The sequence below is a fragment of the Acidovorax sp. genome, from assembly GCF_022763525.1.
Lineage (GTDB): Bacteria > Pseudomonadota > Gammaproteobacteria > Burkholderiales > Burkholderiaceae_C > Acidovorax.
This window is the reverse complement of sequence record NZ_JALEGG010000189.1, coordinates 1-50,628: the sequence shown is the minus strand read 5'-3', so window position 1 is coordinate 50,628 and position 50,628 is coordinate 1. Positions and strand designations below refer to the sequence as shown.

The following is a 50,628-nucleotide window of genomic DNA, read 5'->3' as shown; positions in this document are numbered from 1 at the left end:
CGGAGCAGCCCGTCATCTCCACCGCCTGCTGGGCCTTGTTCTGGTCGTCGAAGTCGATGGCCGAATACGGCAGCAACAGCGGCGCCAGCGGCGTGGCGGCCTGGCCCTGCAGGTGCGCGTTGAGCAGCGCCAGTTGGCCCGAAGGGTGGCGCAGCCGCGCCATCACCTCGGCCTGGCTGCGCTCGAAGCCATGCTGGTAACTCTGCCAGGCGCGCTCCTTTTCTTCCTTGAGCAGCACCACGCTGAGCGCCAGGGTGGCCACGGCCAGCAGCAGGAACACCCCGCGCACGAGGATGCGCAGGCGGAATGCGGGCAGGCCCAGGCGGGGCATCTCCAGGCGCGGTATTTCCAGCGCGGGGCGCAGCAGGCGTTTCATGGGCGCTTGCTGCCCGCCGAGGCGGGCAAGCCCACCCACCGGAATCCGCGCATCGGCACGTTCTCGATGCCTTCAAAGCTCGGGTCCACTTCACGCAGCGCCTCCCGGATGGTGCTCACATGCTTGCGCACGTTGTCGCGGTTGCGCCCGCTTTTCACCACCTCGAACAGCTCGTCGTACGAGACCACTTCGCCGCTGCGCTGGTGCAGCGTGGCCAGGATGCGCTGGGCCGTCAACGGCAGGTTGATGCGCTCGCCGCGCCAGGTGGGGCTGCGCTGCCACAGCGGGTCCAGCACCAGGGCGTCGCCCGCGGGAGCAGCCGGCGCTGCGGACACGGGGGTGGCAGTGCGCAGGATGTCCAGGAAGGTCTCGATGAAGTCGGACTCCTCGAACGTGGTTTTCTGCAGGTAGTCCCACGCGTCCAGCGCTTTCATGATGCTGCGGTAGATGGCTGCCGGCATGGCCGACACCACCAGCACGGGCGTGCCCTGGCGGCGCTTGTTGATCGCGTTGATCAGCGCCACGCCTGCATGGCGCTCGCGGCCCAGCTCGATGTCGAGCACCACGGCGTCGTAGTGCTCGCGCGCCAGGGCGGCCTCGGCGTCGTCGCGGGTGAACCACTGGTCGATCACGATGCCGCTGCGGGCGCTGGCAATCCAGCCGGCCAGCTGGTTGCTGGTGGGCAGGTCGTCTTCGATCACGGCGATGCGGGTCATGGCGGAGGGCGGGGCAGTGGGGGTGGGCGGATTATCCCGGCCGCCCAGGACTGGCGGTGTGAGTTTTTCTTCCGGGCACGGAACGTTCGCGCGGCCGGCGTGAGGCGTTTGGGCTGCGCGCCGCGTTGTTGCTTCCGGGGTGGATTCGAACAATCGGTCCCCAATGAGCCTGCCATGGCGGCGGCCCAGAGACCGACAACAACACCGAACCAACCCGAGAGAGAGAAACACCATGAAAGCCACCTGGAACCGCATCGTGCAGACCCTGAAGGGCCGCTCCTCCACCTCTTTGCCCGAGACCGGCGCAGAGCCCGTGATGGATGCTGACCTGCAAAAAGGCACGGCCGCAGTGGACACCGCCCCGGCAGCGCCCCTGAACTGGGCCTACCTCCTGCCCACGGCCCGCACCGTGCGCTGGCTGGCCGCGGGCACCGTGGTGGCGGCAGCGGGCCTGATGGTGTATCGCAACCCGCCGGTGCAGCACCTGGCGCAGGGCGACCTGGGCGTGCGCATGAACCAGTTCACCGGCTCGGTGAGCCTGTGGCGCGATGGCGGCGTGTGGGTGGTGCCGGGTCTGCACACCGTGCGTGTCTTTTCGCTACGCGACCAGAGCTACCGCCCCGAGGCGATGCGCCAGGCCAACGGCAGCGCGCCGCTGCAGTCGGTGGAAGGCCTCTCGCTGGGCCTGGACCTGAGCGTGCGCTACGCCCTCGACCCCAACTCGCCCGCCGTGCGCAGCGGCAACCTGCCCGACAACGTGGGGGCCGACATCGTGGAGCCAGCGGTGCAGGGCCTGGTCTACAAGGTGTTTGCCCGCTACACGGTGCGGGAGATCTTCTCGTCCAAGCGTGCCGAGATTGCGCAGACCATCGAAACCGAACTGCGTGCCCGACTGGCTGCGGACGGCGTGACCTTGCGCAGCGTGCAGATCGGCAAGGTGGACCTGCCCGCCGAATACCGCCGCGGCATGGACAGCCTGCTGGCTGAGGAGCTGGCTTCGGAAAAGATGCGCTACACGCTGGAGCTGAAAGACAAGCGCGTGAAGGAAAACGAGCTGGACGCCACCGCCGAGAAGGTGCGCCGCGAGGTGGCCGCCGAGGCCGCTGCGCGCGAGCAGGTCATTGCCGCCAAGGCCCAGGAAGAAGCCATGAAGCATGTGCTGCCCTTCAAGCAGCGCCAGATCGAGCAGCGCCAGCTGGAGGCCGAGGCCGAGCGCGTGGCCCGCGTGAAGGCCGCCGAAGGTGCCGCCCAAGCCCGCCGCATCGAAGCCGCGGGCGAGGCCGAAGCCCGCCAGAAACTGGCCGAAGCCGAGGCCTACCGCATGGACCGCATCGGCAAGGTGAACGCCGAGCAGATGGCGCGCGAAGGGGCGCTGGTGACCAAGCACCCGCTGCTCATCCAGAAGACGCTGGCCGACAAGCTCTCGGACAAGATCCAGGTCATCATCGCGCCCCCGCCCACCAACGGCGACTTCATTGGCGCCGCACTGCTGGGCGGCCAGCGCAACGCCCAGGCCGGGGGGCAGGCCACGGCTGCAGACGACGCCACCGCAACCACCACGGAGCAATGAACATGAACGCCACCCTCGCAACCCTGGTGGTGGCCGTGGCCAGCGCCGCAGCCACCGTGGCGGCCGACGCCGCTCCCACGTCCCCCACAGGCACCCTGGGCAGTGCCATCGTGGTGCAAGACCAGGCCAGCCTGCGCGCTGCCCCGCGCGATGGCGCCCAGCAGCAGACCGTGTTTTGGCAGGGTGAAGTGCTGGAAGTGCGCGGCGAACGCCTGGACTACCTGCAGGTGTGGGATCACAAGCGCGAACGCGGCGGCTTCATCCGCGCCAGCGAAGTGCGCCGCGTGGCGCTCACCGAGACCGAGGCGCCGGCACTGCTGGCCGTGGTGCGCTTCGTGCAAGACACGCCGGGCGCTGAGGCGCTGGGCATCGGCCTGACGGCCGCCTACCTGCAGGCCGCTCCGGCCCAGACACTGGCGGGCGTGGAGGGCGCGCTGGCCTTCGATGCGCTGGGCACCTTTGCCGACCGGCTGGCGCGCCGCGCCTCGGCTGCCGTGCCCGGCAAGGCCTCGGGCGCCATGCTGTCGGCGCACCTGGACGTGGCAAGCGGCTACGGCGTGCGTTTCGCCACCTACGAGGTCGAAGGCCGCATGCAGGTCTGCTACGAGGGCGAAGCCTTCCGCCGCCTGCTGGCCATGCCCGCGGCCGATGCCGGGCAGCGTGCCCGCGCCGCCCTGGCGCTGACACGCCCCGAATGCCTCAACCCCGACCTGCCTGCGCACGAGCGCGCCAAGGTCACCGCTTGGCAGGCCGACGTGCTGGAGCGCGTGGACGTGACCGGCCTGCCCGGCTACCTGCGCAACCGCGTGCAGATGCGTCGCGCCAGCGTGTGGGGGGCCACGGCCTTCCAGCAGGCGCGCAAGAACGGGGCCGACCCGGCCGTGGCGGCCGCTGCCGCACGCGCGCTGACCGAGTTCTCTGGCGTGAACAAGGCGGAGCTGACGGACGAGGATCAGAGCGCCTACAACGATGCCGCCATGCGCGTGGGGGCCGTGCGCTGGGCCCTGGTGCCTGCAGCACTGCCTGCCACTGCCGCCACCAGCAATCGCCCCGTGGTTCTGACCCAGCCCGGCGCCGCTGGTGAAACCTGCGTGTTGCTCGTGGACGCCCAGCATGGCGCCCAGGTCCCGCTGCTGCGCCGCTGCACCTACGGCGTGGTGTGGACGGCATCGGCCAGCACCAACCGCGAAGGCACGGCCGTGGCGCTGGCCGTGCAGCCGATGGAAGGCTGGCGCGAGCTGTGGGTGCTGCGCAAGAGCGAAGGCGGCTGGGTAGCCGACGTGCTGCCCCCCGCGGCGGCCACACCCGAAACCGGCGTGGCCGAATGGGCCGGGTGGGTGCCCGGCGGCCAGCAGATGCTGGTGGCCCGCGAAGCCCGGGGCCAGGGCCGCTACCGCAAGAGCTTTGAGGTGGTGCGCCTGGACGGGCTGACCACCGAGCGCGTGACGGGCGACATCGCGGCCCTGCCGGTGTTCCAACGCTGGCAGGATCCGGCCTGGAGGCGGCAGACGCTGAGCCTGCGGTGAACGGGGTGGCGAATAATCCGCTGGTCACCATCATCGAGCACAAGGCACACCATGATCATCGTCATCGGCCACGTCGTCGCACGCGAAGACACTCAGGCCCAGGTCCAGCGGCTGGCCGTGGAGCACGTCCTGCGCTCCCGCTCGGAGCCCGGGTGCGTTTCGCACGAAGTCAGCCGCGACGTTCAGCAGGCGCTGCGCTTCGTGTTCGTGGAGCGGTGGAGCGATATGGCCGCACTGCAGGCCCATTTCCGGGTGGACGCCTCGCGCAAGTTTGCACAGGCCATGGCCGAGCTTTGCGACGGCAGCCCGCAGATGGCCATCTACCAGGCCGAAGCCGTTCGCATGGGGTGACGGGGCGGCGGCCGCGCGCCGCCGCTGCCCCGCACACGTTGGGGCCGTAACATTCGCGGCTTCCCCAACTTTTATCGGCCGTTGTGAACTTGATTCCTGTAGACCCGTCCCGCCTGGATGCCGCGATCATCGACCTCGACGGCACCATGGTGGACACCCTGGGCGATTTCAGCGAGGCCCTCAACCGCATGCTGCGGGACCTGGGCCAGCCGCCCATCGATGCGAGTGCCATCGAATCGATGGTGGGCAAGGGCTCGGAGCATCTGCTGCGTTCCGTGCTCAATCACGTGGTGCCGCCCATGGACAAGGCGCAGCGTGCTCTCAAGATTGATGCAATGTATCCCGACGCCTGGGCCAGCTACCAGCGCCACTACCTGGCCATCAATGGCCAGTACGCGGTGGTGTACCCCGGTGTTGCCGAGGGGCTTGCGGCCTTGCGTGCGGCCGGGCTGCGCCTGGCGTGCCTGACCAACAAACCCACCGCATTTGCGCTGCCGTTGCTGGAAGCCAAGGGCCTGAGCGGCTTCTTTTCGCAAGTGTTCGGCGGCGATGCTTTCGAGCGCAAGAAGCCCGACCCGCTGCCCCTCGTCAAGACCTGCGAAGCGCTGGGGACAGCCCCGGCTCGCACGCTGATGGTGGGCGATTCGAGCAACGACGCGCAGGCGGCGCGCGCGGCCGGTTGCCCGGTCGTGCTGGTCACCTACGGCTACAACCACGGGCAGCCTGCGCGGGCCGTGGATGCGGATGGGTGGATGGATTCGTTGGCAGAGTTGCTCCAAAAATAGGAGCTGGTTGCGCTGGTTTTTTCTTGTTTCAGGGTTGGATGGCGCCTGAAATCAAGCGTTGGCAAGCGCCGGAAGCTCTTGTTTTGAGAGCAGTGGCAGACCTGCTGCCTGCACGTGCGGGCCCGGCACCCGGAACACGGCCACGGCTTGTACCAGCTGCCCCGCCTGTGCCTTCAGGCTGTCGGCCGCCGCGGCGCTTTGCTCCACCAGGGCGGCGTTCTGCTGGGTGGCCTGGTCCATCTGGGTGATGGCCTCGCCCACCTGCGAAACGCCCTGGCTCTGCTCGCTGCTGGCGGCGCTGATCTCGCCCATGATGTCGGTCACGCGGCGGATGGAGGCAACCACCTCGCTCATCGTGGCGCCGGCCTTGTCCACCAGGGCGGTGCCGCGCTCCACCCGCTCCACGCTGGTGCCGATCAAGCCCTTGATTTCCTTGGCAGCTTCCGCGCTGCGCCCTGCTAGGCTGCGCACTTCACCGGCCACCACGGCAAACCCCCGTCCCTGCTCGCCTGCGCGCGCGGCCTCCACCGCGGCGTTGAGTGCCAGGATGTTGGTCTGGAACGCAATGCCATCGATGACGCTGATGATGTCGGAGATCTTGCGGCTGCTGTCGTTGATGTCTTTCATGGTTTCGACGACTTCGGCCACCACGTTGCCGCCCTGCTGGGCGACGGTGGACGCGTTCATGGCGAGCTGGTTCGCCATGCGCGCGCTGTCGGCGTTCTGGCGCACCGTCGAGCCCAGCTGCTCCATCGACGCAGCGGTCTGCTGCAGGGCCGATGCCTGCTGTTCCGTGCGGGCTGAGAGGTCGTTGTTGCCCGACGCAATTTCGACGCTGGCCGTAGCCACGCCCTCGGCGTTGTGGCGCACGTTGCCGACGATGGTGGCCAGGCGGGACTGCATGGTGGCCAGTGCTTGCAGCAATTGCCCTGTCTCGTCGCTGCCCCGGGCTTCGATGGGGTGCGTCAGGTCGCCCCCGGCGATGGCCTCTGCCGCCTGCTGGCCACGTTGCACGGGCTGCACGATGGAGCGCGTGACCATGAAGGCCAGCAATGCCCCCAATGCCACGGCAATCAGCGTCCCCACGCCCAGCAACACCTGGCTGGCCCGGGCCAGCGAGCCGGTGTCGGCCTGGCTTTCGGCCAGTTGTGCGGCCATGGCGGTGCGCAGGTCGTCGAGGGACCGGAGATACTTGTCCGCCAGCGGCCGCAGGTCCTTGTCCACCAGCGCGGGCACATTGGGTTCGCCGCCACGGTGCAGCTCACGGATCTCGGCGAGCTTGTCGGTGTAGGCCTTGCTGGCGGCGGCGATGGCGGCCAGTTGCGCGCGGTTCTTGTCGCCCTGCACCAGGCTTTCAATGCGCTGGACCTTGGCTGCGATGCCGCTGGCCGTGGCCTGCGTGTCGGCCGTGAGCTTTTCCATGTAGTCGCGGTCGATGGCCTTGAGGAAGGCCTCGGTGCGCACCCAGTTCAGGCGGATGTCCGACGCCCAGTTTTCCACCAGCGTCTGCTGCTCGATCTCCTGCGTGGCTACGCGCTCGCTGGCGCCATGCAGGCTGGCAATGCGCCACATGCCCGTGGCAGCAAGCAGTGCGGTGATGAGCAGGATGGCGCCGAACGACGCGCCCAGGCGCAGGCCGACGGACAGGTTGCGAAGGTTCATGGTGAGCAGGGCCCGGAGGGCTCGATTAGGGAACGTGGGGTGCCGGGTGCCGGAGCAGACGGCGCATGGCGGAGGGCGGAGGGCGCGGTGGCGCGAAAGGCAGGGTTCATGCCGGGCCTCGCCGCCTGCGGATTGCGCAGTGGAAAAGCCGTGGGTCCGTCAGCGTGGGCGGGGGTGTCCGCCGGCTCAGAGGCTACTCCCGGGTGGGGAGTGCGTCTGTCGGACGCGCGACAGCTGTGGTGGGATGCGAGGTTACGCGGGCTTGCCCAGCAAGGCATCCTTGAGCTTCCAGTCGGCCGGCGAATTGCCCAGCCAGATGCCCAGGAGCGCATTGAAGAATTCGGGCTCCTTGAAGGGCTCGCCCTGCGGCTTGCCCTTGACGGTGATCACCGTGCCCGTCCCCGGAATCCAGTCGATCGTGAACTGGTCGCCCGCTTGCAGCTTCTTGTGGTCCGAGAAGATCTGGCTCATGCGCAGCACACCTGGAATGAGCTTGGAGAACGCCGCACGGTCCATGTTGTCCTCCATGCCACGCGAGAACAGCTTGCCCAGCTCGGTGGAGTCGATCTCGCGCAGCATGGTGATGCTCATGCGCTTGGGGCCTTTGAGGGCCATGATCTCTGCGGGTGTGGCGGCCTTCTTTTCCAGGTACAGGCCTGCGGTGTAGACCTTGAACACGGCCTTGTAGCGAACCCCCGCGCCATTGAGCTGAAGGCTGCTGCCGCTCACGCTGTTCGATTCTTCGTACTTCACGTCGGCCACCGTGATGGGCTGGGCGATGGCACTGGTCGCCAACAGGCAGGCCACCGCCGCTGCGGCACATCGCTGGAGGAAGTTCATGCGCAACTCCTAAAAAAGAACGATCGTTCGTTTCTAATTGTTGCAGCGCTCCCCGGCGGGGCGCAACAGGGTTTTCGAGCGGTTGTGCGATCTCGCGGCGAGACCGGTCATGCCCCTTCTGTGCCGGGTTGCCAAAAAAGCTTTGCTACACTTTGGCCCATGTTCATTCATCACGTGTTCATCACAGGTTGCAGCGACCGGGGAGCCTGGCCCTGGCGTCAGCCTGTCGCCTTGAACGCCTGATGGCACCTGGGCCGACGACGCCCCAGCGTGCACCCGTGGCCTCCTCCCTCTTTCTGCGGAGAGGCCGATTGAATGGACCGCGGCGCCCGTGAACTTCTGAATGACGGACCACGCGCTGCGACAGCTGGGAGCTCTCCCCGTGATCACAGAACTTGAATTCAAAAGCCTGGCCGGCGAAGGCTACAACCGCATTCCGCTCATGGCCGAAGCCTTTGCGGACCTGGAAACCCCGCTCTCGCTGTACCTGAAACTGGCGCACACCAAAGACGGCGGCCGGCACAGCTTCCTGCTCGAATCCGTGGTGGGCGGCGAGCGCTTCGGCCGCTACAGCTTCATCGGGCTGCCCGCGCGCACGCTGCTGCGGGCCAGCGGCTTTGGAGCCCAGGCCAAAACCGAGGTGGTGACGGACGGCCAGGTGGTCGAGACCGCCGAAGGCAATCCGCTCGACTTCATTGCCGAGTACCAAAAGCGTTTCAAGGTGGCCCTGCGCCCCGGCCTGCCGCGCTTTTGCGGTGGACTCGCAGGCTACTTCGGCTACGACGCGGTGCGTTACATCGAGAAAAAGCTGGAGACCACCTGCCCGCCCGACACCCTGGGCTGCCCCGACATCCTGCTGCTGCAGTGTGAAGAGCTGGCTGTCATCGACAACCTCTCGGGCAAGCTGTACCTCATCGTCTACGCCGACCCCGCCGCGCCAGAGGCCTACGCCAAGGGCAAGAAGCGCCTGCGCGAGCTGAAGGACCAGCTCAAGTACTCGGTGAGCGCGCCCGTTGTGAAGCCCACCGAGAGCCACCCCGCCCAGCGCGACTTTGCCAAGGCCGACTACCTGGCTGCCGTGGAGCGCGCCAAGGAACTGATCGCTGCCGGCGACTTCATGCAGGTGCAGGTGGGCCAGCGCATCCACAAGCGCTACACCGAATCGCCCCTGTCGCTGTACCGCGCGCTGCGCTCGCTGAACCCGTCGCCGTACATGTACTTCTACGACTTCGGCGACTTCCACGTGGTGGGCGCCAGCCCTGAAATTCTGGTGCGCCAGGAGAAGACCGAAGAGGGCACCAAGGTCACCATCCGTCCCCTCGCGGGCACCCGCCCGCGCGGCGCCACGCCCGAGAAGGACAAGGCCACGGAGGTGGAACTCATCAACGATCCCAAGGAACGCGCCGAGCACGTGATGCTGATCGACCTGGCACGCAACGACATCGGCCGCATTGCCAAAACCGGCACCGTGAAGGTGACCGAGGCCTTTGCGGTGGAGCGCTACAGCCACGTGATGCACATCGTGAGCAACGTGGAAGGCATCCTCAACGAAGGCATGACCAGCATGGACGTGCTCAAGGCGACCTTCCCGGCGGGCACCCTCACCGGCGCGCCCAAGGTGCACGCGATGGAGCTCATCGACCAGCTGGAGCCCACCAAGCGTGGCCTCTACGGCGGTGCCTGCGGGTATCTCAGCTACGCGGGCGACATGGACGTGGCCATTGCCATCCGCACCGGCATCATCAAGAACGGCACGCTCTATGTGCAGGCGGCTGCGGGAGTGGTGGCGGATTCGGTACCCGAGCTGGAGTGGAAGGAGACCGAGCACAAGGCCCGCGCGCTGCTGCGTGCCGCAGAGCTGGTCGAGGAGGGGCTGGAATGACCCGCGCGATCGAGAAGGTCAAACCCTGCACCACCATGCAGGACGTGCGCTGCGAGGTGAACGCGCTGGACGATGTGCTCGTGCCCCTGCTGGTCGAGCGCGTGGGCTACATGACCCAGGCCGCGCGCATCAAGCAAGGTGTGGAACAGGTGCGCGACGAAGCGCGCATCGAAGCCATCGTGGCCCGCGTGCGCGAGCGCGCCCAGGCCGAAGGCGGCGATGCCGACGTGATGGAAGCCATCTACCGCAGCCTCATGGAAGCCTGCATTGCCTATGAACACCGCGAGTTCGCCCGCCTGCGCGAGCCCGCCACTGCCGGGAGCGCCGCATGACAAAACTCTTGATGGTCGATAACTACGACAGCTTCACCTACAACATCGTCCAGTACTTTGGTGAACTGGGTGCCGAGGTCGAGGTGTTCCGCAACGACGAAATCACCGTGGCCGAGATCGAGGCGCGCCTGGCCGCCGGGCAGCTCGACCGCCTGGTCATCTCGCCCGGCCCGTGCTCGCCCGCCGAGGCCGGTATCTCGGTCGCCGCGATCCAGCACTTTGCGGGCAAGCTGCCCATCCTGGGCGTGTGCTTGGGCCACCAGAGCATCGGTGCGGCGTTCGGCGGCACCATCGTCCGCGCGCAGGAGCTGATGCACGGCAAGACCAGCGTCATCACCACCACACAAAAGGGCGTGTTCGCGGGGTTGCCGGAGAAGTTCACGGTCAACCGCTACCACTCGCTGGCCATCGAGCGCGCCACCTGCCCCGAGGTGCTGGAGGTGACGGCCTGGACGGAGGATGGCGAGATCATGGGCGTGCGCCACAAGACATTGCCGATCGAAGGCGTGCAGTTCCACCCCGAAAGCATCCTCACCGAACACGGCCACGCCATGCTCAAGAACTTTCTGGAGCAGCGTGCATGACGGCCTCTCAGGGCCTGGCCCAGCTCTTTCAGTACAAGCGGTGGGCCAACCAGGAACTGCTGGCGCTGGGCGCGGCATCGCAGGGCGCATTGCCTGCCGACGACTACCGGCTGTTTGTGCGCATCCTGAACCACACCTACGTGGTGGACCGCATCTTTGCCAGCCACCTGCAGGGCCTGCCCCAGACCACCTACCAGGCCACCAACACCGATGCAACGCCGGAGCTGGCCACCCTGAGCGATGCCGTGCGCGCGTCGGACGACTGGTATCTGCAGTACGTGGGTGGGCTGGATGATGCGCAACTGGCCGAGCCGGTGGCGTTCCGCTTCACCGACGGCGACACGGGACGCATGTCGCGCAGCGAGATCCTGAACCACCTCGTCGTGCATGGCACGTACCACCGGGGGGCGGCAGGGCGCATCCTGGCCGCGCATGCGGTGCAGCCCCCGCGCGATTCGCTGACAACCTTCCTGCACCGCCTGGAACCTGACCGACGCTGGTAGACACCCCCATGCCCGAACTTCATCAACTGCTCATGTTCATCGCGGCCGGCTGGCTGCTCAACCTCACGCCCGGGCCCGATGTGCTCTACGTCGTGACCAACGCGCTGCGTTCCGGCACGCGCGCGGGCATCGTGGCGGGCTTGGGCATCACGGCCGGGTGTTTCGTGCACATCTTTGCCGCCGCCGTGGGCGTGGGCGCGCTGCTGGCCACCTCGGCCACGGCATTCACGGTGCTCAAGTGGATCGGCGCGGCTTACCTCATGTGGATGGGCGTGCGCATGCTGCTGTCCAAGCCCGGTGCTGATGGTGGCAACACGGCCGCGCTGGCGGCTGCACAGGCGGCCCCTGCGCCGCACACGCCGCTTCGCAAGGTGTTCCTGGGGGGCTTCTGGACCAATGTGCTCAACCCCAAGGTCGCCATCTTCTTCCTGGCCTTTGTGCCGCAGTTCATCGCGCCGGGCACCGACAACAAGGCGCTGGCCTTTGTGCTGCTGGGCGTGCTGTTCAACGTGAACGCCATTCCCGTCAACGTGGGATGGGCGCTGGCAGCATCATGGATGGCGCGGCGTGCCACGGTGATCCAGCGCGGCATGCATTGGCTGGACCGGGTGGCCGGCGCCATGTTCATCGGCTTCGGACTCAAGCTGGCTTTTACCGATCAACCGGCGGCCTGAACGCCGCTCCAGGAGACACCGTCATGCCCATCACCCCCCAGGAAGCGCTGCAGCGCACCATCGAGCACCGCGAAATCTTCCACGATGAGATGCTGCACCTGATGCGCCTCATCATGAATGGCGAGCTGTCGCCCGTCATGACCGCAGCCATCATTACCGGCTTGCGCGTGAAGAAGGAAACCATCGGCGAGATCACCGCCGCCGCGCAGGTGATGCGCGAGTTCAGCACCAAGGTGCACGTCAAGGACGCGACCCACATGGTGGACATCGTGGGCACGGGCGGCGATGGTGCCAACACCTTCAACATCTCCACCTGCTCTATGTTTGTGGCCGCCGCCGCAGGCGCCAAGGTCAGCAAACACGGCGGGCGCGGCGTGTCGAGCAAGAGCGGCAGCGCCGATGTGATGGAAGCCCTGGGCATCCACATCAACCTCAAGCCCGAGCAGATCGCCCAGTGCATTGCCGACGTGGGCATCGGTTTCATGTTCGCGCCCAACCACCATCCGGCCATGAAGAACGTGGCACCCGTGCGCAAGGAGCTGGGCGTGCGCACCATCTTCAACATCCTGGGCCCGCTGACCAACCCGGCCGGAGCACCCAACATCCTCATGGGGGTGTTCCACCCCGACCTCGTTGGTATTCAGGTGCGCGCGCTGCAGCGCCTGGGCGCCGAGCACGCGCTGGTGGTGTACGGCCGTGATGGCATGGACGAAGTCAGCCTGGGCGCTGCCACTTTGGTGGGGGAGTTGAAAAACGGCCAGATCACCGAGTACGAAATCCACCCCGAGGACTTCGGCCTGCCGATGGCGAGCAACCGCGCGCTCAAGGTCGAAACGCCTGAGCAGTCGCGCGAGATGCTGATCGGCGTGCTCAAGGGTGAGCCTGGCGCCGCGCAAGACATCGTGTGCCTGAACGCCGGTGTGGCACTGTATGCCGCCAATGTGGTCGATTCGGTGCCTGCGGGCTTGGCCAAGGCCCGTGCCGCGATTGCGTCGGGCGCCGCGCTGGCCAAGCTGGAGCAGGTGGTGAGCCGTACGCACGCGCTGGCGCTGAACTGATCCGAAGTGCCGCGCCGCCATCACGAGTAGCGATCTCGTATGCCGATCCACCCGTTGAGGTCCTTGAAGGTTGACCATCGGCCGTTGCATGGCGTGACGGAACTCGCACTCGCACTCGCTCTGGCCTTGCCGCAGACGCACCGCCTGCTGCTGCCTGATCAACTTAGCAAGCCAGCGAGTCCGTGGGTGACCACGGTGACCGTGGTTGTCATTGCACTCGTTCTCGGGGTGCGACTGCTTGTGATGCCCGAATTCCAGGATCCCCCTGTCAAGTGGATCGTGATCGCGGGGACTGGCTTGCTTGCTGGTGCCGCCATGTGGTGGATGGAGCGAGAGCGCCTCAGTCCTGCCGGTGGCTGGCTGGTCGATTTTGCGCAAGGCCGCCTCATGCCTGTGCGCCAGACGGCCAAGGAGGCCATAGCGATCGAACCCAACGAATACAGCCTAGGCTGCTATGCAACAGGTGGATCTAGCACCGCGACGACATTTGCGCTGGAGCTGCGCCATGTACGGCGAGGCCCGGTGGCCCAGTTGTCCTCAGTTCCTTTGCCAGGATCCGGTAGCACGTTCGAGCGAGAGCGCGAGCAGCTTGATCTTTGCGTTGATCTGCTGGCGCAGCGCCTTCGTATCCGCCGCTCCGGCGAACCACTGGTAAAGACGGGACGGCGCGGTGCGGCTTCCTGACGACAATCCCTACTCTTCTTATTGAATCTCCATGTCCGACATCCTTAACAAAATCGTCGCCGTCAAGCACGAAGAAGTAGCGGCAGCCAAAAAGCGTCTGTCCTTTGAAGCCATGCGCGCCGACGCCGAGAGCCGCGTGCTCACGCGCGACTTCGAAGGCGCGCTGCGCGCCAAGATCGCCAAGGGCCAGGCGGCGGTGATTGCCGAGATCAAGAAGGCCAGCCCCAGCAAGGGGGTGCTGCGCGCCGACTTCGAGCCCGCCGACATCGCCCAGAGCTACATGGAAGGCGATGGCAAGGTGAGCGCGGCCTGCCTGTCGGTGCTGACCGACCGGCAGTTCTTCCAGGGCCAGCCCGACTACCTGAAGCAGGCCCGCGCCAGCACCCTGCTGCCCGTTCTGCGCAAGGACTTCATGGTGGATGCGTACCAGATCTACGAATCGCGAGCCATGGGCGCCGATGCCATCCTGCTGATCGCTGCCTGCCTGGATGACGCGCAGATGGCCGACTTCGAGGCCATTGCGCGCAGCCTGGACATGGCCGTACTGGTGGAGGTGCACGACCGGCCCGAACTGGAGCGGGCGCTCAAGCTCAAAACCCCGCTGGTCGGCATCAACAACCGCAACCTGCGCACGTTCGAAGTCACGCTGGACACGACGCTCTCCATGTTGAAAGACGTGCCGCAGGACCGGCTGCTGGTCACCGAGTCGGGCATTCTCAAACCTGCCGATGTGAAGACGATGCGCGACGCGGGGGTGCACGCCTTCTTGGTGGGTGAAGCCTTCATGCGCGCCGATGACCCGGGCCTGGCCCTGGCCAAGCTCTTCGCTGCTTGATCTGGTTGCTATTAAATATGTAGCTTCTTGCGCTTGATGTTCAAGCGCTGGAGCCTGTTTTGACCATGAATTCAGATTCGCAGGCTGCGACGCAGCTCCAGAGTGCTAACCCGGCGGACTGGCCCGTGGCGCCCGGCTGGCAGCCGTTGATCGATGCGTTCTTTGCGGGTGAACGGGGGCAGGCCCTGCTCGCGTTCCTGCAGGCGCGGCTGCAGGCGGGGGCCGTGATCTTCCCCCCGCAGCCGCTGCGGGCGCTGAGCCTCACGCCGCCCGATCAGCTGCGCGTGGTCATCCTGGGCCAGGACCCTTACCACGGCCGGGGCCAGGCCGAGGGGCTGGCCTTCTCGGTGGCGCCGGGCGTGCGCCTGCCGCCGTCGCTGCAGAACATCTTCAAGGAAATGCAGCGCGACCTGGGCACGCCGTTTCCGCCGTTCCCCGAGCCCGGCGGAAGCCTGGTGAAGTGGGCCCGCAATGGCGTGCTGTTGCTCAACACCTGCCTCACGGTGGAAGAGGGTCTGCCGGCCAGCCATGCGGGCAAAGGCTGGGAGCAGCTCACCGATGCCGTGATCCGCCACGTGGCCGAAGGCCCGCGGCCGGTGGTGTTCATGCTATGGGGCTCGCATGCGCAGAGCAAGCGGGCCTTCATTCCGTCAGATCGCGGACACCTGGTGCTCACATCCAACCACCCCTCACCCCTGTCGGCGCTGCGCCCCCCAGTGCCCTTCATCGGCAACGGGCACTTTGGCAAGGCGCGCGCGTTTCGCGAGCAGCACCAGGGCTGAGAATCTTTTGTCCGAACCCGCCCTGCACGCCAAAACACTCCGGACGCCGCAAGCAAATGCTAGCCACAGCCCGGGCTATGGCGGTGCTTTTCGCCTAGATCCGAAGCGTTTTCGCGCGCCTTTCGGGCTCGGCCAAAAAACTCTCAGCCGCTGATACCTTGGCCGGGCGCCGCGCGGGTGGTGCCTGCGGGCGGCGTCTTCAACCAGGGGCGCAGGCGGGGAACCGCTGCTTCAGCTCCTCGGGCGGCATCGTCTCCGCCAGGTCCAGGTTGCGCACGATAGGGATGTATTCGCCGGGGTCCGCAAAGCGCAGAAGGGTGGTCACCGTGCGCTGCTGCAGACCCGGCTTCTCGCAGCCCGCCAGTTCCAGCCCCAGGCTCAATTCACGTTGGCCTGCATCGTCTGGCGTTTTTTTCCAGCCCAGCGCGGTGGTGCGCAGTGCATGCAGCCGGGGCAGGGCGGCAGGGTCGATGCGCCAGACTTGCACCACCGTCCGGGGGGACTCGTAGTCCACCAGCGCGCTGCGTTCGGCGGTGGTGCGCAACTCCTGCAGGGGCAGTTTTTCCGCCAGCGTCTCGGTGGTGGTGCCGCCGCCCGGTCGTCGCACCTTGCGTGATACGGACACCGAGAGCATCAGCGACTGGCCCTGGACGAGCAGCGCCGGGCTGTGCACCACCGCTGCGCGCAGGGCGGCCGGGTCCAGGGTTTCGAGCTGGAGATTGCGCAGCTTCCACAGCGAAGACACGGGAATGCTGCCGCATGCGGCGAGCAGTGCGGCGCACAGCGCAGCGGCCCATCCAGTGGCCCGCCAGCGCATGGAACGGCTGGCGGAGCACCGGTGACCTGGGGTGGCAGGCAAAATTGGCATCGGAGTAAAACAATAAAAGTTTCTCGTAAAGCAGTATATTATTATTGTTTTACAGAAAATTATTGCGGACCCATTCATGACCCAGAACGCGTTCCATGCTCCGCCCTCGCCCGTGCAGAGCCCGTCGTTCCAGCGCCTCGCCTGGATGTTGCTGTTGGCCAGTTGGGGTTGCGCCCTGGGTACGCTGGCCCTTTCGCTGGCGCGATGGGCCGCCATCGGCCACGCCGACGGCTGGGGTGCTTGGATGCCCGTGGGGCTCGTGCCAGCGCAGGCGCAACTGGTGGGGCTCACGCCGCCCCAGTCGATGGAGACGCAGTGGCGCTGGGTGGGCGTGCTGCTGGAGTGCATTCCCGCAGCGGCCATGTTCTACACGGTGCTGTGCGTGCACCGCATCTGCCGTGCCTTCCTGGCGGGAGAAGTGTTCGGTTCAGCGGTCGTGCGGGGCTTCCGGGGCGTGGGCTGGGGTTTTCTGGCGATGTTCGTGACTTCGCTGCTGTACCAGATGGGCGTGACGGCGCTGCTGTCGTGGCTGGCCTCCGGGCAGAACGGCGGGTTGATCGCCCTGGGCGTGGGTTCGTTCGAGGTCAGTACGCTGGTCGTGGGCCTCATGATGCTGCTGCTGGCCCATGTGCTGGCCGAGGGCTCGCGCCTGCAGGCCGAAGCCGATGCATTCGTCTGAGTAGGGACGTCACGTCACATGCCCATCGTTGTCACCCTGGATGAAATGCTGGTGCGCCGCAAGGTGAAGTCGCGCGATCTGGCAGCCCATGTGGGCATCACCGAAGCCAATCTCTCCCTGCTCAAGAGCGGCAAGGTCAAGGGCGTGCGTTTCGAAACGCTGTCGGCCATCTGCGACTACCTGCAGTGCCAGCCGGGCGACCTGCTGGCCTGGGTGCCGCAGGAGGGGGAGGAGCCGGCCAGCGAGATCGGGGCGTGAGCCGTTGCGGTTCGATCTGCGGGGCCGTTCAAGCCGCTGGCGCCTGGGCTTGGCCGTCGCGCTGTCCTTGCTCCTGCATGCGGCGCTGATCACCGTGGGCGTAAAGATAGGGGGGCGCCTGCCGTGCATGCCCCCGCCCGTCGAGAAGGCGATGCAGTGGGTGGAGGTCGTGCCGGAGGCTCCTGCGCGGGCACCGGAGCGACCGACCACCCCGACGCCGCTCCGTGCTGCAGCGCCACGCGCGGCCCTGGCGGAACGGACTGCCCCGGCGATCGCCGTGCAGGCGCCCAGCGGAGTCACGGAGGCGGCGCCGAGCGGGGCCGCGGAACACAGCGCGACACCCCTGCCCGGCGTGGCGGCGCAACCCCGGCCTGGCGCCTCGAGCCCGCAGCCCACGCCAGTACCCTGGGACTCCGAAGGCATCGCCCGGGTCCTGCAGCGGGAGCGCACCTGGCAGCGGCGCCACGGCACCCCCGCAGCAGAGGCCCTGGTGCCGCAGCGCGAGGCGCCGGTATCTGGCGTGCGCCTGGGGGAGGGCGTCTCGGTGCACGAGTCAGTGGGCGGTGACGGCAGCCGTGTCTCCCGCGTCCAGGGGCCTGCCGGCGCGTATTGCGTGCGTGTGCCGTCGGCCAACCGCCTGCCCGAAATCGGTGCCGGTCCTCGGCTGGCGCCGGTGACCAATTGCCCGTGATGCGGCGCGCCAGCCTGGTCAACGCGTAGTGCTGCGCTCCAGCAGCATGGCGTCGCCATAGCTGAAGAAGCGGTACTGCTGCGCAATCGCGTGGCGGTACAGGCCCATGGCGTGCGCATAGCCTGCAAAGGCGCTCACCAGCATCATCAAGGTGCTCTTGGGAAGATGGAAATTCGTGATCAGCAGATCCACCACCTGGAAGGCGAAGCCCGGCGTGATGAAGATGTTGGTGTCGCCCGTGGCTTGGCCCGAACGTGCCCAGGATTCGAGTGTGCGCACGGTGGTCGTGCCCACGGCCACCACGCGCCCACCGCGCTGGCGGCAGCGTTCCAGGGCGGCCAGGGTGGCCAGCGGCACTTCGTACCACTCGCTGTGCATCTGGTGCTCGGCCAGGTTCTCGGTCTTCACAGGCTGGAAAGTGCCAGCGCCCACATGCAGCGTGACACTGGCGCGCTCGATGCCGCGCGCGGCCAGGTCGGCCAGCACGCCGTCGTCAAAGTGCAGCGCGGCGGTGGGGGCGGCCACGGCGCCAGGGGCGCGCGCAAACACGGTCTGGTAGCGCTCGCTGTCTTCGGCCGCGTCGGGGTCGTGGTCGGCGTTCTGCTGGCGTTCGATGTAGGGCGGCAGCGGCAGGTGGCCGTGGCGCTCCATCAGCTCCCACGGCGATTCGCCCGCCGGGCCGTGCAGCGCAAAGCGGAACAGAGGGCCGTCTTCCGTAGGCCAGCGCGAGAGCAACGTGGCGTCGAACCCGCCCGCGTGGCGCCCGCCGGCCATGTGCACCGTGCTGCCAGGCAGGGGTTTCTTGCTGACCTTCATGTGGGCCACGACTTCATTGCCGGGATTGCCAGCCTCTGCCGGCAAGACACGCTCGATCAGCAGCTCCAGCTTGCCGCCGCTGGCCTTCTCGCCAAAGATGCGCGCCTTGACCACGCGGGTGTCGTTGAACACCAGCAGGTCGCCTTCACGCAGCAGCCCGGGCAGGTCGCGGAAGATGCGGTCCACGGGCTCGATGGCGCGGCCATCCAGCAGGCGTGAGGCGCTGCGTTCGGCGGCGGGGTGCTGGGCGATGAGTTCGGGGGGCAGCGAAAAATCGAAATCGCTGAGGGTGAATGCCCGCGTGGAATGTGGTGCGGGGACGGCGCCGGGCGCGCCGTGGGACAGATCGGTCATGGGTGCTTGAGGGCCGAACGGGCCCGTGCCAAGTTGAAAAAGAAGCCCAGATTGTCCCATGCAGGCCCTGCCACCGCCTGGTCAGCGGGTTTCGGTGGTAGTCAGAGAAGCCATCAGGCAGACAGCGCGTGCGCTACCGGTGGCGGCACGCTCGCCACGATCCGCTTCACGTCGGCGGCATGCGCCAGTGCAGTGCCGGGCGACAACAGGGCAGCCGCGCCTGCGGCCACGCCCCACCGCAGCGCGTCGGGTGCGGGTTGGCCGTCGTCCAGCGCCCAGAGCAGGGCTGCCAGAAAACAGTCGCCGGCCCCGGTCGTACCAGTGGCGACGGGCACCGGCACGGCGGGGGCCTGCCACACGCCGTCGCGGGTCGCGAGCACGGCGCCGTCTTCGCCCACCGACAGGGCCACGACCTCGGCAGCGCCGCTGGTCACCAGCGAATGGGCTGCGGCGCACCAGTCGGCTGCGCGCGCAAGCGGCTGCTGGACGAGCTCGCGCAACTCGCGCAGGCTGGGCTTGACCACCGCCACGCCTGCCTGCAGCGCGGCCGACAGCGCGGCGCCCGAGGTGTCGACGGCCAGGCGCACGCCCGGCCCGCCCACGGCGCGCGCGAGCTGGGCGTAGATGTCGTCGGGCACGCCGGGCGGCAGGCTGCCGCTGGCCACCAGCCAGCGCGGCGCCGCCCCGTGGGGCGAGCCTTGCGTTTGCTGGCTCAGCTGGGCCACGCAATCCTGCCACTCGGCGGGTTGCACGCTAGGGCCGGGCAGCACGAAGCGAAACTCCTGGCCTGTGGCGGTTTCCAGCACCGAGAAGTTCTCGCGCGTATCGCCCGCGATGGGCAGGAACCGGGTGGGCACGCCTTCCGCGGCCAGCAGGTCCGCGACCTGCGCGCCGGCCACGCCGCCAGCCAGGCCCCATGCCTGCACATCGGCTCCCAGGCGGTGCAACACCCGGGCTACGTTGATGCCCCCGCCGCCGGCAAACCGCAGCGCGGTGCCGCAACGCAGCTTGTGCGTGGGCTGCAGGCGTTCGGTGGCGGTGCTCAGGTCGAGCGCTGGGTTGAGGGTGAGGGTGATGAAAGCGGGCATGGCAGCAAAGCCTACCATCGGGGGGATCGTAGACAGGCTCTAAGAGCCCACTACCAAGGCCTGTCTGCAAAGCCGGACCAGAGCTCATCGAAGTCCGGGAAGCGCCATTTGTCGGGGTCTTCACGCGCCACGATTTTCTCGGTGCAGCCCGGCGCGGCAAGGTCCACCACCTCCGGTGGAATGCGCAGGTCGGACTTGGTCGAATAGAACACCGTCACCTGCGGCGTCGTCAGGGCCGTGGGTGCCTGCTGCGTCACTACGCCGATGCGCCCCGAGGTCAGCCGCACCATCGAGCCCACCGGGTAGATGCCGATGCTCTTGACGAACGCCTGGAACAGGCGCTGGTCGAAATGGTCGCTGGTCCATTCGGCCATGCGCCGCAGCGACTCGGACGGATCCCAGCCACGCTTGTAGGGGCGGTCGGAGGTGATGGCGTCGTACACGTCGCAGATGGCCGCCATGCGTGCGATCACGCTGATGCCCTCGCCCTGGAGCTTGTCGGGGTAGCCCGAGCCGTCGATCTTCTCGTGGTGGTGCAGGCAGGCGTCCAGCACGGCGTCGGGCAGTTTTCCGCCCTCCTTGAGCATGTGGTAGCCCTCCACCGGGTGGCTGCGCACGACGTTGAATTCTGCGTCGGTCAGCTTGCCCGGCTTGTTCAGCACCGCCAGGGGGATGGCCGCCTTGCCCAGGTCGTGCAACAGGCCGGCCATGCCCGCTAGGCGCGTCTGCTCGTCGTTGAGCCGCAGTTGCCGCGCCAGTGCCACCATGAGCGCGCACACCGCCACCGAATGCATGTAGGTGTAGTCGTCCGCCGTTTTCAGGCGCGCCAGGCTGATCAGCGCCCCGGGGTTGCGGGTGACCGAATCGGAAATCTCTTCGACCAGGTGCTGCGCGCCCACCGAGTCGACGGCGCGGCCCATCCGGGCCTCGTGGAACATCGACACCACGGCCTGCTTGGCTTTGCCGCAGATGGCCGCGGCCCGCCGTAACTCGGTCCCCATGTCGGCGGGCGTGTGGTCCCGCACGGGCGGAGGCGGTGGTGGCGGCAGCGTGACGCGCAGGGGGGGCAGGTTTTCCAGCAGGCTGAAGTCGGTAGCGATCTGCGCGTCCACCTCCTCGCGCGACTTGGATGCCGTGCCGGCGGCCACATCCAGGCCCTTGGATGTATCGATCCAGCATTCCTGAATGGCGGTGGACTGGATGCGTTCGAGGTCCTTGGGGTCTTTGAGCAGGAACTTGGCCCGCCAAAACGGGTGATCCATCCACGAACCGCAAAACTCGTGGAGGTACATGCCCAGGGTAAGGTGTCGGACGTGGATGCGCTTGAGCATGACTAAATACCTGGAGAGTAAGCCAATGTGCTACCGGAGCAAACCTGTCTCAGCAAGCCTCCGGCAGCGCACACGGCGGCCGATATGAGTAACTATATGTTATTTCATTATCGATTGTATCAAATTTGCCGAATTTCGCGGATTTTTGCCATGGTAGCCTTTTGCTCCGCGATGCCCGCGTACCCCCTAGCCGATGTGTTGTGATGCCTGCTGCTGCCAAGTCCGTTCCTTCGCCGCTCATCCCGCCCGCGGCGCCACGCCAGGCGGTTCGCGCGGGGGCATCGGCGGCCCACAAGGCCCTGCAGAAAATGGGGTTGCGCCGCGACATCGACCTGGCCTTGCACCTGCCCCTGCGCTACGAGGACGAAACCCGCATCACGCCCCTGTCCAGCGCCCGCGACGGCCAGATGGTGCAGATCGAGGCGACCGTGACCGCCAGCGACGTGCAGCTGCGCCCGCGCCGCCAGCTGGTGGTGCAGGTGGATGACGGCTCGGCCACGTGCGAGCTGCGATTTTTCAGCTTCTACCCCTCGCACCTCAAGACGCTGGCCGTCGGCGCGCGGCTGCGCATCCGGGGCGAGGTCAAGGGCGGCTTCTGGGGCCGGCAGATGCTGCACCCCGCCTTCCGCCAGGCCGGCGGCGAACTGCCCGCCGCGCTCACGCCGGTCTACCCCACCACGGCCGGCCTGCCCCAGCCTTACCTGCGGCGGGCTGTGGTGAGCGCGCTGGCGCGGGCCGACCTGTCCGACACGCTGCCGCCGGGCGCCGAGCCGCCGGTGACGGGCTTTTATCGCAAAAATGGCCTCCAGCGCTTGTGCAGCCTGCGCGAGGCGCTCACTTTTTTGCATCACCCCACGCCCGATGTGGCTCTGTCCACGCTGGAAGACCACAGCCACCCGGCCTGGCAGCGCCTGAAGGCCGAGGAACTGCTGGCCCAGCAGCTCTCGCAGTACCAGTCCCGCCGCGAACGTGACCGGCTGCGTGCGCCGGTGCTGCGCCCGCAGCCCGCGCAGGGCGCGGCGCTGCCCCTGCACGAGCAGCTGCTGGCCGTGCTGCCCTTTGGCCTTACCGCCGCGCAGCGCCGCGTGGGCGAGGAGATCGCGGCCGACCTGGCGCGCCCCGTGCCCATGCACCGACTGCTGCAGGGCGATGTGGGCTCGGGCAAGACGGTGGTCTCGGCCCTGGCCGCCTGCGTGGCCATGGACGCAGGCTGGCAGTGCGCGCTGATGGCGCCCACAGAAATCCTGGCCGAGCAGCACTTCGCCAAGATGATCGGCTGGCTCGAACCCCTGCTGGCCGCGCTCGGGCGCAAGGTGGCCTGGCTGGTGGGCGGGCAGAAGAAGAAGGACCGCACCGCCATGCTGGCGCTGGTGGAAAGCGGCGAGGCCGCGCTGGTGGTGGGCACGCACGCCGTGATCCAGGAGCAGGTGCGATTCAAGAACCTGGCCCTGGCCATCATCGACGAGCAGCACCGCTTTGGCGTGGCGCAGCGGCTGGCGCTGCGCAAGAAGCTGGCTGAGGGCGTCGCCGCCGGGCCGCCCCAAGGCGACGCAGCCCCCCCGGGGGGCAGCGACCCGCGCAGCGGCGGAGCGTGGGGGCACAAGGTCCCTATGGAGCCGCACATGCTGATGATGAGCGCCACCCCCATCCCGCGCACGCTGGCCATGAGCTACTACGCCGACCTGGACGTGTCCGTGATCGACGAGCTGCCCCCCGGCCGCACGCCCATCGTCACCAAGCTGATAGCCGATAGCCGCAAGGACGAAGTCATCGAGCGCATCGGCGCGCAGGTGGCCGCCGGGCGGCAGGTGTATTGGGTGTGCCCGTTGATTGAAGAGAGCGAGGCGCTGGACCTCTCCAATGCCACCGCCACGCACGCCGACCTGAGCGAAGCCTTGCCGGGCGTGATGGTGGGCTTGCTGCACTCGCGCATGCCCACGGCCGAAAAGAAGGCCGTGATGGCCTTGTTCAGTAGCGGACAGATGGGCGTGCTGGTCAGTACCACCGTCATTGAAGTGGGCGTGGACGTGCCCAACGCCTCGCTGATGGTCATCGAGCACGCCGAGCGCTTTGGCCTTTCGCAGTTGCACCAGCTGCGCGGCCGGGTGGGGCGCGGCGCGGCGGCATCGGCCTGCGTGCTGCTGTATTCCACCAACGACAGCGGCCGCGTGGGCGAGACCGCCAAGGAGCGCCTGCGCGCCATGGCCGAGACCAACGATGGCTTCGAGATCGCCCGGCGCGACCTGGAGATCCGGGGGCCCGGCGAGTTTCTGGGCGCCCGCCAGTCGGGCGATGCGCTGCTGCGGTTTGCCGACCTGGCCACCGACACCCACTTGCTGGAATGGGCGCGGGAGCTGGCGCCACGGATGCTGGATCGCCACCCGGAATTGGCCGCGAAACACATCGCACGCTGGTTGGGGGGAAAATCAGACTATCTCAAGGCCTGACGCACATGACCCTCACCGAACTCAAGTACATCGTGGCCGTGGCGCGTGAGAAGCATTTTGGCCACGCGGCGGATGCCTGCTATGTCTCGCAGCCGACGCTGTCGGTCGCCATCAAGAAGCTGGAGGAAGAGCTGGACGTGAAGCTCTTCGAGCGCAGCGCCGGCGAGGTGACGGTGACGCCGCTGGGCGAAGAGATCGTGCGCCAGGCGCAGAGCGTGCTGGAGCAGGCCGCCGCCATCAAGGAAATCGCCAAGCGCGGCAAGGACCCGCTGGCCGGCCCGCTCACGCTGGGCGTGATCTACACCATCGGACCCTACCTGCTGCCCGAGCTGGTGCGCCACTCCATTGCCCGCACGCCGCAAATGCCGCTGATGCTGCAGGAAAACTTCACGGTCAAGCTGCTCGAAATGCTGCGCACGGGCGAGATCGACTGCGCGGTCCTGGCCGAGCCCTTTCCTGACACAGGCCTCGCCGTGGCGCCGCTGTACGACGAGCCCTTCATGGCCGCAGTGCCGAGCGCGCATCCGCTGGCGGTCAAGAAAACCGTGAGCGCCGAGGAACTCAAAAGCGAGACCATGCTGCTGCTGGGCGCGGGCCACTGCTTCCGTGACCATGTGCTGGAGGTCTGCCCTGAGTTCGCGCGGTTTTCCAGCAATGCCGAGGGCATTCGCAAGTCGTTTGAGGGCTCATCGCTGGAGACCATCAAGCACATGGTGGCCGCCGGCATGGGCGTGACGCTGGTGCCGCGCCTTTCCGTGCCGCGCGACGCGATGCTCACCGTGTCCCGCCGGCGAAAAAGCGACGAAACCTACGTGCGCTATCTTCCCATCCGCGAAGCCGACGGCGGCCCGCCACCCATGCGGCGCGTGGTGCTCGCCTGGCGGCGCAGCTTCACCCGTTACGAAGCCATCGCAGCCCTGCGCAACGCCATCTATGCGTGCGAACTGCCGGGTGTCACGCGGCTGTCGTGAGGAAGGGGGCGCCGCTGCGCGGCCCCATGCCCCGCAGGCGCGCTGCGTTTCTGATCCGGCCCAAGCTATCTGTAGCGGCCTTGGGCTAAAGTGATTCGGTGTGGTGCCTTCATCGTCGAAGGCGCCAGCTTTTGATTCCCTTTCCACTTCAGGAGCAATGCCATGGCCAAAGCACCCAAAGCCACCCCCACCAGCGCCCCCCGCATCAACATCGGCATCAGCGACAAGGACCGTGCCGCCATTGCCCAGGGGCTCTCGCGCCTGCTGGCCGACACGTACACGCTGTACCTCACCACGCACAACTTTCACTGGAACGTGACCGGCCCCATGTTCAATACGCTGCACACCATGTTCATGGCGCAGTACACCGAACTCTGGAACGCGGTGGATCCGATTGCCGAACGGATCCGCTCGCTCGGCCATGTGGCGCCGGGCTCCTACGCCCAGTTCGGCCAATTGGCCACGGTGCCGGATGCCCCTGCCACGCCGCCCAAGGCGCTGGACATGGTGCGCGTGCTGGTGGAAGGCCACGAAGCGGTCGCGCGCACGGCCCGCAGTCTGTTCCCGCTGGCGGACAAGGCCAGCGACGAGCCCACCGCAGACCTGCTGACCCAGCGGCTCACGGTCCACGAGCAGACGGCCTGGATGCTCCGGTCGCTGCTTGAAGAATGACGCCGCGGCTTGCAGGCGCGATGCAGGGCGCGAGGGCGGCCTCTGCAATCACAGGGTTTCCGCCCCCTTGAATTGCGTTTTGTCCTACAAAGGTATGCGGATGTCTCTGCGCATCATTCGCAAGACATCCGCTCACGCCCTGGGGCAGTGCGGTTGCTGGCGTCACATTCCGTCGTGCGCCACGTTTGAAACCCCTGACCTATGCGAATCCTGTACGTTGAAGATCACCCGGAACTGCGCGAAACCATCGGCATGCTGATGGAGGCAGAGGGCCGGGCGGTGACGTCCTGCGCCACCGCGGAAGAGGCTCTGGAACTCGATGCCGCGCAACCATACGACGTGCTGGTGACCGACGTGAGCTTACCCGGCATGTCGGGCATCGATCTGGCGCGCAAGGTTCTGGCAGACGATCCTCAGCGCTGGGTGGTGCTGTGCTCGGGATACGAGATGGGCGACTACCCGGCCAGCTGGGGGGCGAATGTGCGAACCCTTCTCAAACCTTTCGAAATCGAAGAACTGGAAGAGTTGCTGGTGAATCTGCGCCAGTCGCTGGACCGGTCTGCGGCCTGAGCTGTTTTGCGCCCGGCCGCGCGCCGTGAACGCGTGACGCCGCACGGGCTTCGGCCCCTTTCTGAGGCGGCTCCACCGATTTTCAAGCGCGCGAGACGCGCGGAAGTTCCAGCCGGAACCGGGTGATTCCGTCGGCAGAATGCACCGCGATGCGCCCCTGGTGCGCGCCTACGATCTGGTGCGCGATGAACAGTCCCAGCCCCAGTCCTTCCCTACGCCCGGGCTCCCTGTCACGCCCCCGGAACGGATTGAAAAGGTGATCCAGCAAATGCGGCGGGATGGTGCCGGCGTTAGTCACATCCACAGCCACGATGGACGCCTGGGTGCCATCTGCGCATACCTGCACCGGCTGATCCGGAGTGCCATGGTGCACCGCGTTGCCAACCAGGTTGGTGATGACCTGGCACAGCCGCTCGGCGTCCCACACACCGTCCAGGTCCCCGCAGAAACTGCTTTCGATCACGCGTTCGGGATAGCTGGTCTGCACTTCCTGCAGGGTGCGTTCCATCACGTCGCGCAAGGACGCCGAGACGGGCTTTATCGCCAAGCCGCCGGCCTGCCGGATACGGGTCACGTCCAGCAGGTCCTCGATCATCCGCCCCATGCGCTGGCCGCTGCTGAGTATCCGCTCCGCCATCGTGGCCACCTTGTCGGGCGGCATGTCAGGCTGGCGCTTGAGGGCCGAAGCGGCTGCGCTGACGGACATCAGCGGCGTGCGCAGGTCGTGGCTCAACACCGCCATGAACAACTCGTTGACGCGCAGTGCCGCGGTGCGCTCGCGCAGTTCGTGGGCCAGGGCCTGCTTGCGCCGATGTAGTTCGAAGAACACATTGGCCTTGCTGGCGAGCATGTGTGGGTCAATGGGTTTGTAGAGGAAGTCCACCGCCCCGCTTTCGTAGCCCTTGAACTGCCAGTTCTGCTCGCGCGACCCGGCGGTCATGAAGATGAGCGGGATGCCGCGTGTGCGCTCGCTGCCGCGGATGAGCTCTGCCAGCTCGAAGCCGTTCATCTCCGGCATCTGCACGTCCAGCAGCGCCAGGGCCACGTCATGGTGGGCGAGCAGAAGCTCCAGCGCCTCGGGGCCGGACTGCGCCTTGAGAATGTCGATGTCATCGCGCTGGAGCAAGGCTTCCAGGGCAATGAGGTTCTCCGCGACGTCATCGACGAGCAGGCATTTCACGCGGTCGGTGTGGGGCATGGACTGGGCGTTGTTCAATGGTGGGGCTGGGTGGGGCGCTTTCAGAGGCTGCCTTCGCGGTGCAGCCGCGTCAAAAGCTGGGCGATGCCGGCGGGCGACAGGACATGGGGCGATGCGCAGCGTGCGAGGGCTGCCCGGGGCATGGCAGGTACGAGCGCGCTGGCGGGGTCCTGGACCACCATCAGGCCGCCTGCCGCGCCAATGGCTTGCAGGCCAGCAGCACCATCATCGTTGGCGCCCGAGAGCAGTACGCCGACGAGGGCTTCGCCATACTGGTCCGCAGCGGACTCGAACAGCACGTCAATCGAGGGCCGCGAGTAGTGCACCGGCGGGTCCACCGACAAGGCAGCACAGGGGCCCGTGTCCACGAGAAAGTGGTAATCAGGCGGTGCAAGGTAGACGGTCCCGGGCAACAGCGGCTCCTTGTCGCAGGCCTCCCGCACCGGGAGCGCACAGCGCGGCTGGAAGATCTCGGCCAGCATGCTCGGCCGGTCGCGGGGCAGGTGCAGCACCACCAGCACCGCCGCGCGCAGCGTGGCGGGCAGCGCGGGCATCAGTTCCATCAGGGCGTCGATGCCCCCCGACGACCCGCCGATCACAATGGCCCGGAACACGGTCGCGGCCTCGCCATCAGCAGGGCTGGCTGGCTTGTGAAGCGCTGGATGCTCGGGCATCAGTGGCCTGCTTTCTTGCGGTAGATGCGATCGGTCACCACGAAGTCATCAAACGCATCGGCCTGGGCTGAAAAGCGCAGCGATTCCTTGGAGCCCAGCCCCAGAAAGCCCCGGTGGCACAACGCCTCGCGAAACAGGCCCAGGGCCCGATCCTGCAAGTCGCGCTCGAAATAGATCAGCACGTTGCGGCACGACACCAGGTGCATCTCGGCAAACACGCTGTCGGTGGCCAGGCTGTGGTCCGAGAACACCATGTGCTCGCGCAGCGCCTTGTCGAACACCACGCGGCCGTAGCGCGCGGTGTAGTAGTCGGACAGCGACCGCCGCCCGCCCGAACGGGCGTGGTTTTCGGTGAAGGTGGCCACGCGCGCCATGTCGAACACGCCCGATTCCGCCGCCCGCAGCGCCTGCTGATTGATGTCGGTGCCATAGATCAGGGTGCGGTCCAGCAATCCTTCCTCCTGCAGCAGGATGGCCAGCGAGTAGGCCTCCTCCCCGGCGCTGCAACCGGCCACCCACACCTTTAGCGACGGGTAGGTGCGCAGGTGCGGCACCACTTCTTCGCGCAGCGCGCGGAAGTAGCTGGGATCGCGGAACATGTCGCTCACCTGCACGGTCAGGTATTCGAGCAGGGCAGGGAACACGGTGGGATCGTGCAGCACCTTGTCCTGCAGCTGGGACAGCGTCTGGCAGCCGAAGTGCTGCAGCGCGCTTCCCAGCCTGCGCTTGAGCGACGCCTGCGCATAGCCGCGGAAGTCGTAGTGATAGCGGTGGTAGATCGCATCGATCAGCAGGCGCTGCTCGATGTCTGCGGTGCGCGCGGGCTTGCGGTGGGGCATGGCTGCGAAACAGGGCAAAACGTTGCGGGCGTGGCGGCTACTTGGGCATCCAAACGCGCACCAGCGACAGCAGCTTTTCCACGTCCAGCGGCTTGGCGATGTAGTCGTTGGCGCCGGCTGCCAGGCATTTTTCCTGGTCGTCTTTCATGGCCTTGGCGGTGAGGGCAATGATGGGCAGTCGGCGCCACTCGGGGCGTGCGCGGATCTCGCGCATCGCGGTGTAGCCGTCCATTTCCGGCATCATGATGTCCATCAGCACCAGGTCAATGGCCGGCGTGCCATCGCTGCCGGCACTCGAGAGCATTTTCAGCGCCTCGATGCCATTGCGCGCAATCTGCACCCGGATGCCGGTGGGCTCCAGCACGCTCGAGAGCGCAAAGATGTTGCGCACGTCGTCCTCCACCACCAGCACCGTGCGTCCTTCCAGCGCCATGTCGCGGCTGCGCGCGGCCTGCAGCATCTGCTGGTGTTCGGCGGGCAGCTCGGACTCCACCTGGTGCAGGAACAGGGTGACTTCGTCGAGCAGGCGCTCGGGCGAGCGGGCATCCTTGATGATGATGGACTTGGAAAAGCGGCGCAGCTTCTGCTCTTCGTCGCGCGACAGGGCGCGGCCGGTGTACACGATGACCGGCGGGAACGACACGCCGTCCTGCTCGGTCATCTGCTGCAGCAGTTCGTAGCCGCTGAGGTCTGGCAGGTTCAGGTCCATCACCATGCAGTCGAAGGTGGTGTCGCGCAATTGCTTCAGCGCCTCCGCCGCCGTGCCTGCGCAGACGATCTCCACGTCGTCGCGGCTGAGCAGGTGGCGCACGCTTTCTCGCTGGCGCTCATCATCTTCCACCACCAGTACGCGGCGCAGGTTCTGGGTGATCTTGGCTTCCAGGCGCTGCAGGGCCTGCACTAGTTCATCCCGCTTGACTGGCTTGAGCGCGTAGCCGATCGCGCCGCGGCCCATCGCCTCCAGCGAGTAGTCGGCAACCGACACGACGTGCACCGGAATGTGGCGCGTGGCAGGGTTGCGCTTGAGCTGGTCGAGCACGCCCAAGCCCGAAAAATCAGGCAGATTGACATCCAGCACGATGGCGCTGGGCACGCGCTCGGCGGCCAGGGCCAGACCGTCAGCGGCGTTGTGCGCGAGATCGCATTCGAAATCCATCTCGCGCGCCAGGTCCCGCAGGATCTGCGCGAAGCGCTCGTCGTCCTCGATCACCAGGATGCTGCGGGCGTTTGCGCGCCGGGGGGCCGCCGAGACGGCTGCACCGGAAGGCGTGGGCACAGCCCCCGCCACACCGGCAGGCGCCGAGGCATCTGCTGACGGTGTCGTCGCCGGCAGTATTGGGGGGTGGGGCGCCGCGGTGGCAGCCACAGCGCGGCTCGGCGCCGCGGCCTGCTTCGGTTCGGCCGGAGCCTGCAGGCGCACGGGCAGGACCAGGGTGAACACGCTGCCCTCGCCGGGCGTGCTTTGCACCGACACGTTGCCGCCCAGCAGCTGCGCCAGGTCCCGCGAAATGGACAAGCCCAGCCCCGTGCCGCCAAAACGGCGGTGCGTGCTGCCATCGGCCTGGCGGAACGCCTCGAAGATCAGCTCCTGCTGGTCGGCCGCGATGCCGATGCCCGTGTCCTTCACGGCGAACGACAGCGTCTCATCGGGGTTGCGCGAGACGTGCAACGCCACCGAACCCCTTTCGGTGAACTTGAGTGCATTGGACAGCAGGTTGCGCAGCACCTGGCTCAGGCGCTGGGCGTCGGTTTCCATGCCTGCCGGAACGTCGGGAGCGATGGTGGCGCTGAGCTCCAGCCCCTTTTGCATCGCTACCGGGCGCAGCGGTTCCACCAGGGACTGCACGCTGCGCGCGATGTTCACAGGCTCGATCGACACCGTCGCCTGCCCGGCTTCGATCTTGGAGAGATCCAGGATGTCGTTGATGAGCGCCAGCAGGTCGTTGCCTGCCGCGTAGATCGTCTGGGCGTACTTCACCTGCTCCGCGCTCAGGTTGCCTGGCTTGTTGTCGGCCAGCAGCTTGGCCAGGATCAACGTCGAGTTCAGCGGCGTGCGCAGTTCGTGGCTCATGTTGGCCAGAAACTCGCTCTTGTACTGGCTGGCCAGTTCCAGTTCGCGCGCCTTGTCCGTCATGGCGCTTTGCGCGCGCAGCAATTGCTCGCGCTGGTATTCGAGCTGCTGGGTTTGCTGTTCCAGGTGCGCGTTGGTCTGCTCCAGCTCGGTCTGCTGCACCTCCATCTGGGCCTGGGATTCCTGCAGGATGCGGCTTTGCTGTTCCAGTTCTTCGTTGTTCACGCGCAGTTCTTCCTGCTGCGCCTGCAGCTCCTCGGACTGGCGCTGCGTTTCTTCCAGCAGGCTCTGGAGGCGGCTGCGGTCCATGCCGGAACGGATGGCCACCGCCAGGATCTCGGAGGCGCGCTCCAGCAGGCTGCGCTCGGCTTCGTTCACGCGACGGTAAAACCCCAGCTCGATCACCGCGTAGACTTGGCCGTGTTCCACTGCTGGCGCTACCAGCAACTCCGCGGGGCTGGCCTGCCCCGTGCTGGACGAGATGGGCAGATAGCCTTCTGGCACATTGCGCACATGCAGCAGCTGAAGCGAGCGCGCCGCCTGTCCCAGCAGGCCCTCGTCGCTCAGCGTGGTTTGCGCCAGCCGATCGCGCGGCAGAGCGTAGCCTCCGAACAGCGTGAAGCGGTCCTGGCCTTCGCGCACATAGCCGGCGCCGACCTGGGCCTGGAGGTAGGTGGCCAGATAGTCCAGCGCCAGCCGGCCAATGTCTTCCAGCCGGTGGTCGCCCTGCAGCCGCTGGCTCAGGCCCGACAGGCCGGCAGTGACCCAGGCCTGCGCGGCCTTGGCCCGGAAGTCGCGTGCCGTGAGTACCGCCGAAACGCAGATGAGTGCCAGGAGCACCGCCGAGCCGAAGGCCGAATAGAGATTGGAATTGAAGGCCGCGTCGACCCATTGCTGGCGCCGCGTTTCCAGCTGCAGGTTTTGCTGCGTGCGCAGGTCCTCTATCGCATTGCGCATGCGGTCCATCAGGTCCTTGCCAGCGCCGCTGTGCACCAGCGCCATCGCGCCGACCGTATCCCCGCCTTTGCGCAGCGCGATGGTTTCGTTGAGCTCACGCAACTTCTGCTGGGTAAGGTCGTCGATCTCGGAGGCCAGTTGGCGCTGCGCGGGATAGGCGTCCACGCTCGCCTTCAAATCGGCCAGATGCTGCTGCAGCGAACTGGCTGCCAGTTCGTAAGGCTGCAGATAGGCCAGATCGCCGGTGAGCAGATAGCCGCGCTGGCCGGTTTCGGCATCCTTGATGGCCGCGTTGAACCGGTTCAGGTGGCGCATGGACAGGGAGGACTTGTCCATCGCACGCACGGCGGCACCGCGTGTTTCAGCGGAACGGTAGTTCACTGCGGCGATCACCAGTGTGGCCAGGGCGGCCACGATGAAGCCCGCGAGCAGCGTGCGGGGGATGGCGAAACGGCTGGCGGCCTGTGGGCTCGAGGATCGGTTCATGCAGGCAGGTTCGAGGGTTTGGGCAAGCGGGGGACTTTAGCGGGTTTGGCCTGCTTTCGCTGCCAAAGCCCGCGCGCGGCACGAGCGGCTGCTACATTCGGTGCGCCCGCGGCAGCGCGGGCTGTTTTTTCAGCCTTCTTGCACCGCCCGCATGCTTCACGCCACACCCCGCAGCCGCTTGGCCCTGTACCTGGACCTCATTCGCTGGGACCGCCCCGCCGGCTGGCTGGTGTGCCTGTGGCCCACGCTCGGCGCGCTGTGGATCGCGGCCGAGGGCTTTCCGGGCTGGCACCTGCTGGCGGTGTTCGTGCTGGGCACCATCCTCATGCGCAGCGCGGGCTGCTGCGTGAACGATGTGGCCGACCGCGATTTTGACAAGCACGTCAAACGCACCGCGCAGCGCCCGGTGACCACCGGCGCCGTGAGCGTGAAGGAAGCCCTGGGCCTGGGCGCCGTGCTGGCGCTGCTGGCCTTTGGCCTAGTGCTCACCACCAACACCGCCGCTGTCCTGTGGTCCGTGCCCGCGTTACTGGTGGCCATTGCCTACCCGTTCACCAAGCGTGTCATCGCCATGCCCCAGGCGGTGCTGGGCATCGCGTTCAACTTCGGCATCGTGATTGCCTTTGCGGCGGTGCAGGGCAGCGTGCCCGCCGTGGCTTGGTGGATGTGGCTGGGCAACCTGTTCTGGGTTCTGGCCTACGACACCGAATACGCCATGGTCGACCGCGACGATGACCTCAAGATTGGCATCAAGACCTCCGCTATCACCCTGGGCCGATGGGATGTGGCGGGCATTGTGCTGTTCTACCTGATTTTCATAGGAATTTGGGCATTAGCGCTTGTCCCTTATGCGCTGGGTGCTATGTTTTATATAGCAATCGCGGCGGCGCTGGCCCAGGCCGTTTGGCATTTCACGCTGATCCGCACCCGCACGCGCGAAGGCTGCTTCAAGGCGTTCCGGGTGAACCACTGGCTGGGTGCCACGGTGTTTGCGGGGATTGCCGGCAGCTACCTGCTGCGGTGGTGGAGTGCGGCTGGCTGATTCCCCAGCCGTGCGTCTGCGCTGTGAGGCGATAGGTCGCACTACCTGACGCTGGCCCGCGCTGTCAGCAATAGCCCGAAGCGCTGACCGCCGCCATCCACTGGGGGGAGGCCGCCACAGCGGCGGGGGCGCGGCCCAGCCAGCGCCGGAATTCGCGGCTCATGTGGGCTTGATCGGTGTAGCCGTGGTCTGCCGCGCAATCCGCCAGGGATGATGCCTCCGGCAAGGCCTGCGCTGCGCGGCGCACCCGGGCCAGGCACTTCCAGTAAGCCGGAGGACGGCCGGTGGCGGACAGCACGAGGCGCTGCAAGGTGCGCTCCGAAACGCCCAGCTCGCGTGCCGCCTGGGTCACCTGGCTGTAGCGGGCCAGACTCTGCAAGGCATCGGCCACCCGCGCGTCCAGCACCGTGCAGTCGTGCAACAGCGGCAGGGCATCGTGGGCGTCGTTCCAGGGCCGGGCCTGCAGCAGCGCCAACAGGCGGTCCGTGTCCACCTGCGTGCCCGGCTGCATGCGAAACCCCCAGTAGCGCTCGCCCAGCGTGCCCGGCACGGCGTAGGTGCTGTCTGCCAGATCGGTCACAAACCAGGCGGGACGGTGGTGGGGGAGGATGTGGAGGATGAGGTCCCGGCATCCATCGGGAACCACCACCGTGCTGTCCGCGTGGACCGAGGTGTGGTGCCAAGCCTCGACGGGCCGCCACTGCGAGGACACCCTCAGCCCCCGAACTCGTTCCCCAGCTCATCGGCGCGCTGGCGCGCGGCTTCCATCGCGCGTTCAAAGGCGGCTCCCACGCCGTCGGCATCCAGGCATTGCAAGGCCGCATAAGTGGTGCCGCCCTTGGACGTGACGCGCTCGCGCAGCACGGCCGGTGCCTCGTCGGAGCGGCGGGCCAGTTCGGATGCGCCCACGAACGTGCCCACGGCCAGCTGGTGCGCCTGCTGCGCGCTCAGGCCCATGCGGGCGCCGGCGCGCGTCATGGCTTCCAGGAAGTAAAAGACGTAAGCCGGCCCGGAGCCCGAGAGGGCCGTGACAGCGTCGAGCTGCTTTTCCGTCTCGACCCACAGGAATTCGCCGGTGGACGCCATGATGGCCTCCACCTGGGCACGCTCCTTGGCGTCCACGGCGGGGCGGGCATACAGCGCGCTCATGCCCTTGCCCACCAGTGCTGGCGTGTTGGGCATGGTGCGCACGATGCGCTCAGTGGCAAGCCACTGGGCGATGCTGTCCGAGCGGATGCCGGCGGCCACGCTTAGATGCAGGGCCCCCTGGGTATGGGCCTTGGCCTGGGCTGCGGCGTCCTTGAAGGTCTGGGGCTTGACGGCCCAGACCACGATGCTCGCGCGCTGCAGGGCAGGGCCGGCCTCCGGCAGGGCTGTGAGGCCGTAGTTGGAGAGCAGAGCCTCGCGCGTGGGCGCATACGGCTCGACGACTTCGATCTGGCTGGCGGGGTGGCCCTGGTGGATCAGGCCGCCAATGATGGCGCTGGCCATGTTGCCGCCGCCGATGAAGGCGATGGTGGGGAGTGGGGAGCTAGCTGCGGCGGAAGCGGGGGCAGGAGAGTTCATGCTGCGGTCAGGCGAGAAAGGGGGATCCGATGGTAGCGCCGCGACCCTTGCAATTTCCTCCATGCCCTGCGAACCGGCACGGCCCAGGCGAGAGCGGCCGAGCAAGGGCCGCCCCGCAGCGAGGGCAGGAGCAATGCGCGGCGCCTCAGGGGGACGGTTCCTATTCAGCAGTCGTTTGCCGCACCGCATGCTCCCACTTCGCCATCAGCTCCTGCGCCCGCGCATTGCCCAGCGTGGGCACAAAGCGGCGGTCCGCGCGCCACAGCTGGGACAGCTCGGCGGTGCTGCCGTACACGCCGCTGGACAGGCCCGCGAGGTACGCCGCGCCCAGGGCGGTGGTTTCGATCACGGCGGGCCGCACCACGGGGATGCCCAGCAGGTCGGCCTGAAACTGCATCAGCAGATCGTTCACGCACGCGCCGCCATCCACGCGCAGCTCGCTCACCGGGGCGCCGCCGGCGGCCACGGCGTCGCGGCTCATGGCCTGCAGCAGGGCGGCGCTTTGGTAGGCGATGCTCTCCAGCGCGGCGCGGGCGATGTGGGCAATGGTGGTGCCGCGCGTGAGGCCCGTGATCGTCCCGCGCGAATCGGGCTTCCAGTAGGGTGCGCCCAGGCCGGTGAAGGCGGGCACCATCATCACGCCGCCCGAGTCCGGCACGCTTTGCGCGAGCGACTCGACCTCGCTGCTGTTGGTGATGGCGCGCAGGCCGTCGCGCAGCCACTGCACCACGGCGCCGCCCACGAACACGGATCCTTCCATGGCGAACTCGGGCTTGGCAGAAACCTGCGCTGCACTGGTGGTGAGCAGGCCGTTTTGCGAAGTCTGGAACGCGCCGCCCGTGTGCATCAGCATGAAGCAGCCGGTGCCGTAGGTGTTCTTGGCCATGCCTGCAGTGAAGCAGGCCTGGCCGAACAGCGCGCTTTGCTGGTCCCCCGCCACGCCGCCGATGCGGATGGGGTGGCCCAGCAGATCGGCCGCCGTGTCGCCAAAGTGGGCGGCCGAGGGGAGCACCTCGGGCATCAGCGCCTTGGGGATGCGCAGCAGGGCCAGTAGCTCATCGTCCCACTGGTTGGTGTGCACGTTGAACAGCATGGTGCGCGAGGCGTTGCTCACGTCCGTCACATGCCGCTGGCCGTGGGTGAGCTGCCACATCAGCCAGCTGTCCACCGTGCCAAACGCCAGCTCGCCGCGCTCGGCCGCCTCTCGCGCGCCGGGCACGTGGTCCAGCAGCCACTGCAGTTTGGTGCCCGAGAAGTAGGCGTCGATCAGTAGCCCGGTCTTGGCCTGTATGGTGCCTGCGTGGCCCTGTTCGCGCAGCTGGGCACAGGCGGGCTCGGCGCGCCGGTCCTGCCAGACGATGGCGTGGTGCACGGGCTGGCCGGTCTGGCGGTTCCACAGCACCGTGGTCTCGCGCTGGTTGGTGATGCCCACGGCGCGCACGGCGCTGGCGGCAATGCCGGCCTTGGCCAGGGCGTCGCGCGCGGTCGCCAGCTGGGTTCGCCAGATCTCCAGCGGGTCATGCTCCACCCAGCCAGGCTGCGGGTAGATCTGCGGCAGCTCCAGCTGCGCCTGCGCCACGATGTGGCCGCCTTCATCAAACACGATGCTGCGGGAGCTGGAGGTGCCTTGGTCGAGTGCGAGCAAGTAGGTCATGGTGCGAAAGGTATCAGGGGTTTGATGCGTTGTGCCCATGCGCTGAGGCGGGCGCTGGCATGCCAGTGCCACCGTGGAACCGGCTTTGCCGGGCCTGGGGTGGCGTCCCCCGTCGAGGGAAGGCGCGCAGCGCCTCAGGGGGATTCTCATCCTATGCAGCTACAGTGCAGATCACTCCCGCATCCTGCAGCAGGGCGGGAAAGGGCTCGGGCGGCGGCGCATCGGTGAACAGCCGGCCGATCTGCTCCAGCGTGGCCAGCTGCACCATCGCCGGACGGTTGAACTTGCTGTGGTCGGCCGCCAGCCACACCTCGCGCGACTGCTCGATGATGGTCTGCGCCACCTTCACCTCCCGGTAATCGAAGTCGCGCAGCGAGCCATCGGGCTCGATGCCCGAGATGCCGATGAGTGCGATGTCGACCTTGAACTGGCGAATGAAATCCACCGCGGCCTCGCCCACGATGCCCCGGTCGCGCGCGCGCACCACGCCGCCTGCCACGATCACTTCGCAATCAGGGTTGCCGCTCAGGATGGCGGCCACATTGAGGTTGTTGGTGATCACGCGCAGGCCGCGGTGGTGCAGCAGCGCCTTGGCAATGGCCTCGGTGGTGGTGCCGATGTTGAGGATCAGCGAGCAGTCATTGGGCACCTGCTGGGCCACGGCGCGCGCGATGCGCGCCTTGCCTTCGGCATTGAGCGTTTCGCGCTGGGTGTGCGCGAGGTTCTCCACCGTGGAGCTGGGCACGCGCACGCCGCCGTGAAAGCGCGTGAGCAGGCCGATCTCGGCCAGGCGCTGCACGTCGCGGCGCACGGTCTGCAGCGTCACGCCCAGCGTTTCCGCAAGTTGTTCCACGGTGGCCGACTTGCGTTCGCGCACCTGTTCTAAGAGCAGCAGTTGCCGGGGATTCGTATTCACGCGAATGCTGGTTTTGTTGGGGATGGTTGACTTTAATTCGAACGAAAAGGAAGCCGATAAGGGTAAACCTTGATTCGACATGATCAAAAACGAACAAAAATAATCCAAATCGAAAAGCGGTGCTGCCGAGGATGCGGCCCGCGTCTCCCCACGACCGGCGCACGGCGCCGGTCCCACAAGAAAGGTTGCGTGATGCAGCTGGCTTTGGACAGCATCAGCAAGAAGGTCGGGCCGGAAACCTGGCTGCACGAGATGAGCCTGGCGCTGCACAGTGGCGCCGTGACGGTGCTGCTGGGCGCTACGCAGGCGGGCAAGACCAGCCTGATGCGGATCATGGCTGGCCTGGACGTCCCCACGGCCGGCCGCGTCATGGTGGATGGCGTCAATGTGACAGGCATGCCGGTGCGCGAGCGCAATGTCGCCATGGTGTACCAGCAGTTCATCAACTACCCCTCGATGAAGGTGGCGGCCAACATCGCGTCGCCCTTGAAGCTGCGCGGCGAAAAGGACATCGACGCGCGGGTTCGCGAGATCGCCAGCCGCCTGCACATCGAGATGTTCCTGGACCGCTACCCCGCCGAGCTCTCGGGCGGGCAGCAGCAGCGCGTGGCGCTGGCCCGCGCACTTGCCAAGGGCGCGCCGCTGATGCTGCTGGACGAGCCCCTGGTCAACCTGGACTACAAGCTGCGCGAGGAGCTTCGCGAAGAGCTGGCGCAGCTGTTTGCATCCGGCCAGTCCACCGTGGTGTATGCCACCACCGAGCCGGGCGAGGCCCTGCTGCTGGGTGGCTACACGGCCGTGCTGGATGAGGGCGAGCTGCTGCAGTACGGCCCCACGGCCGAGGTGTTCCACGCGCCCAATTCACTGCGCGTCGCGCGTGCCTTCAGCGATCCGCCCATGAACCTCTTGCCCGCCACGCCGGTGGCTGCCGGCGTGCGCCTGCAGGGTGGGCTGGAATTGGCGGTGGCCCTGCCCCCGCAAGTGGCGGCAGCCGGTGCGGTGACGGTGGGCGTGCGCGCGAGCGCACTGCGTGTGCAAGCGCGCCCGGGCGATGTGAGCGTGGCTGGGGTGGTGGAGCTGGCAGAGATTTCTGGCTCCGACACCTTCGTGCACGCGGCCACGCCTTGGGGCGAGGTGGTGGCGCAGCTCACGGGCGTGCATTACTTTGAACTGGGCACGCCGATCACGCTGCACCTGGATCCGGCGCAAGCCTATGTTTTTGGCGCGGATGGCGCACTGGCATGGGCGCCCGCGCGCCCGGGAGGACGTTGAGATGGCGCGCATCAGCCTGGATCTGGCGCATTCGTACAAGCCGAACCCGCAGCAGGACAGCGACTATGCGCTGCTGCCGCTCAAGATGGAATTCGAGGACGGCGGCGCCTATGCGCTGCTCGGCCCCTCGGGCTGTGGCAAGACCACCATGCTCAACATCATGTCGGGCCTGCTCGTGCCTTCGCACGGCAAGGTGCTGTTCGACGGCCGCGACGTGACCCGTGCGAGCCCGCAGGAGCGCAACATCGCCCAGGTGTTCCAGTTCCCGGTGATCTACGACACCATGACGGTGGCCGAGAACCTGGCGTTTCCGCTCAAGAACCGCAAGGTGCCCGATGCGCAGATCAAGGAACGCGTGGGCGCCATCGCCGAGATGCTGGAGATGAGCCACCAGCTCAACATGCGTGCGGCGGGCCTCTCGGCCGACCAGAAGCAGAAGATCTCGCTGGGCCGCGGTCTGGTGCGCTCCGACGTGGCGGCGGTGCTCTTCGACGAGCCGCTCACGGTGATCGACCCGCACCTCAAGTGGCAGTTGCGGCGCAAGCTCAAGCAGATCCACCACGAGCTCAAGCTCACGCTGATCTACGTGACGCACGACCAGGTCGAGGCGCTCACGTTTGCAGACCAGGTGGTGGTGATGACACGCGGCAAGGCCGTGCAGGTGGGCTCGGCCGACGCACTGTTCGAGCGGCCTGCGCACACCTTCGTGGGCCACTTCATCGGCTCGCCGGGCATGAACTTCTTGCCGGCGCACAGCGAGGGCGGCTGCCTCACCGTGGCTGCACACCGCCTGGTCAGCCCGGTGGGCCGTGCGCTGCCCGATGGCGCCCTGCAGGTCGGCATCCGGCCCGAGTACTTGGCGCTGGCCCAGCCGCAACAGCCCGGCGCGCTGCCGTGCACGGTGGCGCAGGTGCAGGACATCGGCACCTATCAGATGCTGACCGCCAAGGTGGGCGAGCACACCGTCAAGGCGCGTTTCACGCCCGAGACGCGGCTGCCATCGGCTGGTGACACGGCGTGGCTGCAGGTGCTGGGCGAGCACACCTGCTTTTACAAGAATGAGGAGTTGCTGGCATGAATGAGCACCCCCTGAGCCGCTGCGCGGCTTCCCCCTTGAAGGGGGGCGACGCCCTTTGCTGCGGGGCGGCCCTTGCTGGGCGTCCCTTCGATTCCGCCGCGTCGGTTTTGTCCGCAGTGGGCGATGCCTACGTTCTGGAGAGCTGGGATGAGTAGTACCACCAAGCCGGTCAACCAGAAAGCCTGGTTCCTGATCTTGCCCGTGATCCTGTGCGTGGCCTTCTCGGCCATCCTGCCGCTGATGACGGTGGTGAACTACTCGGTGCAGGACATCATCTCGCCCGAGCGTCGCGTGTTCGTGGGCACCGAGTGGTTCGTGCAGGTGATGCGCGACGAGGAGCTGCATGCCGCGCTGCTGCGCCAGCTCACCTTCTCGCTGGCCGTGCTGGCCGTGGAGATTCCGCTGGGCATCCTGCTCGCGCTGTCCATGCCTGCACAGGGCTGGAAGTCGTCCGCCGTGCTGGTCGTGGTGGCGCTGTCGCTGCTGATCCCGTGGAATGTGGTGGGCACCATCTGGCAGATCTACGGCCGCGCCGACATCGGCCTCATGGGCCGGCTGCTGCAGGAGGCGGGCATCGAGTACAGCTACACCGGCAATGCCACGCAGGCCTGGCTCACGGTGCTGCTGATGGACGTGTGGCACTGGACGCCGCTGGTCGCGCTGCTGGCGTTTGCGGGGCTGCGGTCCATTCCGGACGCGTACTACCAGGCCGCGCGCATTGACGGCGCGAGCAAGTTGGCCGTGTTCCGCTATATCCAGCTGCCCAAGATGCGCGGCGTGCTCATGATCGCGGTGCTGCTGCGCTTCATGGACAGCTTCATGATCTACACCGAGCCCTTCGTGCTCACGGGCGGCGGGCCAGGCAATGCGACCACGTTCCTGAGCCAGTACCTCACGACCAAGGCCGTGGGCCAGTTCGACCTGGGCCCTGCCGCAGCGTTCTCGCTGATCTATTTCTTCATCATCCTGCTCTTGTGCTTCATCCTCTACAACTGGATGCAGCGCGTGGGCACCGCCAGCAACGAAGGGGCCGGCCATGAATGAAAAGCGCTTCCAGAAGCGATCGATTTTCCTTGTTGCCTACCTGGTGTTCGCGGTCTTGCCCATCTACTGGATGGTCAACATGAGCTTCAAGACGAACGCGGAAATCCTGTCCACGTTCTCGTTTTTTCCCCAGAACTTCACCTGGGACAACTACAAGACCATCTTCACCGACGAGTCCTGGTACTCGGGCTACATCAACAGCCTGATCTACGTGGGTATCAACACGGCCATCTCGCTCACGGTGGCGCTGCCGGCCGCGTACGCGTTCAGCCGCTACCAGTTCCTGGGCGACAAGCATGTGTTCTTCTGGCTGCTGACCAACCGCATGACGCCCCCGGCCGTGTTCTTGCTGCCGTTCTTCCAGCTCTACACCACCGTGGGGCTGATGGACACGCACATCGCGGTGGCGCTGGCGCACCTGCTGTTCAACGTGCCGCTGGCGGTGTGGATCCTGGAAGGCTTCATGAGCGGCATCCCGCGCGAAATCGACGAGACGGCCTACATCGACGGCTACTCGTTCCCGCGCTTCTTCCTCACCATCTTCCTGCCGCTCATCAAGGCGGGTGTGGGCGTGGCAGCGTTCTTCTGCTTCATGTTCAGCTGGGTGGAGCTGCTCCTGGCCCGCACGCTGACCAGCGTGGACGCCAAGCCCATCGTGGCCACGATGACGCGCACCGTGAGCGCCAGCGGCATGGATTGGGCCACGCTGGCCGCCGCTGGCGTACTGACCATCGTGCCCGGCGCCATCGTGATCTGGTTTGTGCGGCATTACATCGCCAAGGGCTTCGCCATGGGCCGCGTCTGATGTGAAGGGAAGCAAACACATGAACCACACGAAACCACAGCAGGGCGCAGGGCGCTCGCCATACCAGCGGCAGCCGAGTAACGGGCTTCGCCCGGCCACGGGCTGCGTCCCCCCTGGGGGAAGCGCCGCAGGCGCTCAGGGGGATGCCCATGTTTGACTGGATGGCCTGGACACTGCCCGTCGCGGTGTTTTTCACATGCATCGTGTTCATGCTCATCGGCATGACGGTGTGGGAAATCAAGTCGCCCACCACCCTGCGCAAAGGCTTCCTGCCCATTGCCACCACGCGGGGCGACCGCCTATTCATCGGCTTGCTCACCGCAGCCTATGTGAACCTGATTTTTGTGGGCATGAGCGGGCGCATCGCCCAGTGGCTCACGCTGGAGAGCGAGCCTTCGGTCTGGATCAGCTTTGTGCTGTCCATGGCGCTGCTGGCGCTGATCCTGCGCAAGGGCTGATTTTGCTATGAAAAAGTGAGCTGGTCGCGCTTGTTATGTGGTGTTCTCAGGCCTTGTTGGTCTGAAATCCGCATCCATCAAGCGCTGGCAGCTATGGTTTTTGAGAGTGCAAGTGCCGGTCTGACTCCCCCCGGACCGGTGTCGTTCTACCCAAGGGGGTTCCATCTGAGGAGACAGCAATGAAGGTGCAGTTCAAGGCGATTGCGTTCGCCGCCGCAACCCTGGTCCTGGGGCACGCCGCCTGGGCCGGCGAGGCAGAGGCCAAGAAGTGGATCGACAGTGAGTTTCAGCCATCCACGCTGAGCAAAGACCAGCAGATGGCCGAGATGAAGTGGTTCATCGAAGCCGCCAAGAAGCTGCAGGCCAAGGGCGTGAAGGAAATCTCGGTCGTCTCCGAGACCATCACCACGCACGAATACGAATCCAAGACGCTGGCCAAGGCGTTTGAGGAAATCACCGGCATCAAGGTCAAGCACGACCTCATCCAGGAAGGCGATGTGGTCGAGAAGCTGCAGACCTCCATGCAGTCCGGCAAATCGATCTATGACGGCTGGATCAGCGACTCCGACCTGATCGGCACGCACTACCGCTACGGCAAGGTCCTGAATCTGACCGACTACATGGGCGGCAATGGCAAGGAGTGGACCAACCCCGGCATCGACATCAAGGACTACATCGGCACCAAGTTCACGACGGCGCCCGACGGGAAGATGTACCAGCTGCCCGACCAGCAGTTTGCCAACCTGTACTGGTTCCGTGCCGACCTGTTCGAGCGCAAGGACATCAAGGACAAGTTCAAGGCCAAGTATGGCTATGACCTGGGTGTGCCGCTGAACTGGTCTGCCTACGAAGACATCGCCGAGTTCTTCACCAACGACGTCAAGCAGATCGACGGCAAGCCGATCTACGGCCACATGGACTACGGCAAGAAGGATCCTTCGCTGGGCTGGCGCTTTACCGACGCATGGCTTTCGATGGCCGGCACGGCCGACATCGGCGCGCCCAACGGCCTGCCGATCGACGAATGGGGCATCCGTGTGGCCGATGACAAGTGCACGCCCGTGGGCGCCAGCGTGGCCCGTGGCGGCGCGACCAACTCGCCGGCTGCGGTCTATGCGCTGACCAAGTACGTGGACTGGATGAAGAAGTACGCGCCCAAGGAAGCCACCGGCATGACCTTCGGCGAGGCCGGCCCCGTGCCCGCCCAGGGCCAGATCGCGCAGCAGATCTTCTGGTACACCGCCTTCACGGCCGACATGACCAAGCCTGGCCTGCCCGTGGTGAACGCCGATGGCACGCCCAAGTGGCGCATGGCCCCTGGCCCCAACGGCCCCTACTGGAAGCAAGGCATGCAAAACGGCTACCAGGACGTGGGCAGCTGGACCTTCTTCAAGGACCACGACGCCAACAAGACGGCTGCCGCCTGGCTCTACGCCCAGTTCGTGACGGCCAAGACCACCTCGCTCAAGAAGACGCTGGTGGGCCTGACCCCGATCCGCGAGAGCGACATCCAGTCCAAGGCCATGACGGACGCCGCCCCCAAGCTCGGCGGCCTGGTCGAGTTCTACCGCAGCCCCGCCCGCGTGGCCTGGTCACCCACCGGCACCAATGTGCCCGACTATCCCAAGCTGGCCCAGTTGTGGTGGAAGAACGTGGCCCAGGCCGTCACGGGTGAAAAGACGCCACAGGGCGCCATGGACACGCTGGCCGACGAAATGGACCAGGTCATGGCCCGCCTGGAGCGCGCCGGCATGAGCCACTGCGCGCCCAAGCTCAACAAGAAGGAAGACCCCAACAAGTGGCTGAGCGACAAGCAAGCCCCCTGGAAGAAGCTGGCCAATGAAAAGCCCAAAGGCGAAACCATTGCCTACGACAAGCTGCTGCAGGCCTGGAAGGACGGCAAGGCTCGCTGATCCCCTGGGGATCCTCTGCATGCATCACCGCGCCGTGTGCGTCTGCGGACTCGGGCCGGCTGCAGCGTTGCCAATGCTCGCAAGAGCTGCGGCGATTGCCGTGCTTGGCGCCTTGCAGCCCTCCCGATCCGCAGCACACACTTTCCGCTCGATGCGTGCAAAGGATCCCTGGCTCTCCCGCCGCCGCACCCCGGGCGGCTTTGCCGGCAGCCGGAGCCCACAAGGCGACTGCTGCCTTTTTTAATTTCGAGAGCGCCTCCCTTTGCCTGTGGGCCAGGGCGGCGCTCTCCCAAAGCGTCAAGAATTTAAGGGTAAACCCTTAGATTTTGTCCCATCCATGGACAATTGCCCCATGACCACCGCCGCTGCCCCCCTCCCTACCCCCCGAGCCGATCTTTTGGAGCGCTTGGCCCAGCCGTACCACTATGACCTGGCCGTCATCGGTGGTGGGGCCACGGGCCTGGGTGTGGCGGTGGACGCCGCCGCGCGGGGCTACAGCGTGGTCCTGGTGGATTCACACGACTTTGCCAAAGGCACCTCGTCGCGCGCCACCAAGCTGGTGCATGGCGGGGTTCGGTATCTGGCGCAGGGCAACATCGCCCTCGTGCGCGAGGCGCTGCACGAGCGCACCACCTTGCTGCACAACGCCCCTCACCTGGCGCAGCCGCTGCCTTTTGTCATGCCGTCCTACCGCTTCTGGGAGACCCCCTTCTACGGCATCGGGCTGTTGATGTATGACGCCCTGGCCGGCAAGGCCGGGTTGGGTGCCACCCAGTTCCTGGGCCGCAAACGCACCCTCGAATGCCTGCCCACGGCCCGGGCCGACGGACTCCAGGGCGGCGTCAAATACTGGGACGGCCAGTTCGATGATGCGCGGCTGGCCCTTGCGTTGGCCCGCACAGCGGCCAGCCTGGGGGCGCTGGTTCTCAACTACTGCCCGGCGCGCTCGCTGATCCACGAAGACGGCAAGGTCGCTGGGTTCGTCTGCGAAGACACTGAGTCGGGCCGGCAATTCACCGTGCGCGCTCGCGCAGTTGTCAATGCCACGGGGGTCTGGGTGGACACGCTGCGGCAGATGGATGGCGAGGCGACGGGGCGCCCAGTCAAGCCCATGGTCGCTCCCAGCCAGGGGGTGCACATCGTGGTGGACCGTGAGTTCCTGCCCTCCGACCACGCCCTGATGGTGCCCAAGACCGCCGACGGACGGGTGCTGTTTGCCGTTCCCTGGCTCGGCAAGCTGATCCTGGGCACCACGGACAGCCCGCGCCAGGACATCGTGCGCGAGCCCGCGCCGTTCCGGGAGGAGGTGCGCTTCATCCTGGAAGAATCCGCCCGGTACCTCACCCGGGCTCCGCGACTCGAAGACATCCGGAGCGTCTGGGTCGGGCTGCGGCCCCTGGTGAAGCCCCAGGATGACGACGGCGACAACACCAAGAGTCTCAGCCGGGAGCACACGGTGCTCACCAGCCGCTCGGGGCTGGTCACAGTGACGGGCGGAAAGTGGACGACCTACCGCGCGATGGCCGAGGATGTGTTGCAAAAATGCGTCGCTGCTGGATTGCTCAGCGGCAAGCCTGCTGGTGTGACGAATCAGTTGCCCTTGGTGGGAACCCCCCAGGAGGCCGTCCGCCACCGCATCAGTGACGCGCCGGGTCTGCACTCCTATGGGAGTGACGCGACGGCCGTGCAGGCGCTGCCCGGTGCGGGCGAGGATCTGGGGGGGGGGCTGACCGTCGCCATGGTGCGGTTTGGAGCGCGGTTCGAATATGCCCGCACCGTGGAAGACGTGCTGGCCCGCCGGTCACGCCTGTTGTTCCTGGATGCGCGCCGTGCCATCGAACTCGCGCCTGCTGTGGCACGAGTCCTCCGCGAAGAGCTGGGCACAGATCCGGGGCTGGAAGCCTTCCTGGCGCTTGCGCAACAGTATCTGCACGCCCCGGCGTAACGAACCACTTGACTGTGGCGTTCCATTTTGCAATAATCGAGGGCTTCGCGTTTCCTGCGTGAAGTTTCTGCCCAGCGGGAAGTGCTGCAAATGGTTTGCAGTGCGGACGACGGGCCCAAGACTGACTGGCTGATTTGCAGCCCTTGAGAAGTTCTCTGGGGCCGTGGTCTTCTGGTGCAAGTTGGGAATATTGAAATGATCCAGACAGAATCTCGGTTAGAGGTTGCCGACAATACCGGCGCCAAGTCCGTCCTTTGCATCAAGGTGCTGGGTGGCTCGAAGCGTCGCTATGCAAGCGTTGGCGACATCATCAAGGTGAGCATCAAAGAAGCCGCTCCACGTGGCCGCGTCAAAAAAGGCGAGGTTTACAGTGCAGTGGTGGTTCGTACGGCGAAGGGTATTCGTCGTGGCGATGGCTCGCTCGTCAAATTCGATGGCAACGCAGCCGTGTTGCTGAATGCAAAGTTGGAGCCCATCGGCACCCGCATCTTTGGACCCGTGACGCGTGAACTGCGTACCGAGAAGTTCATGAAGATCGTGTCCCTGGCTCCTGAAGTTCTCTAAGGACGCGCCATGAACAAGATTCGCAAGGGCGACGAAGTCATCGTGCTGACCGGCCGTGACAAGGGCAAGCGTGGCACGGTGTCGCTGCGCAAGGACGACTCCTACCTCGTCATCGATGGCATCAACCTGGTCAAGAAGCACGCCAAGCCAAACCCCATGAAGGGCACGACCGGCGGCATCGTTGAAAAGGCCATGCCGATTCACCAGTCCAATGTCGCCATCTTCAATGCCGCCACCGGCAAGGCTGATCGCGTGGGCATCAAGGTGCAGGCTGACGGCACGCGCGTTCGCGTGTTCAAGTCCAGCGGCGCTGAAATCAAGGCGGCCTAAGGGGTAAACATGGCACGACTCCAAGAAATTTACCGCGACAAGATCGCTCCCGAACTGACCAAGCAGTTCGGTTACACCTCGCCGATGCAGGTTCCGCGTCTGACCAAGATCACCCTGAACATGGGCGTGAGCGAGGCAGTCTCGGACAAGAAGGTGATGGACAACGCTGTGGCTGACCTGACCAAGATTGCTGGCCAGAAGCCCGTGGTGACCAAGGCCAAGAAGGCTATCGCCGGCTTCAAGATCCGCGAAGGCCAGGCCATCGGTTGCATGGTCACGCTGCGCGGCGTGCAGATGTATGAGTTCCTGGACCGTTTCGTGACCGTGGCATTGCCCCGCGTCCGTGACTTCCGTGGTATCTCCGGCCGCGCTTTCGACGGCCGCGGCAACTACAACATCGGTGTCAAGGAACAGATCATTTTCCCTGAGATCGAGTACGACAAGGTCGACGCATTGCGCGGTCTCAACATCAGCATCACCACGACGGCCAAGTCCGACGAAGAAGCCAAGGCGCTTCTGGCTGGTTTCCGTTTCCCGTTCAAGAACTGAGGCAGGGTATGGCTAAAGTAGCTTTGATCCAGCGCGAACTGAAGCGCGAAAAACTGGCCGCCAAGTACGCAACAAAGTATGCGGAACTGAAGGCGATCGCCGGTGACGCCAAGCGCAGCGACGAAGAGCGTGATGCAGCCCGGCTGGGCCTGCAGAAGCTTCCCCGCAACGCGAACCCCACGCGCCAGCGCAACCGTTGCGAAATCACCGGTCGCCCCCGCGGTACCTTCCGTCAATTCGGTCTGGCCCGCGCCAAGATTCGTGAACTGGCTTTCAATGGCGACATCCCTGGTGTCACCAAGGCCAGCTGGTAAGCAGGCAGGAGAGATTAAACATGAGCATGAGTGATCCCATCGCTGACTTGCTGACCCGCATCCGTAACGCACAGATGGTGGCCAAGGCCACGGTGCTGGTGCCTTCTTCCAAAGTGAAGATTGCCATCGCCCAAGTGCTGAAGGACGAAGGTTATATCGACGGCTTCCAGGTGAAAACCGAAGCTGGCAAGTCCGAACTCGAAATTGCCCTGAAGTACTACGCAGGCCGCCCTGTGATTGAGCGCATCGAGCGCGTCAGCCGCCCTGGCCTGCGTGTCTACAAAGGCCGTGATTCCATTCCACAAGTCATGAACGGTCTGGGCGTGGCAATTGTCACGACACCCAAGGGCGTGATGACCGATCGCAAGGCGCGCGCTACCGGTGTCGGTGGCGAAGTGCTCTGCTATGTGGCCTAACCCGCGGCATTGAGGAGAAACTGAAATGTCCCGAGTAGGAAAAATGCCCGTGACCATCCCCGCTGGCGTGGATGTGTCCGTGAAAGAAGACCAGATCTCCGTGAAGGGCTCTGGCGGCACCCTGTCGCTCGCACAAAACGTGCTGGTGAAGGTGTCGAACAAGGATGGCAAGCTCAGCTTCGAGCCTGTCAATGATTCCCGCGAAGCCAATGCCATGAGCGGCACGATTCGCCAGTTGGTCAACAACATGGTGGTCGGCGTCAGCAAGGGCTTCGAGAAGAAGCTGAGCCTGGTCGGTGTGGGTTACAAGGCTGCTGCCTCCGGCTCCAAGCTGAACCTGGCTGTCGGCTACTCGCATCCGGTCAACGTCGAAATGCCTGCTGGCATCACGGTTGCCACCCCCACCCCCACGGAAGTGGTGATCAAGGGTGCTGATCGTCAGCGCGTGGGGCAGATCGCCGCCGAGATCCGTGCTGTTCGTCCTCCCGAGCCTTACAAGGGCAAGGGCATCCGTTATGCGGACGAAAAGATCACGATCAAAGAGACCAAGAAGAAATAAGGAGCTGCAACATGTTGACCAAGAAAGAGCAGCGTCTTCGTCGTTCGCGCCAGACCCGCATCCGCATTGCACAGCAAGGCGTGGCGCGTCTCACCGTGAACCGTACGAACCTCCATATCTACGCCAGTGTGATCTCCGGCGACGGCAGCAAGGTGCTGGCTTCCGCTTCCACGGCAGAAGCCGACGTGCGCAAGTCGCTCGGCGGTTCGGGCAAGGGTGGCAATGCCGCTGCAGCCCAGATCATCGGCAAGCGCATCGCTGAAAAGGCGAAGGCTGCTGGTGTCGAGAAGGTTGCATTTGATCGCGCAGGCTTTGCCTATCACGGTCGCGTCAAGGCCCTGGCCGACGCAGCCCGTGAAGCCGGCCTGCAGTTCTAAGCGGAGCGGAATACAAAATGGCTAAATTTCAACCCAAAGTGCAGAGCGAAGGCCAGGACGACGGTCTGCGCGAAAAAATGATCGCGGTCAACCGCGTGACCAAAGTCGTGAAGGGTGGCCGTATTCTCGGTTTCGCCGCACTGACGGTGGTTGGCGATGGTGACGGCCGCGTGGGCATGGGCAAGGGCAAGTCCAAGGAAGTGCCTGCTGCCGTGCAAAAGGCGATGGAAGAAGCCCGTCGCAACATGGTCAAGGTCTCGCTCAAGAACGGCACCATTCACCACAACGTGACGGGCCATCATGGCGCCGCTGTCGTGATGATGGCTCCCGCTCCCAAGGGTACCGGCATCATCGCTGGTGGTCCCATGCGCGCGGTCTTCGAAGTGCTGGGCGTGACCGACATCGTGGCCAAGAGCCATGGTTCGTCCAACCCCTACAACATGGTGCGTGCCACTTTTGATGCGCTGGTCAACTCGACGACTCCGTCGAATGTGGCGGCCAAGCGTGGCAAGACGGTCGAAGACATCTTCGCCTGAATCGGAGCCTGAGAATGACAACGCAACAAACCGTCAAGATTCAACTGGTGCGCAGCCCGATTGGCACCAAGGAATCGCACCGCGCCACCGTTCGTGGCCTGGGCCTGCGCAAGCTCAATAGCGTGAGCGAGCTGCAGGACACGCCTGAAGTGCGCGGCATGATTAACAAGATCAGCTATCTGGTCAAAGTCCTCTGAGAGATCGATCATGGAACTCAATAGCATCAAGCCCGCTGCCGGTGCCAAGCATGCCAAGCGCCGCGTAGGCCGTGGTATCGGCTCCGGTCTGGGCAAGACCGCTGGCCGTGGTCACAAGGGTCAGAAATCGCGCGCAGGTGGCTACCACAAGGTGGGTTTCGAAGGCGGTCAAATGCCTCTGCAACGTCGCCTGCCCAAGCGTGGCTTCAAGTCGCACCTGCTCAAGTTCAATGCAGAAGTGACGCTGACAGCGCTGGACCAACTCGGCCTGGCCGAAGTGGACGTCCTGGCGCTCAAGCAAGCCGGTCTGGTAGGTGAGCTGGCCAAAGTGGTCAAGGTCATCAAGAGCGGTTCCCTCACTAAGGCTGTGAAGCTGAGCGGTGTGGGTGCGACGGCCGGTGCCAAGGCAGCGATCGAAGCTGCCGGTGGCAGCCTCGCCTGAGTGTGACTCTGAAGGAAAAAACCTGTGGCTACTAGCGCGGCTCAAATCGCAAAGACCGGCAAGTTCGGCGACCTGCGTCGCCGTCTGGTTTTTCTGTTGCTGGCGCTGGTCGTGTATCGCATCGGGGCTCATATCCCTGTGCCAGGTATCGATCCAGCTCAGCTTCAGCAGCTGTTCAGTGGCCAGCAGGGCGGCATCCTGAACCTGTTCAACATGTTCTCGGGGGGGGCGCTTTCGCGCTTCACGGTTTTCGCTCTGGGGATCATGCCGTACATCTCGGCGTCGATCATCATGCAGCTGATGACCTACGTGGTGCCCACCTTTGAACAGTTGAAGAAGGAAGGCGAAGCCGGACGTCGCAAGATCACACAGTACACCCGTTATGGAACGCTGGCTCTCGCCTTGTTCCAGTCGCTGGGTATTGCTGTCGCGCTGGAAAGCTCTGCGGGTCTGGTTCTGAGCCCTGGCTTTGGATTCCGACTGACTGCGGTGGTGAGCCTGACCGCGGGAACCATGTTCCT

53 protein-coding genes and 2 pseudogenes are annotated in these 50,628 nt (G+C 66.0%); 39 read left to right on the top strand and 16 right to left on the bottom strand.

From position 1 onward, the window contains the following. Both MRY84_RS14555 and MRY84_RS14550 read right to left on the bottom strand, forming a co-directional pair. Positions 1 to 376: pseudogene (locus MRY84_RS14555) on the bottom strand (sensor histidine kinase); the annotation flags it as partial. After that, positions 373 to 1,092, bottom strand: coding sequence for a response regulator (locus MRY84_RS14550; RefSeq protein WP_291506419.1), 720 nt, complete (start codon positions 1,090 to 1,092; stop codon positions 373 to 375). The gene MRY84_RS14550 and the pseudogene MRY84_RS14555, both read right to left, overlap by 4 nt. A 232-nt stretch (positions 1,093 to 1,324) precedes the next feature. On the opposite strand from MRY84_RS14550, the gene MRY84_RS14545 reads away from it, so the two are divergent. The 4 genes from MRY84_RS14545 (at position 1,325) to gph (ending at position 5,324) form a co-directional block, all read left to right on the top strand. Then, on the top strand, positions 1,325 to 2,662 hold the full coding sequence (locus tag MRY84_RS14545) for an SPFH domain-containing protein (RefSeq protein WP_291506418.1): 1,338 nt from the start codon (positions 1,325 to 1,327) through the stop codon (positions 2,660 to 2,662). Positions 2,663 to 2,664: 2 nt separating this feature from the next. Beyond that, positions 2,665 to 4,188, top strand: a complete 1,524-nt coding sequence (locus MRY84_RS14540; protein ID WP_291506417.1) for a hypothetical protein — start codon at positions 2,665 to 2,667, stop codon at positions 4,186 to 4,188. 51 nt (positions 4,189 to 4,239) lie between these two features. After that, positions 4,240 to 4,539: a putative quinol monooxygenase gene (locus tag MRY84_RS14535; protein ID WP_291506416.1), complete on the top strand. Its 300-nt coding sequence runs from the start codon at positions 4,240 to 4,242 to the stop codon at positions 4,537 to 4,539. A gap of 83 nt (positions 4,540 to 4,622) precedes the next feature. Then, on the top strand, positions 4,623 to 5,324 hold the full coding sequence (gene gph, locus MRY84_RS14530) for a phosphoglycolate phosphatase (RefSeq protein WP_291506415.1): 702 nt from the start codon (positions 4,623 to 4,625) through the stop codon (positions 5,322 to 5,324). Positions 5,325 to 5,375: 51 nt separating this feature from the next. Here gph and MRY84_RS14525 read toward each other — a convergent pair whose 3' ends face one another. Beyond that, the gene (locus tag MRY84_RS14525) at positions 5,376 to 6,986 is read right to left on the bottom strand and encodes a methyl-accepting chemotaxis protein (RefSeq protein WP_291506414.1); all 1,611 of its coding nucleotides are present in this window, start codon (positions 6,984 to 6,986) and stop codon (positions 5,376 to 5,378) included. A gap of 252 nt (positions 6,987 to 7,238) precedes the next feature. Beyond that, a complete protein-coding gene (locus MRY84_RS14520; RefSeq protein ID WP_291506413.1) occupies positions 7,239 to 7,826 on the bottom strand; it encodes a chalcone isomerase family protein in 588 nt (195 codons plus the stop codon). 382 nt (positions 7,827 to 8,208) lie between these two features. On the opposite strand from MRY84_RS14520, the gene trpE reads away from it, so the two are divergent. From trpE to MRY84_RS14475, 9 genes are all read left to right on the top strand, one after another. Further along, positions 8,209 to 9,708, top strand: a complete 1,500-nt coding sequence (trpE, locus tag MRY84_RS14515; RefSeq protein ID WP_291506412.1) for an anthranilate synthase component I — start codon at positions 8,209 to 8,211, stop codon at positions 9,706 to 9,708. Continuing rightward, complete coding sequence (locus MRY84_RS14510) at positions 9,705 to 10,040, top strand: chorismate mutase (protein ID WP_291506411.1); 336 nt, start codon at positions 9,705 to 9,707, stop codon at positions 10,038 to 10,040. The genes trpE and MRY84_RS14510 overlap by 4 nt, the downstream gene beginning before the upstream one ends. After that, positions 10,037 to 10,624 (top strand): aminodeoxychorismate/anthranilate synthase component II, encoded by a 588-nt coding sequence (locus tag MRY84_RS14505; RefSeq protein ID WP_291506410.1) that lies wholly within the window; start codon positions 10,037 to 10,039, stop codon positions 10,622 to 10,624. The genes MRY84_RS14510 and MRY84_RS14505 overlap by 4 nt, the downstream gene beginning before the upstream one ends. Continuing rightward, positions 10,621 to 11,127 (top strand): DinB family protein, encoded by a 507-nt coding sequence (locus tag MRY84_RS14500; protein WP_291506409.1) that lies wholly within the window; start codon positions 10,621 to 10,623, stop codon positions 11,125 to 11,127. The genes MRY84_RS14505 and MRY84_RS14500 overlap by 4 nt, the downstream gene beginning before the upstream one ends. Before the next feature lie 8 nt (positions 11,128 to 11,135). Further along, positions 11,136 to 11,801, top strand: coding sequence for a LysE family translocator (locus tag MRY84_RS14495; protein ID WP_291506408.1), 666 nt, complete (start codon positions 11,136 to 11,138; stop codon positions 11,799 to 11,801). 23 nt (positions 11,802 to 11,824) lie between these two features. Continuing rightward, the gene (gene trpD, locus MRY84_RS14490; RefSeq protein WP_291506407.1) at positions 11,825 to 12,859 is read left to right on the top strand and encodes an anthranilate phosphoribosyltransferase; all 1,035 of its coding nucleotides are present in this window, start codon (positions 11,825 to 11,827) and stop codon (positions 12,857 to 12,859) included. Between the two features lie 39 nt (positions 12,860 to 12,898). Continuing rightward, positions 12,899 to 13,543 carry a hypothetical protein gene (locus MRY84_RS14485; RefSeq protein WP_291506406.1) on the top strand — a complete coding sequence of 215 codons (645 nt, stop codon included), beginning with the start codon at positions 12,899 to 12,901 and terminating at the stop codon, positions 13,541 to 13,543. Positions 13,544 to 13,574: 31 nt separating this feature from the next. Next, positions 13,575 to 14,378, top strand: a complete 804-nt coding sequence (gene trpC, locus MRY84_RS14480; protein WP_291506405.1) for an indole-3-glycerol phosphate synthase TrpC — start codon at positions 13,575 to 13,577, stop codon at positions 14,376 to 14,378. Between the two features lie 65 nt (positions 14,379 to 14,443). Next, the gene (locus MRY84_RS14475) at positions 14,444 to 15,160 is read left to right on the top strand and encodes a uracil-DNA glycosylase (protein ID WP_291506404.1); all 717 of its coding nucleotides are present in this window, start codon (positions 14,444 to 14,446) and stop codon (positions 15,158 to 15,160) included. 199 nt (positions 15,161 to 15,359) lie between these two features. Here MRY84_RS14475 and MRY84_RS14470 read toward each other — a convergent pair whose 3' ends face one another. Then, positions 15,360 to 15,977 (bottom strand): hypothetical protein, encoded by a 618-nt coding sequence (locus MRY84_RS14470; protein ID WP_291506403.1) that lies wholly within the window; start codon positions 15,975 to 15,977, stop codon positions 15,360 to 15,362. A 127-nt stretch (positions 15,978 to 16,104) separates the two neighbouring features. Here MRY84_RS14470 and MRY84_RS14465 point away from each other — a divergent pair, with 127 nt between their 5' ends. The 3 genes from MRY84_RS14465 to MRY84_RS14455 all read left to right on the top strand — a co-directional run bounded on the left by MRY84_RS14465 (position 16,105) and on the right by MRY84_RS14455 (position 17,656). Beyond that, a complete protein-coding gene (locus tag MRY84_RS14465) occupies positions 16,105 to 16,707 on the top strand; it encodes a DUF2975 domain-containing protein (RefSeq protein WP_291506402.1) in 603 nt (200 codons plus the stop codon). A gap of 18 nt (positions 16,708 to 16,725) precedes the next feature. Continuing rightward, positions 16,726 to 16,965 carry a helix-turn-helix transcriptional regulator gene (locus tag MRY84_RS14460; RefSeq protein WP_291506401.1) on the top strand — a complete coding sequence of 80 codons (240 nt, stop codon included), beginning with the start codon at positions 16,726 to 16,728 and terminating at the stop codon, positions 16,963 to 16,965. A 127-nt stretch (positions 16,966 to 17,092) separates the two neighbouring features. Next, complete coding sequence (locus MRY84_RS14455; protein ID WP_291506400.1) at positions 17,093 to 17,656, top strand: hypothetical protein; 564 nt, start codon at positions 17,093 to 17,095, stop codon at positions 17,654 to 17,656. 18 nt (positions 17,657 to 17,674) lie between these two features. Here MRY84_RS14455 and queA read toward each other — a convergent pair whose 3' ends face one another. From queA to MRY84_RS14440, 3 genes are all read right to left on the bottom strand, one after another. After that, the gene (gene queA, locus MRY84_RS14450) at positions 17,675 to 18,826 is read right to left on the bottom strand and encodes a tRNA preQ1(34) S-adenosylmethionine ribosyltransferase-isomerase QueA (RefSeq protein ID WP_291506399.1); all 1,152 of its coding nucleotides are present in this window, start codon (positions 18,824 to 18,826) and stop codon (positions 17,675 to 17,677) included. 113 nt (positions 18,827 to 18,939) lie between these two features. Continuing rightward, complete coding sequence (locus tag MRY84_RS14445) at positions 18,940 to 19,914, bottom strand: 1-phosphofructokinase family hexose kinase (RefSeq protein ID WP_291506421.1); 975 nt, start codon at positions 19,912 to 19,914, stop codon at positions 18,940 to 18,942. Positions 19,915 to 19,964: 50 nt separating this feature from the next. Continuing rightward, the gene (locus MRY84_RS14440) at positions 19,965 to 21,245 is read right to left on the bottom strand and encodes an HD-GYP domain-containing protein (RefSeq protein ID WP_291506398.1); all 1,281 of its coding nucleotides are present in this window, start codon (positions 21,243 to 21,245) and stop codon (positions 19,965 to 19,967) included. Positions 21,246 to 21,448: 203 nt separating this feature from the next. Here MRY84_RS14440 and recG point away from each other — a divergent pair, with 203 nt between their 5' ends. The 4 genes from recG to MRY84_RS14420 all read left to right on the top strand — a co-directional run bounded on the left by recG (position 21,449) and on the right by MRY84_RS14420 (position 25,905). Beyond that, positions 21,449 to 23,692: an ATP-dependent DNA helicase RecG gene (gene recG, locus MRY84_RS14435; RefSeq protein ID WP_291506397.1), complete on the top strand. Its 2,244-nt coding sequence runs from the start codon at positions 21,449 to 21,451 to the stop codon at positions 23,690 to 23,692. A 5-nt stretch (positions 23,693 to 23,697) separates the two neighbouring features. Beyond that, complete coding sequence (locus tag MRY84_RS14430; protein ID WP_291506396.1) at positions 23,698 to 24,663, top strand: LysR substrate-binding domain-containing protein; 966 nt, start codon at positions 23,698 to 23,700, stop codon at positions 24,661 to 24,663. A gap of 162 nt (positions 24,664 to 24,825) precedes the next feature. Then, the gene (locus MRY84_RS14425) at positions 24,826 to 25,335 is read left to right on the top strand and encodes a Dps family protein (RefSeq protein ID WP_291506395.1); all 510 of its coding nucleotides are present in this window, start codon (positions 24,826 to 24,828) and stop codon (positions 25,333 to 25,335) included. Between the two features lie 201 nt (positions 25,336 to 25,536). Continuing rightward, positions 25,537 to 25,905: a response regulator gene (locus MRY84_RS14420; protein ID WP_291506394.1), complete on the top strand. Its 369-nt coding sequence runs from the start codon at positions 25,537 to 25,539 to the stop codon at positions 25,903 to 25,905. Positions 25,906 to 25,987: 82 nt separating this feature from the next. Here MRY84_RS14420 and MRY84_RS14415 read toward each other — a convergent pair whose 3' ends face one another. Genes MRY84_RS14415 through MRY84_RS14400 form a run of 4 tightly spaced genes read right to left on the bottom strand, consistent with a single transcriptional unit; the run spans position 25,988 to position 32,130 of the window. Then, positions 25,988 to 27,103, bottom strand: coding sequence for a hybrid sensor histidine kinase/response regulator (locus MRY84_RS14415; protein WP_291506393.1), 1,116 nt, complete (start codon positions 27,101 to 27,103; stop codon positions 25,988 to 25,990). A gap of 41 nt (positions 27,104 to 27,144) precedes the next feature. Further along, on the bottom strand, positions 27,145 to 27,777 hold the full coding sequence (locus tag MRY84_RS14410; protein ID WP_291506392.1) for a chemotaxis protein CheB: 633 nt from the start codon (positions 27,775 to 27,777) through the stop codon (positions 27,145 to 27,147). Further along, positions 27,777 to 28,616 (bottom strand): CheR family methyltransferase, encoded by an 840-nt coding sequence (locus MRY84_RS14405; protein WP_291506391.1) that lies wholly within the window; start codon positions 28,614 to 28,616, stop codon positions 27,777 to 27,779. The genes MRY84_RS14410 and MRY84_RS14405 overlap by 1 nt, the downstream gene beginning before the upstream one ends. Before the next feature lie 37 nt (positions 28,617 to 28,653). Then, positions 28,654 to 32,130 (bottom strand): response regulator, encoded by a 3,477-nt coding sequence (locus MRY84_RS14400; RefSeq protein WP_291506390.1) that lies wholly within the window; start codon positions 32,128 to 32,130, stop codon positions 28,654 to 28,656. Positions 32,131 to 32,281: 151 nt separating this feature from the next. On the opposite strand from MRY84_RS14400, the gene ubiA reads away from it, so the two are divergent. After that, the gene (ubiA, locus tag MRY84_RS14395; RefSeq protein ID WP_291506389.1) at positions 32,282 to 33,172 is read left to right on the top strand and encodes a 4-hydroxybenzoate octaprenyltransferase; all 891 of its coding nucleotides are present in this window, start codon (positions 32,282 to 32,284) and stop codon (positions 33,170 to 33,172) included. Positions 33,173 to 33,236: 64 nt separating this feature from the next. Here the strand turns inward: ubiA and MRY84_RS14390 are convergent, their stop codons facing one another. The 4 genes from MRY84_RS14390 to MRY84_RS14375 form a co-directional block, all read right to left on the bottom strand. Next, positions 33,237 to 33,884: a helix-turn-helix domain-containing protein gene (locus MRY84_RS14390; RefSeq protein ID WP_291506388.1), complete on the bottom strand. Its 648-nt coding sequence runs from the start codon at positions 33,882 to 33,884 to the stop codon at positions 33,237 to 33,239. Between the two features lie 2 nt (positions 33,885 to 33,886). Beyond that, positions 33,887 to 34,738 carry a pyrroline-5-carboxylate reductase gene (gene proC, locus MRY84_RS14385; protein ID WP_291506387.1) on the bottom strand — a complete coding sequence of 284 codons (852 nt, stop codon included), beginning with the start codon at positions 34,736 to 34,738 and terminating at the stop codon, positions 33,887 to 33,889. Between the two features lie 160 nt (positions 34,739 to 34,898). Continuing rightward, positions 34,899 to 36,392, bottom strand: a complete 1,494-nt coding sequence (gene glpK / locus MRY84_RS14380; RefSeq protein WP_291506386.1) for a glycerol kinase GlpK — start codon at positions 36,390 to 36,392, stop codon at positions 34,899 to 34,901. Positions 36,393 to 36,543: 151 nt separating this feature from the next. Continuing rightward, entirely contained in the window at positions 36,544 to 37,308 is a 765-nt protein-coding gene (locus tag MRY84_RS14375; RefSeq protein WP_291506385.1) for a DeoR/GlpR family DNA-binding transcription regulator, read from the bottom strand. A 192-nt stretch (positions 37,309 to 37,500) separates the two neighbouring features. Between MRY84_RS14375 and MRY84_RS14370 the strand changes: the two genes are divergently transcribed. From MRY84_RS14370 to secY, 18 genes and pseudogenes are all read left to right on the top strand, one after another. Continuing rightward, a complete protein-coding gene (locus MRY84_RS14370) occupies positions 37,501 to 38,580 on the top strand; it encodes an ABC transporter ATP-binding protein (RefSeq protein ID WP_291506384.1) in 1,080 nt (359 codons plus the stop codon). Position 38,581: 1 nt separating this feature from the next. After that, positions 38,582 to 39,658 carry an ABC transporter ATP-binding protein gene (locus MRY84_RS14365; RefSeq protein ID WP_291506383.1) on the top strand — a complete coding sequence of 359 codons (1,077 nt, stop codon included), beginning with the start codon at positions 38,582 to 38,584 and terminating at the stop codon, positions 39,656 to 39,658. Positions 39,659 to 39,805: 147 nt separating this feature from the next. Beyond that, entirely contained in the window at positions 39,806 to 40,702 is an 897-nt protein-coding gene (locus tag MRY84_RS14360; protein ID WP_291506382.1) for a sugar ABC transporter permease, read from the top strand. After that, on the top strand, positions 40,695 to 41,507 hold the full coding sequence (locus MRY84_RS14355; protein WP_291506381.1) for a carbohydrate ABC transporter permease: 813 nt from the start codon (positions 40,695 to 40,697) through the stop codon (positions 41,505 to 41,507). Before MRY84_RS14360 ends, MRY84_RS14355 begins: the two co-directional genes overlap by 8 nt. Before the next feature lie 149 nt (positions 41,508 to 41,656). Next, on the top strand, positions 41,657 to 41,965 hold the full coding sequence (locus MRY84_RS14350; protein ID WP_291506420.1) for a DUF2160 domain-containing protein: 309 nt from the start codon (positions 41,657 to 41,659) through the stop codon (positions 41,963 to 41,965). 179 nt (positions 41,966 to 42,144) lie between these two features. Beyond that, a complete protein-coding gene (locus tag MRY84_RS14345) occupies positions 42,145 to 43,878 on the top strand; it encodes an ABC transporter substrate-binding protein (RefSeq protein WP_291506380.1) in 1,734 nt (577 codons plus the stop codon). A 352-nt stretch (positions 43,879 to 44,230) separates the two neighbouring features. After that, entirely contained in the window at positions 44,231 to 45,823 is a 1,593-nt protein-coding gene (locus tag MRY84_RS14340; protein WP_291506379.1) for a glycerol-3-phosphate dehydrogenase/oxidase, read from the top strand. A 195-nt stretch (positions 45,824 to 46,018) separates the two neighbouring features. Then, on the top strand, positions 46,019 to 46,387 hold the full coding sequence (gene rplN / locus MRY84_RS14335) for a 50S ribosomal protein L14 (RefSeq protein ID WP_007861702.1): 369 nt from the start codon (positions 46,019 to 46,021) through the stop codon (positions 46,385 to 46,387). Between the two features lie 9 nt (positions 46,388 to 46,396). Then, complete coding sequence (gene rplX / locus MRY84_RS14330; RefSeq protein ID WP_291506378.1) at positions 46,397 to 46,717, top strand: 50S ribosomal protein L24; 321 nt, start codon at positions 46,397 to 46,399, stop codon at positions 46,715 to 46,717. Positions 46,718 to 46,726: 9 nt separating this feature from the next. Continuing rightward, complete coding sequence (gene rplE, locus MRY84_RS14325; RefSeq protein ID WP_005793632.1) at positions 46,727 to 47,266, top strand: 50S ribosomal protein L5; 540 nt, start codon at positions 46,727 to 46,729, stop codon at positions 47,264 to 47,266. An 8-nt stretch (positions 47,267 to 47,274) separates the two neighbouring features. Then, positions 47,275 to 47,580, top strand: a complete 306-nt coding sequence (gene rpsN, locus MRY84_RS14320; RefSeq protein ID WP_015016017.1) for a 30S ribosomal protein S14 — start codon at positions 47,275 to 47,277, stop codon at positions 47,578 to 47,580. 20 nt (positions 47,581 to 47,600) lie between these two features. Continuing rightward, positions 47,601 to 47,996, top strand: a complete 396-nt coding sequence (rpsH, locus tag MRY84_RS14315; protein WP_008906523.1) for a 30S ribosomal protein S8 — start codon at positions 47,601 to 47,603, stop codon at positions 47,994 to 47,996. A 25-nt stretch (positions 47,997 to 48,021) separates the two neighbouring features. Then, positions 48,022 to 48,555, top strand: coding sequence for a 50S ribosomal protein L6 (gene rplF, locus MRY84_RS14310; protein ID WP_291506377.1), 534 nt, complete (start codon positions 48,022 to 48,024; stop codon positions 48,553 to 48,555). An 11-nt stretch (positions 48,556 to 48,566) separates the two neighbouring features. After that, the gene (gene rplR, locus MRY84_RS14305; protein ID WP_005793639.1) at positions 48,567 to 48,932 is read left to right on the top strand and encodes a 50S ribosomal protein L18; all 366 of its coding nucleotides are present in this window, start codon (positions 48,567 to 48,569) and stop codon (positions 48,930 to 48,932) included. A gap of 17 nt (positions 48,933 to 48,949) precedes the next feature. Beyond that, positions 48,950 to 49,468 (top strand): 30S ribosomal protein S5, encoded by a 519-nt coding sequence (gene rpsE / locus MRY84_RS14300; protein WP_034711783.1) that lies wholly within the window; start codon positions 48,950 to 48,952, stop codon positions 49,466 to 49,468. A gap of 14 nt (positions 49,469 to 49,482) precedes the next feature. Continuing rightward, positions 49,483 to 49,665, top strand: a complete 183-nt coding sequence (gene rpmD / locus MRY84_RS14295; RefSeq protein ID WP_100133813.1) for a 50S ribosomal protein L30 — start codon at positions 49,483 to 49,485, stop codon at positions 49,663 to 49,665. 10 nt (positions 49,666 to 49,675) lie between these two features. Continuing rightward, complete coding sequence (rplO, locus tag MRY84_RS14290; protein WP_291506376.1) at positions 49,676 to 50,107, top strand: 50S ribosomal protein L15; 432 nt, start codon at positions 49,676 to 49,678, stop codon at positions 50,105 to 50,107. 24 nt (positions 50,108 to 50,131) lie between these two features. Further along, positions 50,132 to 50,628: pseudogene (secY, locus tag MRY84_RS14285) on the top strand (preprotein translocase subunit SecY); the annotation flags it as partial.

Excerpts from the sequence above, each read along its gene's own strand:
- trpC (WP_291506405.1), top strand. The coding sequence starts at position 13,575 with ATGTCCGACATCCTTAACAAAATCGTCGCCGTCAAGCACGAAGAAGTA.
- MRY84_RS14510 (WP_291506411.1), top strand. The coding sequence starts at position 9,705 with ATGACCCGCGCGATCGAGAAGGTCAAACCCTGCACCACCATGCAGGAC.
- queA (WP_291506399.1), bottom strand. The coding sequence starts at position 18,826 with ATGACCGATCTGTCCCACGGCGCGCCCGGCGCCGTCCCCGCACCACAT.
- ubiA (WP_291506389.1), top strand. The coding sequence starts at position 32,282 with ATGCTTCACGCCACACCCCGCAGCCGCTTGGCCCTGTACCTGGACCTC.
- MRY84_RS14455 (WP_291506400.1), top strand. The coding sequence starts at position 17,093 with ATGCCCCCGCCCGTCGAGAAGGCGATGCAGTGGGTGGAGGTCGTGCCG.
- MRY84_RS14345 (WP_291506380.1), top strand. The coding sequence starts at position 42,145 with ATGAAGGTGCAGTTCAAGGCGATTGCGTTCGCCGCCGCAACCCTGGTC.
- trpD (WP_291506407.1), top strand. The coding sequence starts at position 11,825 with ATGCCCATCACCCCCCAGGAAGCGCTGCAGCGCACCATCGAGCACCGC.
- MRY84_RS14520 (WP_291506413.1), bottom strand. The coding sequence starts at position 7,826 with ATGAACTTCCTCCAGCGATGTGCCGCAGCGGCGGTGGCCTGCCTGTTG.
- rplF (WP_291506377.1), top strand. The coding sequence starts at position 48,022 with ATGTCCCGAGTAGGAAAAATGCCCGTGACCATCCCCGCTGGCGTGGAT.
- MRY84_RS14465 (WP_291506402.1), top strand. The coding sequence starts at position 16,105 with ATGACCCAGAACGCGTTCCATGCTCCGCCCTCGCCCGTGCAGAGCCCG.
- MRY84_RS14420 (WP_291506394.1), top strand. The coding sequence starts at position 25,537 with ATGCGAATCCTGTACGTTGAAGATCACCCGGAACTGCGCGAAACCATC.
- MRY84_RS14355 (WP_291506381.1), top strand. The coding sequence starts at position 40,695 with ATGAATGAAAAGCGCTTCCAGAAGCGATCGATTTTCCTTGTTGCCTAC.
- rpsE (WP_034711783.1), top strand. The coding sequence starts at position 48,950 with ATGGCTAAATTTCAACCCAAAGTGCAGAGCGAAGGCCAGGACGACGGT.
- proC (WP_291506387.1), bottom strand. The coding sequence starts at position 34,738 with ATGAACTCTCCTGCCCCCGCTTCCGCCGCAGCTAGCTCCCCACTCCCC.
- rpsN (WP_015016017.1), top strand. The coding sequence starts at position 47,275 with ATGGCTAAAGTAGCTTTGATCCAGCGCGAACTGAAGCGCGAAAAACTG.
- MRY84_RS14445 (WP_291506421.1), bottom strand. The coding sequence starts at position 19,914 with ATGCCCGCTTTCATCACCCTCACCCTCAACCCAGCGCTCGACCTGAGC.
- MRY84_RS14495 (WP_291506408.1), top strand. The coding sequence starts at position 11,136 with ATGCCCGAACTTCATCAACTGCTCATGTTCATCGCGGCCGGCTGGCTG.
- rplX (WP_291506378.1), top strand. The coding sequence starts at position 46,397 with ATGAACAAGATTCGCAAGGGCGACGAAGTCATCGTGCTGACCGGCCGT.
- MRY84_RS14360 (WP_291506382.1), top strand. The coding sequence starts at position 39,806 with ATGAGTAGTACCACCAAGCCGGTCAACCAGAAAGCCTGGTTCCTGATC.
- MRY84_RS14485 (WP_291506406.1), top strand. The coding sequence starts at position 12,899 with ATGCCGATCCACCCGTTGAGGTCCTTGAAGGTTGACCATCGGCCGTTG.
- rpmD (WP_100133813.1), top strand. The coding sequence starts at position 49,483 with ATGACAACGCAACAAACCGTCAAGATTCAACTGGTGCGCAGCCCGATT.
- MRY84_RS14475 (WP_291506404.1), top strand. The coding sequence starts at position 14,444 with ATGAATTCAGATTCGCAGGCTGCGACGCAGCTCCAGAGTGCTAACCCG.
- rplO (WP_291506376.1), top strand. The coding sequence starts at position 49,676 with ATGGAACTCAATAGCATCAAGCCCGCTGCCGGTGCCAAGCATGCCAAG.
- MRY84_RS14545 (WP_291506418.1), top strand. The coding sequence starts at position 1,325 with ATGAAAGCCACCTGGAACCGCATCGTGCAGACCCTGAAGGGCCGCTCC.
- rpsH (WP_008906523.1), top strand. The coding sequence starts at position 47,601 with ATGAGCATGAGTGATCCCATCGCTGACTTGCTGACCCGCATCCGTAAC.
- MRY84_RS14525 (WP_291506414.1), bottom strand. The coding sequence starts at position 6,986 with ATGAACCTTCGCAACCTGTCCGTCGGCCTGCGCCTGGGCGCGTCGTTC.
- rplR (WP_005793639.1), top strand. The coding sequence starts at position 48,567 with ATGTTGACCAAGAAAGAGCAGCGTCTTCGTCGTTCGCGCCAGACCCGC.
- MRY84_RS14500 (WP_291506409.1), top strand. The coding sequence starts at position 10,621 with ATGACGGCCTCTCAGGGCCTGGCCCAGCTCTTTCAGTACAAGCGGTGG.
- rplN (WP_007861702.1), top strand. The coding sequence starts at position 46,019 with ATGATCCAGACAGAATCTCGGTTAGAGGTTGCCGACAATACCGGCGCC.
- MRY84_RS14365 (WP_291506383.1), top strand. The coding sequence starts at position 38,582 with ATGGCGCGCATCAGCCTGGATCTGGCGCATTCGTACAAGCCGAACCCG.
- rplE (WP_005793632.1), top strand. The coding sequence starts at position 46,727 with ATGGCACGACTCCAAGAAATTTACCGCGACAAGATCGCTCCCGAACTG.
- MRY84_RS14425 (WP_291506395.1), top strand. The coding sequence starts at position 24,826 with ATGGCCAAAGCACCCAAAGCCACCCCCACCAGCGCCCCCCGCATCAAC.
- glpK (WP_291506386.1), bottom strand. The coding sequence starts at position 36,392 with ATGACCTACTTGCTCGCACTCGACCAAGGCACCTCCAGCTCCCGCAGC.
- MRY84_RS14550 (WP_291506419.1), bottom strand. The coding sequence starts at position 1,092 with ATGACCCGCATCGCCGTGATCGAAGACGACCTGCCCACCAGCAACCAG.
- MRY84_RS14405 (WP_291506391.1), bottom strand. The coding sequence starts at position 28,616 with ATGCCCCACCGCAAGCCCGCGCGCACCGCAGACATCGAGCAGCGCCTG.
- MRY84_RS14535 (WP_291506416.1), top strand. The coding sequence starts at position 4,240 with ATGATCATCGTCATCGGCCACGTCGTCGCACGCGAAGACACTCAGGCC.
- MRY84_RS14340 (WP_291506379.1), top strand. The coding sequence starts at position 44,231 with ATGACCACCGCCGCTGCCCCCCTCCCTACCCCCCGAGCCGATCTTTTG.
- MRY84_RS14430 (WP_291506396.1), top strand. The coding sequence starts at position 23,698 with ATGACCCTCACCGAACTCAAGTACATCGTGGCCGTGGCGCGTGAGAAG.
- MRY84_RS14470 (WP_291506403.1), bottom strand. The coding sequence starts at position 15,977 with ATGCGCTGGCGGGCCACTGGATGGGCCGCTGCGCTGTGCGCCGCACTG.
- MRY84_RS14505 (WP_291506410.1), top strand. The coding sequence starts at position 10,037 with ATGACAAAACTCTTGATGGTCGATAACTACGACAGCTTCACCTACAAC.
- MRY84_RS14350 (WP_291506420.1), top strand. The coding sequence starts at position 41,657 with ATGTTTGACTGGATGGCCTGGACACTGCCCGTCGCGGTGTTTTTCACA.
- MRY84_RS14410 (WP_291506392.1), bottom strand. The coding sequence starts at position 27,777 with ATGCCCGAGCATCCAGCGCTTCACAAGCCAGCCAGCCCTGCTGATGGC.
- MRY84_RS14415 (WP_291506393.1), bottom strand. The coding sequence starts at position 27,103 with ATGCCCCACACCGACCGCGTGAAATGCCTGCTCGTCGATGACGTCGCG.
- MRY84_RS14460 (WP_291506401.1), top strand. The coding sequence starts at position 16,726 with ATGCCCATCGTTGTCACCCTGGATGAAATGCTGGTGCGCCGCAAGGTG.
- recG (WP_291506397.1), top strand. The coding sequence starts at position 21,449 with ATGCCTGCTGCTGCCAAGTCCGTTCCTTCGCCGCTCATCCCGCCCGCG.
- MRY84_RS14370 (WP_291506384.1), top strand. The coding sequence starts at position 37,501 with ATGCAGCTGGCTTTGGACAGCATCAGCAAGAAGGTCGGGCCGGAAACC.
- MRY84_RS14540 (WP_291506417.1), top strand. The coding sequence starts at position 2,665 with ATGAACGCCACCCTCGCAACCCTGGTGGTGGCCGTGGCCAGCGCCGCA.
- MRY84_RS14400 (WP_291506390.1), bottom strand. The coding sequence starts at position 32,130 with ATGAACCGATCCTCGAGCCCACAGGCCGCCAGCCGTTTCGCCATCCCC.
- MRY84_RS14440 (WP_291506398.1), bottom strand. The coding sequence starts at position 21,245 with ATGCTCAAGCGCATCCACGTCCGACACCTTACCCTGGGCATGTACCTC.